We start from the raw sequence: 56,663 nt of genomic DNA on the forward strand, positions 1-56,663 counted from the left end.
TATCCTCCTTTGATTCCTCTGAGTAATGAAGTGGGGGTCTTACTGCCCGTTAGACTGCGATAAATACATAATCGAAAGGGGATTCTTCATGGGCTATATTCTGCCTGTAACTTCATATCAATATAATCAGTATGCAGAAAGAGAGATTGGCACAAAGTATGATCCTTTTCGGTTCGTGCCAGTTGCCAGGATATCAGCACAATCCAATGAAAAAGCTTTCCGCCACGAACTTCCCCTTGATTTTCAAAGAAGGTCAACTAAATCAATTACTAAGGAGCGGGAAAACACCCAAACACGCAACACAAGGAAAATAGCAGAAGAAACATATGGAGAGCTGACAGGAAAAGGGCGTTTTATTAGTGTATGCATATAAGAAAGAGCCATCAGGCAGAAAAAGGAGAGGCTTAGTACGTTTGCACGTGCAATGCCTCTCCTTTTTTCCATTCAGCATACAGAACATCTTTGACACCGCTCGCTCCCAATTTTTTTATTTCATTCTTTAGTATCTTTTCGTCCCAATTAATACTCTTCAGATTATCCCAAACCACCTCTCCGTCTAAAATTAATGTTACAGGCAGTTCTGCATTATTTATTGGGAGATTTAAATCCTGAATGGTTGGTGCCGCGAAAAGCGGCTTTTTTAATGCGCTGACCGTTCCATCTGTTTCCAGAATGGCATATTCACATTCCCTGATTGAAAAAACATCTTTTGATCGGAGGAGGTGCTGAAGCTGATTGATATCAAGATGATTTTTCTTCAGTTCTTCGTAAATAATTTTCCCTTTTTTTATAACTATTGAGGGTTCACCTTCAAGAAGCTTGCGTGCCCGTTTATATTTCTGAGTAATGATTTCCGTCGCGTAAATTAAAGTTCCCCATACTGTAACAGCAAAGAAAATCTCGGGTATTCCAGTCTCCTGGTCGTATAAAGCATTGCCAACCAGCTCGCCTAGCACGATGGCTGAGATAAAATCAAAAGGAGTAATTTGTGTAATTTGTGTTTTTCCCAGGAGTTTTGCCATAATAAACAAGAAAATATATCCTACCACTAGTACACTTAAGATATGTAAATATTCCATTCAAATCACTCCTTAGAATGCTGTATCCCAAATAGTGTTTGCAGAAAGCCCGATAATTATTGCATATAAGTTTCAAAGCAGCTTCTAACGCGTTTTGTCTGGGATGAGGCATCAAAAAAGCTCCCGCCATCATGGCAGGAGCTTGTCCGTTATATCGTTTTCTTCATTGTATGGTGCGGGATTCCGGCATCCATAAATTCTTCGGAGATCACCTTATAGCCCAGTTTTTCATAAAAAGGTATGGCCTGAGTCTGGGCATTTAATTTTAAGGCAGACAATCCCTGTTTCAAAGCATGTTCCTCAATTTTATCCATTATTGCTTTTCCGGATCCGCTCTTGCGGTGTTCCTTCAATACGCAAATTCTTTCCACTTTGCCATTGCCGTCAACGGTACGAAACCTTCCGGCACCTGCAGGCATGCCATTATTATAAAGTACAAAATGGACTGCTTCGTCCTCGAACTGATCGATTTCCTCTTCTTCAGGAACATTTTGCTCGCTGACAAAAACGTGTTTCCTTACTGAGAAAGCATCTTGCAGTTCTTGCTCAGATGATACAACTTTTACTTCCATTTCACTATTCCTTTCCTAGCCTGAATGTTTCATAAACGGTCCAAGAACCATTTTCCAGCTGATACAGAAGGTGAAAACGATCGATAACCTCTTCATGATTCACGGGCTGCATCCTTAAGCTTCCATAAACATCTGAATGCTCATCATTGGAGAGTTTTTGCCCGATGGTAATATGTGGGACAAAATTATACTCGGGTGTTTCTCCGCTAATATGATCATTTAGTTCAACATGTAACTCTTCGAGCTGTGCTGAAGGCTCAATTTTGAAATAAATCACATTGTTGACAGGCTGGAAAGAGCTGATTTTTGATGCATTTATTTGAAATGGGTCGTGTTTATTAGCTATTTCATAAAGTGTTTCTGTCAGCCGCTTTATTTCTTCTTCAGATGCTTCAAAGCGCGATCTTAAAGTTATATGCGGAGAAATTAGAGCATAATGCGGGTCATACCGCTTTCTATAAGAATTGGCCAAATCCTGCAGCTTTTTTGACGGAAAAATAACGATGCCGTAATTAGTCTCCATACAACAACCTCCATGTTTATTAATAATTTTTATAATTTGTAGGTTAACTTAAATGAAAAACACTTTGTTGAACTATTATAGCAAATTTTCTAAATTCACTATATAATTATACCTTTTTTCACAATAAAAAGCAGTGAGCTTAGGTAATCTTTTTATAGCGGAGTATAGTTCTTTTCACTCAATTTTCAGTTAAAACATAAACTTTAATGCCCTTTTTAAATCAGGCTGCCAGTATGTCCAGGTATGATCTCCATCGAATTCATCATAGAAGTAAGGAAATTTCCTTTGCTTAAACAAATTGGAAAGATCCCGGTTTGGAGTAAGAAAATCTTTCTCTTCCCCTCCTGTGGTTTTTACAGATGTCTCGCCTTTCCCGATAACATGATAAATATTAAGAAGGTGAGGATGCGTAAATTCCTCTACTGCTTCTGAAACGGAGTTATCAACATAAGGTGATTGAAGAATTAACCTCCCGAAAGTATTAGGGTATTGAAGGGCCGCCATTAAGGAAACAGTTGCAGCAAGGGAATCTCCCATAAGTGCTCGTCCCATTCCCATTTGATAGGTAGGGAATTCACGGTCAAGATATGGAACAAGTTCATGTGCAAGAAAACGGATATATGCATTATGCTGTCTACCATCCGGATGATATTTCTCCCATCTGTCCTTGACGTTTTTATAAGGGACACCAACAATAATGATGTTTTCGATTTCTTTTCCATCTAATAGTTCATCTGCGATGCGTCCGACTCTTCCCAGCTGGAAGTAATCCTTCCCGTCCTGAGCTATAACAACAGTATATTTATATAAAGGTGAGAAGGAAGCGGGCAAATAAATGAGCAGTTCAACTTCTTCACCCAGTTCTTTGCTTTGAATCCTGATATCCTGTATTGATCCTCTAGGGTAATCCATAATGTCTGTTCCTCCGTTTAGTCTTTATGTAAGAGTTTACATGATGATTTTATCATATATATATAGGAATTGCTTTTTACTTGCATTCTCATTCATAGACCGGGATACAATTTTATTGGAGTAAGTAAGTTTCCATATCATAATGCAGCTAGGAATCATTTGACAATTCTAATAAGGTTTATGTTAGTATATAATTGATAAAATCTAATCTTTATAAGGGGGAAATAGGATGAAAAAGAGAAGTATATTCCTGGCTACAGCTCTACTGTTAGCGCTTACTATGGTTCTTGCAGCCTGCGGCGGCGGAAAAGATGAAGGCGGCGGAGATGGAGAAGGCGGAGCAGACAAGCCTAAGTTTATGAGCATCGTGACTGGTGGAACAGGCGGTACATACTATCCGCTGGGCGGATCATTCGCTGAGATTATTTCTGATGCAACAGGCATTGATACAAATGCTGAAGTTTCAGGTGCATCTGCAGAAAACATGAACACACTGAAAGATGGAAATGCAGAGATTGCATTCTCTCAAACTGACATTGCTTCATATGCCCAAGAAGGTAAATTAATGTTTGAAGGTGCAGCAGTGGACAATGTAAGTGCGATCGGCACACTTTATCCGGAAACGATCCAGATCGTTACTACTGCAAAATCTGGCATTAAATCTGTTGAAGACTTAAAAGGCAAAAAAGTTTCAATCGGAGCACCTGGTTCAGGAACTGCTGCAAACGCAGAACAGATTCTTGAAGTGCATGGAATCAAATTGGATGACATTCAAAAACAGGATCTTTCTTTTGATGAGTCAACTGCCGGAATTCAGGATGGCACTATTGATGCAGCATTCGTTACAGCAGGAACTCCTACAGGTGCTGTAGAAGGACTTTCTGCAACTGAAGACGTTGTGATTGTTCCGATTGAGCAGGATAAAATCGATGCATTAATTGAGAAATACCCTTACTATGTGAAGGATGAAGTGCCATCTGGAACATATAAGCTTGCAGAAGCTGTGCCGACAGTAGCAGTACAGGCAATGCTTGTTGTTTCAAATGACCTTTCAGAGGATGTAGTTTACGATGTTACGAAAGCAATCTTTGAGAACCTTGATAAAGTTACACATGCCAAAGGAAAAATGATTAAGGCTGAAAATGCTGTTAAAGGTACTGGTATTGAACTGCACCCTGGTGCTAAAAAGTACTTTGACGAAAAAGGCTTTAAAGCTGAATAATCTTTCACTAACATAATCAAATGATGAAATCTGGCCGGCTGTAAAACCTGATAAGGTTATTGCGCCGGTCAATTAATTTTTTTAAATGAAGTGGCAATCAATTGTAAAAGCTGACAAATTTTTTTAGGCGGAGGTTTCATGAACTTTAATAAGCCAGGGTATAAAAAGGCGGTCCTGGCACTCCTCGTAATCATAACCATCGCAATCATGTTCTTCATACCCATTAAGCAGACAGTTGTTTTTGAGTATCAAAACAAAGGAAAGGTGATTGCTTATTTCCCGATTAAAGAGAACAGAACATTTAAGATAAAGTATACACATTCCATCCACCTTACGGATGTTGTAGAAAGCTATACTATAACCGGAAATGGAAGTATTAAATTGTTCGAACTCATGTATGAGGATTTTGCCATTGGCATGCCTGAAAATGCTTCAGATGGAGAAACATTTGAACAAAAGAACGGCAAATATTATATTAAGAATATGAATAGGGTTTTTCCTTCATTTGACTTAAGGCTGGGTAAGGTCAGAGCGAATCACAGATTGATTTTGCAAGGCCAGGAATATGTCCTTACAGATTATATCGAACCCGGTACATGGGTAAGAATAAAGGCAAAAAAAATAAACTTATTCGAGGTATTGAAAGGAGTGAATATCCTTGGAAAATAAAGGGGAAACATTATCTCTTGAGGAACAGCAGAAATTGCTGGAGAAATATGATCCAGAGGCTGGTACAAGGAAATTAGGAGGAGTATTAGGCTGGATCGTCTTTTTTGGGCTTTTAGCATTTTCGCTTTTCCACTTATATACAGGGGTTTTCGGGATGCTTACAGCCCAGCTGCAGCGTTCCATTCATTTAGGTTTTGCATTAGCCTTAATCTTTCTGTTATTCCCTGCAAGGAAGAAAGACAGGGGACGAAAGCATAAGGTTGCCTGGTATGATATCATTTTAGCTATACTGGGTATTGCTGTAGGAGCTTATTGGCCACTTTTTATTGATGAAATTGTCATGAGGGCCGGGCGTCTGACCGAGATTGATTTTTATGTTGGTCTAATTGCAGTTCTTCTGGTTCTGGAAGCAACCAGGCGTGCGGTTGGTCTTCCCATCACCATTATTGCTGTCATTTTTCTTGCCTATGCGATGTTCGGGCCATATATGCCGGCATTTTTGGCGCACCGGGGTCTTGATTTAGAAAGATTGGTGCAGACCATGTTCTTTACGACCGAGGGAATCCTGGGTACCCCTTTAGGCGTATCTGCTACATTTATTTTCCTATTCTTGTTATTTGGTTCGTTCCTTGTAAAAACGGGGGTTGGCCAGTATTTTAATGATTTGGCCGTATCCATCGCTGGAAAGAGAACAGGCGGACCTGCGAAGGTTGCCATTTTCTCAAGTGCACTACAGGGAACGATTAGCGGAAGTTCTGTAGCTAACGTAGTAACTTCAGGCTCTTTTACCATCCCTATGATGAAAAAGCTTGGCTACAAAAAAGAATTCGCTGGCGCAGTTGAAGCGACTGCATCAACTGGCGGCCAGATAATGCCTCCAATTATGGGTGCTGCTGCATTCCTCATGGTTGAGTTTATTGGCGGCGGAATTACATATTGGGATATTGCAAAGGCAGCTGCAATTCCTGCTCTTCTATATTTTGCAGGAGTCTGGATCATGACTCACTTTGAAGCGAAACGTGTAGGTCTTAGGGGCCTTAAAGACGAAGAGATGCCTAACCGCAAAGAAGTAATGAAGAAAATTTATCTGCTGCTGCCGATTTTAGCAGTTATCATCCTGCTGATGAGCGGAATGAGCGTAATTCGTGCTGCTCTTTGGTCAATTGTCATTACGGTTGCGGTAAGTATGATTAGCAAGGAAACACGTATTGGATTCAGAGATGCAATCGATGCTTTAGTTGATGGTGCACGCACAGCTTTGGGCGTTGCTGCAGCAACAGCTGCGGCAGGTATTATTGTTGGGGTAGTTGTAAAGACAGGTCTTGGATTAAAGATGGCGAATGGCCTTCTTGATCTCTCCGGCGGGCTGTTGATTCCTACTTTGATGCTGACAATGGTTGCAGCAATTATCCTTGGAATGGGATCACCTACAACGGCAAACTATGTTATTACATCAACAATAGCCGCCCCGGCAATCATTCTCCTGGGCGTACCTGATTTATCTGCTCACTTATTTGTATTCTACTTCGGTATTGTGGCAGATGTCACACCTCCAGTTGCTCTTGCAGCATTTGCTGCAGCTGGAGTATCCGGCGGAGATCCGATAAAGACAGGAGTAACAGCATCCAAGCTTGCCATCGGAGCTTTTATTATCCCATACATGTTTGTCCTGTCACCGGAGTTATTGATGATCGACACCACTTGGTATTACTTAATCTGGGTAGTATTCACCGCTTTGGCAGGTATGATGGCTATTGGCGCGGGTGTAATTGGCTACTGGCTGCGTAAATTGAATATTTTTGAAAGACTGCTTGGAATTGCAGGAGGCCTGCTGCTTATTTACCCTGAAGGGGTTACTGATATTGTAGGATTATGTATCTTTATCCTGTTAATTGCATTGCAGGTTTTCATAAAAAAAGACGATCAGGCCAAGCCGCAAACAGCTTAATTTGTTAAAAAAAGATCACGCGCTTGATCAGGAATTTCCCGAAGTACAAAGATAATTTACAGAAAAAAAGGAAGGATGCTCATATGAGATCCTTCCTTTTTGCTTCTGTTTGCTGGGGATGTCAAGCTCCTTGGTCGCTATGGCCGATAGAAAGTGTGGCACTGACATAATCTTCTTCGCTGCTTGTTAATAGAACTGTGAATGTACCGGGTTCATCGCCTTCATATACTTCTTCACTGAGGGTTTCTTTTAATAGTTTGCTTTTATACTCAATGATTTCACGCTGGTTATTATCATCTTTGACTCTGTTAACTTCCTCAGCATCTTTCGGAATCCTTTTTTCGATAAATGCAAGAGCCTCTTCATTACTCATCTCTTTTTCCATATCTTCAAATTGCAGCTCAACATTAACTGCGCGATGGGTTTTAAACTCTACCAGCATACTGTCTCCATTAAAGCGGGCTATCTCCTCGTTGTTTTTATTTTCACCATAAGCCTCTGTGAAAAGGTCTCGAGTGTCTCCCAAGCCAACTTCTTCAGTTATTCTTTTGTTTTCTTCTGGTGTTTCCTCCGTTTCTGCCCGCTGTTCTTCCGTAGAAGGGTTGTTTTTGTCTTCCTCCTCTACAATTTGCTCTTCAGTCTGATTACAGCCTGCCAGTAAAAGGCTGCCTGCAAACAATGCAGTAATTAATGAGATAGATTTCATAACATCCTTCCTTTCCTAATCATGGGAAATTTTAGGGTCCATTCCCAGTTAGAGAATATATACCCCAAAGGGAGCAGGATAATCGGGAAGGAAGCATAATAAAAAGCCGTACTTCTTCTGTGAAATACAGCCTTAATGAATGAAGTGAACTGGTCTTTTTAGCTGATCTGGCGAGCCTTCTTTTCCGGTAAAATGGACATGATATGATTCAAATTAAAGATACGCATTTGTTTTCTATATAAACAATAGGCTAAAATCGTGCTGCCTCGAAGTTCTTTGATTAATATTTTTCTTTGTGAAAATGAATTGCGTTTGGAGAGATAAATGATTTCCACAGGCTTTCTCTCTTCCATAGCTCGATAAAGAATTCCTTTCATAGAGAAATCCCTCCTTACTTTTATTTACATTATAAACGAACGTTCGTTCCTAATCAAGTGAAATACGAAAATTTGTTCGCATAAAAAAAGACCTCTTAAATGAAGTCTTTTAAATAATCTTTAATCCCTTATCTTTTAAGTGATTTAGAAGGACAGTCCCATTTTGTATGGCATAGCCTAAAAAGATGGCTACTAACAAAGTACCCATTCCGACCGGCCCGCCTAAGAGAAGGCCAATGGCCAATGCTAAAAATTCATTAATAATACGTGCAGTCTTCATACTGATATTGAGCCTTTTGGCAGTTGCGATCATTAATCCATCAATAGGGCCGCTGAATAATTGCGGTCGGATATAGATAGATACTCCGAAGCCCAAAAGTATAATACCAGTAAAGAAGGCAAGTATCTGATATGGATAGTGTGTAACGGTGAAGCCGCTAAAAACAAGCTCCATCCAAAAATCGATCCCCAGACTCGCTAAAATGGTTCCAATAAATGATTTAAACTGCGGCTTTTCCCAGGAAAGTATGGCATTGAAAAATATAAGGGAAGCCGTAACCAGGAATGACCAGGTTCCAATGGTAAGACCGAATTTATTGAAAAGCCCGACATAAACAGTGTCCCAGGCACCTGCACCAAGATTGGATAAGATGATTAGTGAAACACCAAGAGTGAGAATTAAATAACCTGCAATTATTTGAATGAATGTAGTGTGTTTAATCATGTAGAATCCTCCCCAATACATATTACAGCATTTAAATAATTACTCAAGGGGAAGAAGATATCCAATAGATTCCATGATGAATAAACATAGAAAAACAGCTCCCGTAAATGGGAGCTGCTCAATGATAATTATACTTTAATATCAATTTTTGCATTTTTCTTCAAATCTTCTACATGCTTAACGAGCATTTCCTGCTGTTTTTGCTGTTCGAGCTGCTGTTTGATCTGCGGTTTTACTTCTTCCAATTTAGGGGGCTCCTGTCCTTCAGCACCACCCTGGCTTGCATATTCTTCATAGAATTTTTGAATGTCAGCATCTGTAACATTCTCAGGTTTAATCTCGCCTTCGATGTATTTCGTATATTTAATATTGTTGGCAATTTCCTTCTCTAATGAATCGGGATTAAGGCCAGCCTGTTTCATTGCTGTTTCAAATTCCTTATCATTTTTGAATTGTCCTTTTGTTTCTTCGAGCTGCTTTTTGACTTCTTCATCAGAAGCTTTATAGCCTTTTTTATCAGCCTCCTGGAGAAGAAGTGTCTGGCCCACTAGACTATCAAGTGTCTGCTTCTTAATTTTCTCTGCAGCATCTTTTGTAGTAGGGTCTTGTCCCATTTGCTGATACATCATTTGTGAAGAAGTAAGTACACTGTTATACTCACGTCCAAGAACTTCCTGGTCATTCACAATGGCAACTGTCTTTTCTTCATCAAGCTTTTGCTTATCCATTTTCTTTTGCATTTCTTCCATTTGCTTTTGCTGGTCCTGCTGATCGGTTTCAGCTGTTTTCGGTTCTTCTTTTTTATCTGCACTCTTGCTTTTATCGTCAGCTCCGCAAGCAGCTAAAACAGCAGATATTAATACTAGTAAAAAGGGATACATTAGTTTCTTCATTGATATTTCTCCTTCCGTAACCCTGTATAGTTTGATTCAACTAACAAATGAATCATATAGAGGGCATTATAAAGCAAAAATTCTCAAAAAGATACCTTTAAGGCATAAATGCAGAAATTGTAATGGGAATGTAATCTAGCTTCCCGGCTGCTAACTTTATAGTCTATGAATGAAATATAGGTATTGACTTTTATGTTAGAAAGAAGTATATTTTATATTGTCCCCGATACAGGGAAATATTCATAACGATTCCGTAGCTCAGCTGGGAGAGCGCTACCTTGACAGGGTAGAGGTCGCTGGTTCGAACCCAGTCGGAATCATACTTAAAGTGCCTGGCTGCCGATAGCCGGGCATTTTTTTGTTTATAGGGAATTTGTTTTTGAACTGAGAACTCCTCCCATGTTTTAACGAAACAGTGATAGGGAATCGTTAAAATATAATAATTCACAAAATAATTTTTATTTAAAATCTATGCTATAATTTTATTGTGAAATTACAAGAGTTAGGGGATATTTCTATGTTGAAAGATCTGTTTATAGGCCTTTCCCAGAACGAATTTCTGAATAGCGCTGCAAAGAAATATGGATTGAAGTTAGGTGCGCAGAATGTAGTTGCGGGGACAAATTTAGAAGAAGCTATTCAGAGCATAAAAGAGCTTAATGCTCATGGCATCTCTTGTACTGTCGATAACCTCGGGGAATTTGTATATAAAAAAGAAGAGGCGGCAGAAGCGAAAAAACAAATAATAGAAGTGATAGAGGCCATTCATGAAAATCAGGTGGATGCACATATCTCTTTAAAGCCTTCTCAATTAGGCCTTGATATTGACTACTCATTCTGCCTGGAAAATGTTAGGGAGATAGTAGAGAGAGCAAGCCAGTATGGTATATTTGTGAATATGGATATGGAAGACTCCAAGCGCCTGCAGCCTTCCTTTGACATTTTGGATGAGTTATCCAAAGAATACAATAACTTCGGTACAGTTATTCAGGCATATTTCCTGGATGCTGAAGAAGACCTGAAGAAATATCAGAATTTCCGGCTGCGGATTGTCAAAGGTGCTTACAAGGAGCCTGAAGAAATTGCTTATCAGGACAAAAATGACATTGACGCTAACTTTATTAAATTAATAGAATGGCATCTGTTGAATGGCAAATTCACGTCAATTGCAACACATGACCATAATGTAATTAATCATGTAAAAGATTTTGTAAGGGCTAACAATGTCCCTAAAGACAAATTCGAATTCCAAATGCTATATGGCTTCCGCAAAGATATGCAGCTGAAGCTTGCAGCTGAAGGCTATAATTTCTGCACATATGTTCCTTTCGGACATGACTGGTATGGCTACTTCATGAGACGCCTGGCAGAACGGCCGCAGAACTTAAACCTTGTGGCCAAGCAGGTATTTACCAAGAAAACAAATACTGTCATTGGTGTTGCAGCAGGAGCTTTCTTATTAGGCAGATTGACAAAGAAACGGAAAAAGTAATAATGCAGGAGCCTCCCTATAAATTTTAGCGGGAGGCTTTTTATCTTTTTATAAAGGAATCCTTGGCTATGGCTGCGAATTTATTTTTAGGAATGATTTGCAATGAGAGGAAAGATGACATGGATTTACGACTTAAACCTGTTACAGAGAAAAATTTTTTTGAGATTATAAATTTGAAATCTGAAGAAGAGCAGGAAAAGAAGTTTCAAATTTTCGAAAGCTTTGTCGGTTCCAATGCTTTTTTCATTGCTCTGGCTTCAGTCAATGGCTGGACATGTAAAGGTATATACGATAGCGAATCATTAATTGGCTTTGCGACTCATGGTCTGGATAAAAAGCATGGCCGCTATGAACTTGTCAGTCTGATGCTTGGACATCAATTTCAGGGGAAAGGCTATGGCGTACCGGCTATTAAACTTGTAATTGAGGAAATGAAAGAGAAATATGGGTGCCATGAAATCTATCTATCTGTCATCAAGGAGAACGAGCCGGCTATTCGTGTATATGAGAAAGTTGGTTTTGAACCGACAGGGGAGATTTTTCAGGCCTTTCATCCCGAACCGGTTTACAGGCTGACGGTATAAAGAAAATCCCTGACTCTATTGTCAGGGATTTTCTTTATGGCTAAATTTCAATTTCCACTCCATAATGATCGGAAATGATGGGTTTGTTTGTGCCATTAAAAATAACTCGGGAATATTTTGGATGGATCGGATACGATGATAAAATCAAGTCGATGCGCATCTCATGTTTATTTTCGTCCCAGCCGGCAATTTTGCCTTTAACCGTCACTCCTGAATCCTGCTTGTCTGCTAATTCAAAGGTGTCATAAAGCCCTTTGCCGATGAGAAAGTCATAACCTTCATTGCGGACATACGCCGAGCTGTTGAAATCACCCATAAAAATGGCGGGTTCATCTTTAGATGCATGTGCAAGAAGAGATTCAGCCTGAAACTTAAAGGATTCTTCTTCATCATCCCACCAGCCAAGGTGACAAGAATAAAAGGTAATTGGTCTGTTTTTGTAAACTAATTTAACACCAATAATTTTTCGTGTCTTCCAGTGTGACTGGTCTTTATTTTGGGTAATAAAGAAGGAAAAATCCTCTTTTATTTCATGTTTTGTCAATATGGCAAGACCCTCTTCGTAAATATCATACCCAATATGTGAGAAATCCCATTTAAAAACGTAATCTTCCACACCTAATTTTCTCAATTCTTCGATTAACAGCAATGCATAGTTATCTTTTCTAATATGGCCATCTATTAAAGGGGCTTTGATATGCTGGCTGACTTCCTGCAGAGCGATGACATCATAGCGGTTCCCCTTAATAGCCTCAGCAAGAATTTTGATTTTTTCCAGCTGCTGTTCCTCCTGCCATGAGTGACAGTTTAGAGTTAATAATTTCATTGTTAAGCTCCCAGAAGATCTTGGATATCAGATTTAAGGACATCTGCTTTTGGTCCATAAATTGCCTGAACGCCTTTGTCCTTAACGATAAGACCTAAAGCTCCATTCTTCTTCCAGTCCTGTTCACCAGCAACTGATGCAGTGTCCTTTACTGTGACACGCAAGCGGGTCATACAGGCATCAACGTCTTCAATATTTTCTTTTCCGCCTAATAATTCGATTAACACAGGAGCCAGTGAATTTTTCTTGACTGAAGTTTCTGAAGATGAAACACTATTTTCTTCTTCAATATAGTTTCCATTGCGTCCTGGTGTAGGGAAGTTAAATTTTCTGATCATAAAATTGGCAACCCAAAAGTTTAGTCCGAAGAATACGAGGCAGGCAATTACAAAGTTTACAAGATCCAGCCATAAGCCAGCTTTTATAATCATTGGTGTTCTTGTAATCAATTCAATGATGCCAAAAGAATGAACACGGATATTAATAATGTCAACGACTGCAAATGCCAGACCTGTCATAACTGCATACACGATATAAAGAAGTGGAGCAGCAAACATGAACATAAATTCAATCGGTTCTGTTACTCCAGTTAAGAATACTGCCAAACCAGCGGAGAAGAACATCGATTTGTATTTCTTCTTTTTCTCAGGATCTACATTGCGGTACATTGCAAGCGCAATTCCCATTAAGGCAGCAGCGGACAGAATCATTTGGCCAACTTTAAAGCGGGCAGGGGTAACGTCATTCAGCAATTGCTTATAGCTTTCTGTATCTCCTGCAGCCAAAAAGTTATTCAGGTCGGCAATCCATGCGAGCCATAGCGGATCTTGTCCAGCGACCGTTGAACCTGCATTAGAGCCTGTAAGGATTTTATAAGTTCCGCCGAGCTCTGTATAATTAATTGGGACTGTCAGCATATGATGCAATCCAAATGGAAGAAGCAATCTTTCCAGTGCGCCAAAAACAAATGGAGCGATAACAGGTGCTGTATTCCGTGATGTAGCAATCCATTGTCCAAAATCATTTAATAATCCTTGAATAAATGGCCAAACAATTGATAAGACCAAGGCTGCAGCAGCAGAGCCGCCGATTACAGTGAAGGGTACAAATCGCTTTCCATTGAAAAAGGAAAGTGAATTTGGCAATTTATCATAGTTATAATACTTGTTAAATAAATTTGCGCCAAGAAAACCTGAAATAATCCCGACGAATACTCCCATATTTAATGCTGGTGCACCTAAAACAGAAGTGAAATAGTCCGGGACAATAAGATCTTGTCCAAAAAGGGATTTTACCGTGGCCTCGGTATTACCTAACATGTCGGACTTTACTCCGAATATGGCGCCTGTAATTCTATTAATCAGAATGAAAGCAATAAGAGCTGCAAACGCTCCGCCTGCACGCTCCTTAGCCCAGGAACCGCCAATTGCAACTGCAAATAAGATATGAAGATTTGTAATAATGGCCCAGCCGATATCCTCCAAAACTCGTGCAATCGCTTGCACAAATGCTATGTCAGTACCTGTCATGCCAACAAGCTTGCCAAGTGAAATCATAATACCTGCAGCTGGCATTACAGCCACTACTACAAGTAATGCCTTTCCAAACTTTTGCCAGAAATCAAAAGAAAATAATTTTTTCATTGTTCTTCTCTCCCTTATTGTATGGGCTTTCATTATGTGGACTAAAAAAGCATTCCCATAATTTCACAAAAAAATTTCGATGAATGCATGAATTTATTCTATGAAAATACTATTTAGTTTAATTATTACCTTAAAATAACACGGGCGGGAAAATGATGCAACCGTTTGCCTAAAAATTATTTTAGACGTTTAAGTATATCAAAGGTTAGCATTGAAAAATATTTTATAAGTCATTCATCATAAGGAAATATGATTTAATGAATAAAAATAAATTTTTATTTTTAAAAATACATTTTTCTCTTGCTAAAGAAGTATTTCATCCTTTAGAATTTACTAAAAGAAGGATTACCTTCACATAATAGAGTGGATTTCTAAACGAAATTTAAATAAAAATAATTTTGAATAGTAGAAAATCTTCTTGTTTGAGAAGCATTTCATGCTTTATAATTTGCATAAGAAGTTTTTCCTTCACTATTCATGAGGAGCCGGCATGGATAAGAAAACAATGAACCAGATGATTAAGGAAAACTATTCATCCCTCTCGCCAGGACAGAGGAAAGCAGCTGAATTTATTATGGAGCATGCTAATGAGGCGGTGTTGTTAACCGCATTTCAAGTTGGCAGAAATGCAGGAGTCAGTGAGACAACGGTCATTCGGCTTGCGTATGCACTTGGGTTCAGCGGTTATTCCCAAATGCAGGAACAAATCAGAAAAGACTGGCTTGCAGGGAAACAGCAGGCTGCAGATGAAAATGACTCTTACATAATAAATGCAGCAAAAGAGAACCTGTTTAAGAGAGTCATTGATCAAGAGAGGAAAATACTTCGGCAATTGCTTGATCAGGTTGATGAAAGAGAGCTTTGGAAAGCAGTTGATGCCTTAATTCAGGCAGACAGGGTTTATATTGGGGGTTTTGGCAGCTCTTTTGCGGCCGCATACTGGTTCTATTACACTCTTAAACAAATGAGGGTAAATGTTTATATTTCAGGCCCTCACGGTTTTCTTCCTGAGGATGTGTGTGATTTGACAGAACAGTCAGCAGTTGTCATTTTTTCTTTCCCTCGCTATCGAAAGGAAACCATAAAGCTTGCCTCATTCGCTGAGAGGAAGGGATCCAGGATGATTGCCATTACAGACAGGCAGCTTTCGCCGATCGGGCAGATGGCTGCAGTCACACTTACTACTGATGAACTAATGGATACCGGACATCATTCAATTGCATCGGTTATTAGTTTACTGGAAGTGCTGATCGCGGGTATCGATGAACAGGATCGTGAAAGGATTGCCAAGAGACAGCAGGAACTGGAAATCTTATACGCTGATCAGGAGTTATTTGTTGAATAAAGCTGAACAGCAGGGTGTTAAAATCAGAAAAATAAAAGGGGGCATACGTATGAGCAGTCTTTCAAAGAAATTAATTCAGCAGGAGGAAAGGCAAGCCTACACAACCGGGGACTATTTAAAATTTTTAATTCCTTCTCTGATCGGGGTTTTACTATTTATGGTGCCGATTCAAGGAGAAGAAGGGATTACAATCCCGGTTGCATATTTAGCAAATCAAATTAACGGGCTGCTGGGTGCTTCCATACCTGCGATTACTGTTACTATAATGGCTCTATCAGTTATTGGTTCACTGATAGCAGTAGCTTTTAAACCGGGCTTTATCTTAAACAGCCCTTATTTGAACAAATTGCTAAATGTAAGTAAATTTTGGGTAGCAGCCCGTTTGCTTGGAACAGTCTTTGCTATTATTACTTTATTTGAGATTGGTCTGGAACCAGTATATTCAGAGAACACTGGCGCACTCTTAATCTATGATCTAATTCCGATCCTGTTTACTACCTTTCTTCTGGCAGGTTTATTGCTGCCGCTTTTATTAAATTTTGGCCTGCTCGAATTTTTTGGTGCATTATTGATTAAAGTGATGAGACCTGTTTTTAAGCTGCCGGGACGTTCTTCGCTTGATTGTCTGGCATCATGGGTAGGTGATGGAACAATTGGAGTCCTGCTAACGACAAAACAATATGAAGAAGGATATTATACAAAGCGGGAGGCGGCAGTTGTTGCAACTACCTTCTCGGTTGTTTCCATAACGTTTACGATTGTCATTATTCAATATTTAAATTTAGAGCAATACTTCATACATTACTATTTAACAATTATCTTTGCTGGTCTGGTGGCAGCTGTAGTAATGCCGCGGATTCCGCCATTGTCCAGAAAAGCTGATACTGCTTATGAAGGAACAGTGATGAAAGAGGAAACTTCTATTCCTTCACATACTACACCTGTTAAATGGGGATTAAATAATGCTATTAAGAAAGCGCGTACAAATAATAGTGCAGGCGCTGTTGTAAAAGAAGGTTTGGAGAATGTTTTAGACATGTGGATGGGAGTTCTGCCGATTGTTATGGCAATTGGAACGGTTGCCCTCGTGATTGCTGAATTCACCCCAGCTTTTACGATTCTTGGCAAGCCGTTTGAGCCAATCCTGGCTCTAATGCAAATTCCGGAAGCGGCAGAAGCGGCCCAGACAATGGTGGTTGGATTTGCAGACATGTTCCTTCCGGCAGTCATCGGCAGCGGCATTGAAAGTGAAATGACGAGATTTGTCATTGCCTGTGTCTCTGTAACACAGCTCGTTTACATGTCTGAAATGGGCGGCCTGCTTTTAGGGTCAAATCTCCCTGTCAGCATAAAGGATTTAATTCTTATATTCCTTCTCCGTACTATTATTACGCTGCCGATTGTAGCTGCTGTAGCTCATATTATATTTTAGGGATTTAATCGCAATTTTAGGGAAAGGGGAAGGTTATGAAGCAAGAAGCATTAACATCACTGGCCATTAAAAACCTTCACACAGTTAAGGATCTCGAAGCAGTATACGAACTTGAAGCAAGAATATGGAGTGTGGAAGAAGCTGTGCCGGTTAATCATACAGTTGCAACGGTTAAAAATGGAGGGTTTGTGTTAGGTGCGTTCCTGGGAGAGGAACTGATCGGTTTTCAATACAGCTTTCCCGGCTTTGACGGCACAAAGGTATATCTTTGCTCCCACAGCCTGGGGATTCACCCGGAGTACCGGGCGTTGGGGATTGGTGAAAAGCTGAAATACGCTCAAAAACAGACTGCGCTTGAAAAAGGCTATGATCTCATTTCCTGGACATACGACCCTCTTGAAACCGTAAATGCGAATCTCAATCTCCATAAGCTCGGGGCTGTATGCACTCATTATATAGAAAATGCTTATGGTGAAATGTCAGACCATATGAATGCAGGCATACCATCTGATCGATTTTTAGTGGAGTGGCGAATTCAAGATGAGGGTCCTGTGCGCCAATTGTCTGCTGAAGTTCTGCCAAGGGCAATAGAAACAGGGGCCGCTTATGGTTTGGCAGTCCCTGAAAAAGTAAATTTAGACTATGAAAATGAAACAATTCTTATACCGGTCCCAGGGAATTTTCAGGACATAAAAAAGCGGGATTTTGAATTGGCTCTGAAATGGAGAAAGAGCACGAAAGAAGCGTTTGCTCATTATCTCAGCAAAGGCTGGATTGTAACAGATCTTATAAAGCACGAGGCTGCGGAAAACCAATACTTATATCTCTTGGAAAAGAGATAATGCCGGGAGAATGGGAATATGGAAATTAAAAGCGTCATTTTAAGGCACGTGAAAATGGAGCTGCTGAATCCGTTTACTACAAGTGTCGGAACAGAAGTGGATAAGGACTTTATTCTGGTTGAAGTAAAATCAAAAAGCGGGCAGTCCGGCTGGGCGGAGTCGGTTTCCATTATGGAGCCAATCTACAATGAAGAAACAGTTAAAACAAATTGGCATATTATGAGTGATCATTTAATACCGATCCTATTTGCATCAGAGATTCGTCACCCTGATGATGTTTCAGAGGCTTTCAGGCCAATCAGGGGAAATTTTAATGCCAAAGCAGCGCTGGAGGGTGCTGTCTGGGACCTTTATGCAAGGGAGAGAGGGGTCTCGCTCTCAAAAGCTCTGGGCGGAGAAAAGGAAAAAATAGATGTGGGCGTTAGTGTCGGCATTCAGGAGTCAGAAATAAAGATGCTTAAACAAATTGAAGGATATGTAAAAGAGGGCTACCAGCGGATCAAAGTGAAAATTAAGCCTGGCTGGGATGTGCATATCTTAAAAGCCATCCGAGCCCAGTTTCCTGATATTAAGCTTATGGCTGATGCTAATTGCGCCTATACACTTAATGATATTGGTCACCTTCAAAGGATGGAAGAGTTTAATCTAATGATGATTGAGCAGCCTTTGGATCATGATGATATTATTGACCATGCCAAGCTTCAAAGCCATTTGAAAACACCAATTTGCCTGGATGAAAGTATACATACCTTTGAGGATGCCAGAAAGGCGATCGAGCTTGGAAGCTGCAGAATTATGAACTTAAAAATTGGCCGGGTTGGCGGGCTTACAGAGTCAAGAAAAATTCACGACCTTTGCAGAGTTCATAACATTCCGATGTGGTGCGGAGGAATGCTTGAAGCTGGAATAGGACGTGCACATAATATAGCCATAACTTCTCTATCCAATTTTACACTTCCTGGTGATACAGCCCCGTCTTCCCATTATTGGAAAAAAGATATCATCGATCCTGAAGTCACTATGGAAGATGGGTTTATATTCGTGCCTCAGGGCCCAGGAATAGGCTATGAGCCTAATCGCTCTAAAATAGAGGATGTAACTCTTTATAGCCGGACTTTTACAAAATAATAAAGTGAAACTTCAACCAGTGTGGGTGTTACTGCCCTTTAGACTGCGATAAAATACCATTCAGCGCCAGAGGGAACTCTGGCGTTTTACTGTGTGAATTGCAACTCGCTCTCTATATTTTTGTATTGTGATACATATCACCGAAAGTTTGTCGGTGTTCTGATAAACTGATTGCAAAATTTAGAATTTTGCAATATAAGGAGTGTGCAGTTTGAAGGTAAAACGTCAGGCGTTATTAACCATTATCCTTACATATATTTTAATTGTATTTGGCGGGTATGTCGCATCTTCGGAATCTGGCATGGGATGCGGGCCGGAGTGGCCGTTATGCAATGGGCTGGTGATCCCGGTATTGAAAGGAGATACCTTAATTGAATTTGCTCACAGAGTTATTGGTGCAGTACTTGGAATAATGACAGCTGTATTGTACTTTAGAATTCAAAAATCAAATCCGGTGCGGGAACTTGATAAAGCTTCTAAGGTGATGATTCTGCTTTTATTAGTTCAAATTTTACTGGGGGCGGCTGTGGTTTGGCTGGACTTGCCTGCTATAATTGTGTCAGTTCACCTTATGGTGGCGATGGTTTTTCTTGCTGTGCTAATCTGGATCTGGCGACGTGCTGATGAACAGCCATCGCGGACTAAAACAAGAAAAGACCAGAGTATTCAAAACAAGTTTAAAGTAGTGTTGCTCTTGCTGCTTATTACTTTATTTCTTGGTGCTTATATTAAACACCAATCATTCGGATTGGCCTGCAGCTGGCTTGAATGCACAAATGGCTTTATGCCAGTATCTTTTCCGGAAATAATCCAGACTGGACACAGGCTTGCGGCCGGGTTTTTGGCTTTTTACATATTTATTCTTACATATCTTTCATTAAAGAATAGATGGGAGGCTGGATTGCAAAATCGGCTTATGGCTGCCTCCCTGCTGGTACTAGGGCAAATCATTATCGGTATCCTGATAATTATAAGTTACATTGAAATATCCTGGGCTGTTCTCCATCTTGCTTTTGGAACAGCATTATTTGCAATTATTTGTGAGGCGGGAGTATTTGCCTCCTCATCAAGCAGGATCAGCAGGCTTAAGGAAAAGAGCAGTAATCCTTATTTTGTATGATAGCCATATCAAAAAAAAGGCAGTCAGGTGACATGCCTTTTTTGTTTTTTGTTATTTTTGCAGATCTTTTTTAGTAATTTCGCTTCGGATATCTGCTTCTCTTGAGAACTCTGCATCCTGCTTTTTATTATTTGGATATTTGTTTTTTCTTTCGCGGTTGTCATTTTTGTTGGTCATAGGTATGCCTCCATTGTAATGTGCTGTTTAGGTGAGTGAAAGACCGGCCCTAGGGCAGGGCCGGTATCCCAGCAAGCAATCTTACTGATTTTGCTGGTTTTTAAGCTGCTGCTCTGCCATCGCGACAAGGCGCTTTGTCATTTCCCCGCCGACAGAACCGTTTGCTCGTGCGGTTGTATCAGCACCAAGCTGAACTCCAAACTCATTGGCAATTTCCTGTTTCATTTGATCCAATACAGTTCCTGCACCGGGTACCAAAAGTTTGTTTCTTGCCATGATACATCACTCCCGACGATGATTTGAGCAAATAAATGCTCGTTTTTAACTTAACCGATTAAAGAACAGCAGATGCAACTATAAAATTGCCAATCCAAATAATTTAATTATGTAAGGTTTTATAACATAAAAGTTATTAATTTTCAAAAAACTTATTGACATCAGTGTAAAAAAGAGTAAAATAAAGATTAAATTTATATGATGTAAGGAAATATAACATGAATTTAAATATTAACCTTACATTAATCAAGAAAGGGAGGAATTACAATTGGATGCCACATTTTTAATGAATAGTCTTTGGGTAATGCTGGGAGCCATTTTAGTCATTTTTATGCTTGGCGGTTTCGTTATGCTCGAAGCAGGTTCGACCAGGATGAAAAATGCGGGGCATATTGCCGGTAAAACGATTTTTACCTTTGGTTTATCATCATTGGTATTTTGGGCCATTGGCTTTGGTTTCATCTTCGGCGATCAAGCAAATATATTGGTTGGGTTATCAAATTTCTTTTACTCAGGTGCTGAGCTTGAGGGAATGAACTTATCTTCTTCTGTATTCTTCGTATTTCAGATGGCATTTGCCGGTATTTCCATTACGATTGCATTAGGCGGATTTGCTGAACGTGCAAAACTTTCCGTTTACCTCATCTTTACCGTACTGTTTTCTGCTATTGTTTATCCTGTCGTCGCACATTGGATTTGGGGAGGAGGCTGGCTTGCTGAACACGGCAAGCAGGACTTCGCTGGTTCAACAGTTGTCCACTTAACGGGTGCTATGGCAGCGTTGGCAGCTACCATTTTACTTAAGCCCCGAATTGGAAAATTTAATAAAGATGGTTCCGCTAACAATATCTATGGCCATAACCAGGTATATACAGCCTTGGGTGTGCTGATTCTGTGGGTTGGCTGGTTTGGGTTTAACGCCGGCAGTACCTTGACAGTGGAAGATGGTTTTTTTGGATTTGTAGCTCTTAACACAAATCTTGCTGCCGGAGCTGGAGCAGTTGCTGCACTGATTATTTCATGGATGGTTATGGGTAAATCCGATGTTCCGACAATGCTTAACGGTGCCCTGGCAGGTCTGGTCGCAATTACAGCTTCTTGTGCTTTTGTTGATACATGGGCGGCTGTCGTTATAGGGTTTGTATCAGGAATCCTTGTATTCTACAGTGTGCGTTTCTTTGAAAAGCGAAAAATCGATGATCCAATCTTTGCTCTATCTGTTCATGGTGCTGCCGGGGTATGGGGAACATTATCAACTGGATTCTTTGCTACACCTGAATTGGCATCAGTCGGTAAACCTGGGCTGTTTTATGGGGGAGGTTTTGAACAGCTGGGAGTACAGTTTATGGGTGTCGCTGTTTCCGGCCTTTATGCTTTTGCTGTATCCTTCATAATTTTGGCAGCTGCCAAGAAGGTATTGAATGGACTTCGGGTAACAGAGGAAGAAGAAATTATGGGATTGGATTTAAGTGAACATGGAAGCTATGGATATCCCGAAGTCTTTATGGCTGATGAAAACAAAAAGTTAAGCTCGTAAGCAAGACTGGAGCTTCTTTTAAAGGGAGTGCCTGGATGGAATCAACATTTAACTCTTATCAATCCCTAAAAAAGTGGAAAGAGGAACAGATCTTAAAATACCGCTCAGATATCAGCGCTCTGAATGATTTTCACGACATTATCATGAAAGCTGTTATTCGTATGGCGTTGGAAAGAACCAAAAAAATTGAAAGGGCATCCTCATGGAAATTTGCCTGGTTCACAATGGGAAGCTCGGGGAGAAGGGAGCAGGGCTTTCTGAGTGACCAGGATCACGGATTGGTGTTTGAATCAGGGGCTGCTGAAGCGGAAAAGTATTTTTTAGAGCTGGGGGAGGAAGTTTCAAAAGGTTTACAGGCTGTTGGCTATCCATTTTGCGAAGGAAATGTGATGAGCTCTAATCCGCTATGGTGTAAATCACTTTCTGAATGGAAAGAACAAATCCATGCATGGATGCAGGAGGAGAGTCTGCAGACGATCAGGAATCTCCATATTTTCTATGACAGCAGAGTGCTGGCAGGAGAGGAAGCGTATATAGCAGAATTGAAATCCTTTATTCACGTGAATCTCCAAAAAAGCCCGCATCTGCTGACCAGAATGGTGGAGACCAGCATGCATATGAAAAAATCAGTAGGTCCATTTGGCCAGCTTTTGGCAGAGGAAAAGGGAAGCCATCAAGGGGAGCTGGATCTAAAATACGCTGCATTTATACCTTATGTAAATGCGGTAAGAATTCTTGCTGTGAAGGAAGGAATCCTGGACACATCTACTATTGCCCGAATGAATAAGATTATGAACATAAATGGCTATGGGGGATTAGGTAAATATCGAAATAATTTTGCTGTCTTGTTAAAATGGAGGCTTCAGTCATACAGGCAAACAGATGCCTATGATGATACTCACTACATTCAGCTTAAAACCTTATCAATATCAGAGCGAAATGAACTGAAAGATATTTTAAAGGATGCCAGAAAGCTTCATCAATTTGTGGTCAGGACCATTCAAAAGGGTGCAGGTTAATGAGGTTCCATCCTTTTGTCCAATTTGTCAGAGGTATTCAGGGCAAACTTCAGACTAACATGTTAGGTGGAATGAATGGTCAAAATCCGCATCATATAGCATTTATTAGACAAATGCAGAGGGAGCTGCAGAATGCTGATTTAATGCCTATCCCCTTAGGGAATTTGAATGTGGCTGTCTTTGATATTGAGACAACTGGATTTTATCCGGATAAAGGGGATCAAATTATTTCGATTGGTGCGGTTAAAATTATTAGCGGGAAAGTCAGTGAAGACAGTTTTTATTCACTTGTTCATTTTGATAAGCCTCTTTCAAGTGAAATAAAGGAGCTGACAGGTCTATCTGAGGCTGATTTAGAAAAAGCTCCTCCCCTCTCGGAGGTATTGATTAGCTTTCTTGAATTTGTAAAGGAAATGCCGCTGGTTGCCCATCATGCGAACCACGAGAAAAGCTTTATGCAGTATAGCAGCTGGAAGCTTTTTCGCACGCCATTTAAGCTTAGGATATTAGATACTTCCTTCCTTTATAGAATAGCCGATCCTAATAAACCATTAAGAAAATTAGAAGACCTCTGTGAATTTTATGGCATCCCTGTTAAGGGCCGCCATCATGCTCTGGGAGATGCAAAACTGACAGCTTTCCTGTGGTGCTGCTTAATCGAGGAAGTTCATAAATCAGGGTGCTCAAACTTAAAAGAGGTTTACGAGCGCCTGGCCAGGTTAAGGTAACACAAGGAAGGTTGGACGGGAGAAGATGAAGCCAACTGAGGTAACTTCGGACACAAATCAAGGTTAAAGGAAGTTTGAGTCTGAAGCAGGAGGAACTTCGGACACAAATCAAAGGTTAAAGGAGGTTTGAGTCTGAAGCAGGGGCAACTTCGGACAGAAACCTGATTGTTAAGGAGTTTGAGTCCGAACCCCGGTCCTGGCAGTCATAAAAACCCTTCCATTTAATCAAAATCAATGCCCCAATCACGATAAGATTGGGGCAAATTTGGTATCCTAAATCCCAGGACAAAAAGTACAAAATTTCCCCTTAGAATTCCCCGTCAAATGGAGTAAAAGGAATGTTAAGTCTATTCTCAACTGCTCTTAGTCTTTGGTTTAGCCGGTTCAGCCTTCGAGTATGGCGGTCAACGGTCTGATTTAGCATTCTGACCTGGTCAGTCAAATTGACCAGCTGTCTGTTAAGGCGGGTAATCTCTCTGGATTGCTCCTGATTTTGCCTTTCCAAAGCAGTAACTCTTCTCTCTAGCTGCGGGGGCTGTCTGTCAGTATCATATTGTTCGAACTGCTGAATTTCATATTCTGGGGTGAAGTGGGCTGCTGGCTGAGGAAGATAACCTTGATAATAGCCATATGGATACATTGGGCACTCTCCTTTTATGCAAAAATCCTAAAACTCTTTATAATCTATGCATAAATGGGCGGAGAGACACGGCAAATGCCTATATTAATGGCGGGCTGCTACTTTGTGGTCGATTTAGCTTAGAAGGTAAGGTCTTAAAACGGCTGCCTCTGTTTACATAAAAGGGGGAACTTTGCTGATTTCTGAAACAAGAGAAGCAAGTGACTGCATCTGCTGGTCATCGAGGTCAAAAGCTATTTTAATCTTGTTTTCCAGATCAGCTGTTACTCTTCTCTTGCCCACCTCAACCAGAGCTATTAAAGAGAAGCTGCAGCTGACAACTCTTGCGAAATCGCGCTGTGTCATGTTGTAGCTCTTTCTGATTAACTTAATAATTTCTTTGTTCATTCTTATTCATCCTTTAACAATTCACCCATTTTCTCAGGGCTATGTTTTTGTCTTATAGCTATTAAATTAGCATTGTGCTATAGGTTTGTCAAAGTAATTTAATGACAATGGAAAAGCAGTTTAATAGATTGGATGGAAGTATAATAACTAATATAAGGGGATAAAAAGAAAATAGAAAGGAGCTTTGCCTGTTGAATATACTTTGGGATTTTGATGACACTTTATTTGATACATATCCAGCTTATACGGCGATCGTCAGAGGGGTTATGAATGATAAAAAGGTTTCGGATGAAGAGATTTTTTGTCAGCTAAAGGTTTCTTTCAGCGATGCTTTTCAACATTTCAAGTTAAATGAAGAACAAATAAAAACAATAAGGATGAGGGCGAGACAGCTGCGTCCAAATGATTTAAAGCCTTTTCCTGATGTGGAGCAGGTATTAAAGCAGGCTGATAAGAATGTGATCATGACTCACAAGGAAAGAGATGATGTTCTTTCTATATTAACCTTTCATAAATTAGATGGATACTTTAACGATATGGTAGCAGGAGACGATGGCTATCCGCGCAAGCCTCACACAGCTTCTTATGAATTTCTGCACGAAAAGCATAAGGTGGATTTAGCAATAGGGGACAGGAAAATAGACATTCTGCCGGCAAAGAAACTTGGCATCAGGACCTGCCTTTTTCAGAATGAAGCCCCTGGAGCAGATTATTATCTGAACCACTATAGGGATTTTAATAAGACAATAAATCCATATTAGAAAAGAAACCTGGCACTTTTGGGTGCCAGGAGTTTAATTCGCATATTTCTTTTAACGCTTATTTTGTCCTTAATAATATCATGCATTTTTTATGTTCTTGTTCCATCGTCATATTTATCGCCAAACAGCTTTTTCTTTTTTATTGTTTCAAAGTCTGCTTTGTACTTTTCCTCTGTTGAAGAACTGCTCTTTATTTTTGATCCATTTTTTTCTTCTTCCTTCTCCTGTTTTAAGTCTTCCATTGGTAAAGGATCAACATTTTTTTCGCTCTCATACTTATCAAATAAACTTTCCTTCTCGGTTTTATATTGTTCGGGATTATCCATCTTTCCATCCTGAATGTTTTTGTCAGCCACTAATATTCCTCCTCCTTATTTCCTGTTTTCTTCCTGAGGTTTCTCAGGTTCTCTTTGGGGTTCGATATCCCTATCGTTTTCTTTCTTTTTATTTTGTTCTATCGAATTATTTTTTTCTGAAATCTTATTATCCGCCATAGTTAAACCCTCCTTTAACTGTTAGTATTCATTACCCTCTGGCAGTGGAGCAAAACCTAAATGACGGATTGCAAGAGTTTAACGGTTTAAACTGAAATAGGAGAAATTGCTCTGTAAGGCCACAAAAAAATGCACCTTCACTATTATGTGAGGTGCATTTTTTAACGCTTTAAGCAGCTTTTAGGTTGGGTTTATTCTTGCGCAGCTGCTTTTGTTTAACGATTTGATAAACATACCAGCCTGTAATTAAGAGTGTAATGAATGATCCGATCATCATTGATGGCTGATAATCCATTTGAAAGCCTTCAGGGGCATAGAAGATATAGGTGGATACTACACCGGTCATAAACAATGCAGGAACACCGCTGATCAAATGGAATTTGTTATTTTTCAAAAGATACATAGTGGCTGTCCAAAGCATGACCGCCGCTGTAACCTGATTTGTCCATCCGACATATCGCCAAAGGAATGAGTAATCGATTGTTGCCAGATATAAAGTAGGAAGAGCCACAGGTAAAGTGGTGATGACAACCTTCCATTTCCCATCCATTTTTATTATAGATGAAAGTGATTCTGCCAGCATCATTCTTGAAGAACGAAGGGCAGTATCTCCAGTAGTAATTGGCAAGATGATTACACCTAGTATAGCAAGGATTCCTCCCAGCGTACCAAGGAGGCTGCCGGAAATTTCATTAACCACTCCCGCTGGTCCACCAGCCGCTAATGCATCTTGAAGCCCTCCTGTTCCACCGAAAAAGGTCATGCCCGCTGCTGCCCAGATTAAGGCAATAATCCCTTCGGCAATCATGGCGCCATAGAAAACCTTTCTTCCATCACTTTCCTTTTTTAATGTCCGTGAGACAATCGGACTTTGTGTTGAATGGAAACCTGAGATCGCTCCGCATGAAATGGTGACCATCAGTAGTGGCCAGATTGGAAGTTCACCGGGATGAAGATTAGACAGTGTCACATTCGGTATGGATTTTTCGCTGAAAAGCAGTGCGACTGCAATGGAAACTGCCATAAAGATTAATATTGCTCCAAATAGAGGATAAATCTTACCGATTATACGGTTTACAGGCAAAACTGCTGCCAAGATAAAGTAAGCAAAAATAATGAGCAAGGATGCCATAAAACTTAATGGAGTTATGCTTGAAATCAGCTGTGCCGGACCGGCAGTAAATGCAGCGGCAACTAAAACCATTAAGAGTATTGAAAATAAATTAATGAACGTTTTGGCTGGTTTTCCTAAATATCTTCCGACAATGCTTGGAAATTGCTCTCCTTTATGCCTTAGAGAAAGCATTCCTGAAAAATAATCATGAACCGCCCCGGCAAAAATGGAACCGGCAACAATCCAGATAAAAGCTGCAGGCCCGTATAATGCGCCCATAATTGCACCGAAAATGGGACCTAAACCTGCAATATTCAAAAGCTGAATCAAGCTGCCTTTCCACCAGCTCATCGGTATAAAGTCCATTCCGTCTTTTTCCGTATAAGCAGGTGTAGGGCTGCTGTCATTTATACCAAATATACGCTCGACTACCTTGGAATAAATGGCATAACCTGCAATCAGCAAAACAATTGAACCTAGAAAAGTCGCCATGAAAAAATCCCCCTGTTGTAAAATAAATATAAGTATAGTCTGAAACTTAAGAATATGTTGAATATTGTACAGGCAAACTGGAATTAAAAGCAAGCTTATTTCAGAAAAAAAGATATTTTCCGATAATAAATAACTCGGATTGGATACCGTGAAGGGTCAAATAATGAAGGAACCCTCCTGCAAATGAAACCATAAGCTACTATAAGTTCATTTGAAGGGGGGAAGACAATGATTATCCTTTCGAATAATCAGAATAAACCGGGGGCTTCCAGCTTTTTTGGAGTTCAGCGTGAAATATATCTGGCGCTGGAGAGCAGTCCTGAAACTCATCAATACGATTCAATGCATGAACTGCTATTTGATATCCTTTTGAGAGAGAATATTATTAAAGCAGCCAGGCAGCTTCATGGGAGCCGTGTGGAGTTTGCACCCTTTAACACATCACGCTTCAATCCGCGCATATGGAGAAGGACAAAATATGGATACCTGCTTGATCCATCTGTTTTACCGTCAGATGCAATCATGGATGTGTTCACGAACAGCTGGGAATATGCTTTTGAATGTACAACAGCCATTGTGCTGATTTTTTATAAAGCTGTATTGGACTCCATTTCTGTCAGCCGCTTCAATACATTATTTCAGGGACTTCTTGTTTGGGACTGGAATTATGATCATGACCTGTCGATTGTTACAAAAAGAGGCCGGAATTTCATACCTGGAGACGTCGTTTATTTTTACAATCCTGATTATGATCATCCAGTTTGGACAGGTGAGAATTCCGTTTATTTGGGCGGGGGCATGTTCTTTGGGCATGGGGTAGGAATGGAAAGCGAAGCAGGGATGATAAGAGCTCTTAACACGCTTAGAAAGCCAGGTGCTACAAGAGATGCTTATCTTATTTCACAGCATAGCCGATTGAATGTGAAGTATCTATCCCAGTTTGCCAAGCGGCCATTGTCTATAGTGTAAAACGCAATTAATCTGACATATCAATAGGGTGAATCGCTTATTTTTCAGAAGCCATTCACCCAAATTTATCCTCAATTCTAGTATATTAAGACGATTTTCTGCATACCCCGATATTTGTATCCTTAAGAAGGCATATTTCCTGTGAATGTGGGAAAACAAAAGATAATGATTATAGATATATACACCAAATTACTTGATGTTTAAACATTAAAGGAGACAGAAATATGAAATTATCCCAGGTTATTAATTGCCTAAAGGATAGCGGGGAGATGGGTGTACTTACAGACGATCCTGATATTACAGGGATCGAAATGGATTCACGCAAAGTGGGGAAAGGAAGCCTTTTTGTTGCAATTAAAGGTTTTCAGGCAGACGGACATGATTTCATTGGACAAGCTGTTGAAAATGGTGCGGCTGCCGTAGTGGGTGAGGATGCAATTGAGTTAAATGTGCCTTACATAAAAGTAACGGATAGCAGAACCGGTCTGGGGAAACTGGCGAACTGCTTCTATGATCGCCCATCAAGAAAGCATAAAATAATAGGTATTACAGGAACTAATGGGAAAACGACCACTGCCTATATTTTAAAGCATATACTGGAGACTGCAGGCAGGACCTGCTCCCTCTTGGGTACTGTATCAAACATTATTAATAACAAGGAATATAAGACCTGCAACACGACACCGGATGCCCTGCAGATTCAAAAAATGCTGAGTAAAAGCCATGATGAGTTTGTAGTTATGGAGATTTCTTCTCATGCGCTGGAACAGTCAAGAACTGAAGGTCTGGAATTAGACTACGGGCTATTTACTAATCTGGCTCATGACCATCTGGATTATCATGACAGTATGGATCAGTATTTTTATGATAAAAAGAAGATCTTTACCTTGTTAAAAGAAGACGGTAAAGGAGTCGTCAATCTTTATAATTCATGGGGAGAAAAAATGGCAGAGCATCTGCAAAATGAAAAGATACCTTTGATTATGCTGGGTGATGAGAAGTGCTGTTCAATAAAAGACACTGCTATAAATGGGAAGACTGTTTTTATTCTCGAGGTGAGAGGGAAATCGTTTGAAATTGAATTTCCTCTTCCGGGCCACCATAATGTTTATAATGCAGCAATGGCTTTTTTGACAGGTATTGATTTGGGGATAGCCCCGGAAGATATGACAAAGGCTTTGGCTTCATTTCCGGGTATACCTGGCCGTTTTGAAATGATTATTCATCCATCAGGAGCTAAATTTGTCGTGGATTATGCTCATACAGTGGATGCGTTTGAATATTGTCTGGACACAGCGAAGCAGCAGGGGGCTGAAAGAATCTTTCAAATTTATGGATTCCGGGGCGGAAGAGATCAATCAAAACGTGTGGATATGATTAAAGTTTCGGCTAAATACTGCCATAAATTTTATTTGACCGCTGATGACCTCAACGATGAGTGTGAAAATGAAATGTTAAGCCAATTAATCTCTCTGAATAAAGAATATGGAGACGGTAAGGGTGAAGTGATCCCCGACCGGACATTGGCTATCCGGAAAGCTTGGGCTGAAGCAAAAGAGAATGACTGGATCTTTATTACAGGGAAGGGGCCAGAAGCTTATCAACAGTCATTTGCTTTACCGGCAGATAATGATTTGGAAACCTTAAAGCTGCTGAAAACCGGAAGAAAACAGGCAGTCTTATAAAAAAAGGGTGCAGACCATGACTCGGACTGCACCCTTTTTGTTATTCAATAAGGTCTAAATAATCAGCTACAATTCCATCCAGTGGATAATGCTTTAATTTATCTGCTTCTTTCTTTGAACGCACAGTCCAGGCAATTGCTTTCATACCATTCGCATGTATTAGATCGATCACCCGCTTATTAACCACTGTCCACTTAGGATTCAGGTAGCTTGCATATTTGGCAATATTTTTTATCTCCATTTTGTCAGGAGGATAGTTGATTAAGATGGCGACAGGGATTTCCGGCATCAGTTCATGAAATAATCTCATTGAAGCTGTTTCAAATGACTGCACAATAATTTGGTCTTTACCTTTTGAATCAAGTTTTCTTTTTTTTAGTTCCTCGGCGATCATCTTTTCAATGCCCGGATATAGGGACGGTTTTTTTAACTCAATTAAAAGCCCGACGCGGTCCGCATATTTGTCCAAGACCTCTTCAAATGAAGGGATACAGGCACCGCTGAATTTTGTAGAAAACCAGCTGCCGGCATCCATTTTTCTGAGCTCATCAAAGGTAAAGTCAGAGACTTTTCCTTTATGGTCGGTTGTGCGGTCTACAAGGGAATCGTGAATCACGACCAGCCTTCCATCCTTGCTTAATTGAACATCAATTTCCAGATAATCTGCTCCCATTTCGATTGCACGGTCATATGAGGGAAAAGTATTTTCCGGGCAGTAGCCGGCAACTCCCCGATGGCCAATTCTTTTTATCTTATGTGAATTATTTGCTATTTTCTTAATGCCGAAAAATGAAATAACTGTAGCTAAAGCTGTAAAAATCACATTTTTCATTACCTTCAAAGTCATTTCTCCTCGCCATTTTTGCTCATCTTAAAGGAAGTGAAAACATTTTGTCAACTGCAGAGGATTACCGAGTTTTGATCCCTGTTCATTCCCAATCCTCATAAACAATTGTACCGCCAGTCAAATCCAGGGTATTTCTTTCTCCTTTATAAAAAAGTTTTCCTTCTTCTTCAACTATAAGGTTTTCATATGTAAATACACTCTTTCCGGAAGGAAGCTGGATGATGATTTTCTCACCCAGTTCTTTTTTGGGGGCTTCTATAGTAATGAGGCTTTGAGAATAAAAATATAATGCTGTAAAGATAGCAGCTAAACATCCCAATAGGACAATTGACACCAGCATAAATTTGCTTTTAGGCTTCTCCATATGCAATTCAGATCTTGTCATGATTCCTATCCCTCCGCTAACCAGATATATTGGTCTATTCCACCATTTTTCACCATTTAATCCTAAATGGATTTTAAATCCTCAAATATGGTATGCAGGAATAGTTATGAAAATGACTATAATAGGGTGAAAGTTAGACAAGCTGAAGAAGCAGCAGTATTAATTTAGAGAAAGTTAAGAAAAATGAAACAATTACTGTTCTTTGTCCGTATATAATTTAAGCTTTAATAGTAAAAAGGAAGGAGGCACGGGATAGATAGCCTGACTATAAAAATGGATAGGGTGCATTTTATGGAATTATTTGGTTTTCCTATTCAGACAATTTATCTAAGCACACTTATTTTTTCTGGTATCTTAATTATTTTGTATGTGTTTTTTGGAGATATGGCAGACGGAATTGGGGAGGGCAGCTTTCTAAATCCAGTACTGATTCTGGCATTTATTACTTTTCTCGCCGCTGCAGGCTATATCTTTGAAATGACAACCTCTCTTAATAGCGCAGTCATTCTTTTGATAGCGGCTGTTATTGCGGTTTTGCTGGATATATTGCTGAATATCTTCGTTCTTATACCATTAGCTTCTGCTGAAGAATCTCTCGTTTACACAGATGAATCCTTAAGGGGGAGAGTAGGTACGGTATTAATTCCTATACCGGAGAATGGTTTCGGTGAGGTTTTAATTGAAAATATAAGCGGGAGAATATCCAAGCCTGCTTCAAGCTATGAAAATACGGTCATAGCAGAAGGAAGCAAAGTGCTGATTGTTGAAGTCGCAAATGGAGTTATTAAAGTGATTGATTATAAAGAATTATAGACAGGGGGACACAATATGTTAATGGTTTGGGTTGTAATTGGAATCGCAGCATTTTTGCTGATTGCTCTGCTAGGTGTGTTCATTACAAAATATCGGACTGCAGGGCCGGATGAAGCGTTAATTGTAACAGGCAGTTACTTGGGAAGTAAAAATGTCCATGTGGACGAATCAGGAAATAAGATAAAAATAATCAGAGGCGGAGGAACATTTGTACTTCCTGTCTTTCAACAGGCAGAGCCATTAAGCCTCCTGTCAAGCAAACTGGAGGTTACCACTCCGGAAGTATATACCGAACAGGGAGTTCCTGTCATGGCAGATGGAACTGCAATTATTAAAATCGGCGGGAGTATTGGGGAAATTGCTACTGCTGCAGAACAGTTCCTTGGTAAATCTAAGGAAGATCGGGAAAATGAAGCGAAAGAAGTTCTTGAAGGACATTTGCGGTCAATTCTGGGATCTATGACGGTCGAAGAAATATATAAAAACAGGGATAAATTTTCCCAGGAGGTTCAAAGGGTAGCGTCACAGGATCTGGCCAAAATGGGTTTGATCATTGTTTCTTTTACAATCAAAGATGTCCGTGACAAAAATGGATATCTTGATTCACTGGGAAGGCCAAGAATAGCGCAGGTTAAGAGGGATGCGGATATTGCCACGGCTGAAGCTGAAAAGGAAACCCGGATTAAACGGGCAGAAGCAGCAAAGGATGCCCAAAAAGCAGAACTTGAAAGGGCAACTGAAATAGCTGAAGCCGAGAAAGAAAATCAAATGAAAATGGCTGACTACAGAAGGGAACAGGATATTGCCAAAGCACGGGCTGACCAGGCATATGACCTTGAGACAGCCAGAGCAAAGCAGGAAGTTACCGAGCATGAAATGCAAATCAGGATTATAGAACGCCAAAAGCAAATTGAGCTTGAAGAAAAAGAAATCTTAAGAAGAGAACGCCAATATGATTCCGAAGTGAAGAAAAAAGCAGATGCAGACAGATATGCTGTTGAGCAGGCGGCAGAGGCAGAAAAGAAAAAGCAAATTGCCGAAGCGGATGCAAACCAATATAGGATTGAATCACAGGCCCGTGCAGAAGCTGAAAGGGTTAGGGCAGATGGGATGGCCAAGGCTGATTCACAGCGCGCCCAAGGTGAATCTGAAGCCGAAATCATTCGCCTAAAAGGTCTGGCAGAAGCAGAGGCAAAGAGAAAAATCGCCGAGGCATTTGAACAGTATGGCCAGGCAGCTATGATGGATATGGTCATTAACATGCTTCCGGAATATGCGAAACAGCTTGCAAGCCCGTTATCGAATATTGATAAGATTACAGTGGTTGATACAGGGAGTGACAGCACTAATGGCGGCGCCAATAAAGTAACCGGCTATGCCACCAACCTGATGTCCACGATGCAGGAAAGCCTGAAAGCTTCATCCGGCATTGATGTGAAGGAGCTTCTCCAAAACTTTTCAGGCAAAGGAAACGTCCGCCAAAGCCTGGAGCAGCTTACTGAGGAAATAAAAGAAAAAGAATCCGTGCAGCCTTCTATAGGTATCCAGGCCACTCTTGCTGATAAGAAATAATGAAATTGCCTATTTTTATCTGGGGAGATAACCTGGAAATGCCGTTATATCAACAAAAATCCGAAGCCTTCAAACCGAAGGCTTCTTTTTTGCGCAGAAAACTGTGTATTTGTCTATCGCACAATCTGGGTGAATTGAATAGGATATATTGAATCAAACAAAGGAGGTAATTGACTATGTCAGACGGTTTCGGACACGGCGGCGGTTTCGCCCTTTTAGTTGTATTGTTTATTTTACTGATTATTATCGGTGCTTCTTGGGGTTACGGTGGATTCTACTAATAAAACAAGCAGACACATTTAATTGGCAAGGGAGGGGATTCTATAATGTATGGCTACGGATATGGCGGCTGTGGATACGGTGGAGCTGGATACGGCGGTTGTGGATACGGCGGCGGTTTTGCGCTAATCGTTGTTCTGTTCATCCTGTTAATCATCGTAGGTGCTTCTTGCTTTAAGTGGTAATAGATTAAAAGAAAAGCAGGGGGCACCTGCTTTTCTTTTGTATGCCTACATACATTTGGATGTGAGTGCCAAAAGCCCTGGTCCATTCCGCGCAGAACAGAAGAACATCCGAGCGAAAGAGTCTGTTTCCGTGCAAAAATACAAAAAAAGCGCGTGCAAAAGGATATACACCGCGCAAACTCGTGTTTCCTAATAAGCCAAATGGGGAAAAGAAGCAGCATAAACGAAACTGGGAGGATTGCAAAATGGATGAACTTAAAACACAGGATCGGGAAAATACGATGAGGGAAATTTACTCCATATTGGAGGGCGGACTTCAGCGGGAAATGCATAAAGGCGAGTACAAGCTTGTTTCAGAATGGGTAAGCGGGTTTAATCTGGAGGAAAGAGCTACGATATTAAATATGCTCAAGGAGCTTACCAATAAGCATATCCGAATTGATTAAGGATATCCGGGGCAGATGCATGTATTCAATTGCTGAACATGAGCCTATTGACAATAATAGCCAGAAGCTTATATACTACAATCAAACAGGTTGAAAGGATGATTTAGGGGCATGAAGTTATAATCTTATTTTTTCTGGTATCTTTTTATATTTAAAAAGTTTAACCCGGAGAACATAGGATTAGTGTGCCCTTTTTTAGTCATTCCTTATCGGAAGTGATGTCTGCTTATTTGTCTTTAAGCGGTTTAGATTTTATTTAGGCGCGCGTTTTTTATGTGTTTGCACCATTTCCAATGATGGGTGCACAGTCCTCTCCGGGTATGGGGAGGTTTTTTTATGTGTGCAAATAAAATCAGCAATCACCGCAATAACAGTATACCGGTTATCATGGCCAGAGATCTTCAAAAGTCATTCGGAGATAAAAGGGTTTTTTCTAATTTGGAATTCGATATTTATCAGCAGGATCGAATTGGTCTTGTTGGCTTAAATGGCACGGGGAAAACTACATTGGCCAATATTTTATTCGGCAGTATACAGGCGGATAAAGGGACAATCGAGCGGATGAAGGAGCCATATAGAATCGCCTATCTGCACCAGTCAGCAGATTATTCTGTGAGTGATATTCATGCTCCTGACCAAAGCCCGGAAGAAGAAATTTTCCATCAGGCAAGCAGATTAGGACTCTCAAAACTCCATGAATGGAAACCGGAAAGGCTTGATTCTTTAAGCGGGGGAGAAAGATTGAAGCTCTCCTTAGCCAAGGTTTGGTCATCAAAACCGGACATGCTGATTTTGGATGAACCCACCAATCATTTGGATTTACAGGGAATCGAGTGGCTTATTAGGGAGATTGGCCAATTCAGCGGTCCTGTCATGATCATTTCCCATGACCGTCACTTTCTTGATCAGGCTGTCCGCAGGATTTTTGAGCTGCAGGAGGGCACTTTAACCATGTATGACGGGAATTACACAGCCTACCGGGAGCAAAAACAGAAAAATTATGACGATCAGCTTCATCAATTTAATGTTCAGCAAAGAGAAATTGATAGGATCGAAAATCAGATGGCCAATTTAAAAAAATGGTCTGAAAAAGCTCACAGGGAATCAACTAAAGGTGGAAGTCCTTCTGAGAATAGGCAGATGGGCTTTAAAGAATACCACAGAGTAAAAGCCAAAAAGATGGATCAGCAGGTGAAGTCAAAAATGAAAAGGCTTCAGCAGGAACTGGATAAGAATAAAATTGAGAAGCCGGCAGAAGAGGCAAAAGTGCACTTTCAATTCGATTCATCAGGCAAACGGGGAAAAAGGATCATTGAAGCTAAAAACCTCTCAAAATGCTTTGGAGACCGGACTCTTTTCAAGGATAGCCAGTTTTATATAAAGCATGGCGAAAAAATTGGTATTCTTGGACCCAACGGGACTGGCAAGACCACTTTTATCCGTATGCTGCTGGAAGAGATTTCCCCTTCAGATGGGGAACTTTGGATTAGCAGCACTTTAAAGATTGCCTATTTAAACCAGGATATTAATGATCTACCGTTAACAAAAAACGCCCTTGAAGCACTTGATCTCAGCGAACGGGAGCAGATTTACAGGGCGAGGACCCTATTAGCAAACCTGGGTATGAAGGAAGCGAAGTTAAAGCGGCCGATTGGACAGCTGAGCATGGGAGAGCGAATCAGGGTTAAGCTTACAGACATGCTTTTAAAGGAATACGACGTCTTAATATTAGATGAACCGACTAATCACTTGGATTTGCCGAGCAGGGAGAAGTTTGAAAAAACGCTCAGGGAATTTTCAGGAACACTCATCATTATTTCGCATGACTTATACTTTTTGGAGAAGTTAAGCACAAGATTGCTTGTATTTGAAAAAAATAAAATCACCAGATTTGATATGAATCTTAAGGAATATCGTATGAAATCCAGAAGGTCCCAGCAGGAAAAAGCTCATGATTCCACAAAAGACCAGATCATGGTGATTGATAACCGCATCAATGCGATACTTGGAGAACTCAGTCTGCTTGTTCCGGGTGACAGCAAATATGCCCAATTGGATAAGGAGTTTAATGGATTAGTAAATGAAAAAAGAACATTGCTAAATCAATAAGTGCAAAAAGGCAGGCCCCTATAATAATGGGCCTGCCTTTACATCTGATTTTACTACTTTTTAGTGCTGTTATTATTCTTCTTTTTTGCATTAATCCACAGTTTTCCATCTGCTGTCTTGCGGGCTTCATTGCCGTAGTCATCCATCACTTTCACTTCAATTTCGGCACCAGGTGCTTTTACATTTGAAGTGGCAGTATAGTAGCCGACATAATGGCCCGGGGAAGTTTCCATCATTGGAAGCTCAGTTGCGTTATTCAGCTGGCCGCCAGCATTTGTTAAAGGCATTCTGATGGCAAAGGTCGCTTTTAACCCTGGTTCACTATCAAATTGGATTTTTACCGATTCGCCTTTTTTAAGCTCCTTATCTTCTGCAGGAAGAAGATTTTCGATGGAAGGAGCGGTATATTTAGCATCGACTGTGATTGTTTTCTCTTCGCTGTTTTTCGCTTTATCCTGTGCTGTTACCGTAATGGTGTTTTCACCTTCATCCAGCAGGATGCGAAGAGCGTATTCACCGTCTGTAACCTTTGCTGTCTGGCCGTTTACTTTTACCCAATCAAGGTTATCGTCAGAAACGGTTCCTTTAACAGTGACTGTTTCTTTATTTGTTTTGGATTTATCTGCAGGGCTTGTAATGGACAGTTCCGGTTTTGTTTTATCATATATTACTTTTACAGGTTCAGAAGCATCAGTGGACCCTGACTCTGTTGATGCTTTGGCAGTAAGTGTGTTTTCCCCTTCAGTAAGTGGAATCTCTGCTGAGAAAGTGCCTTCGTCTGTACTATCAGCCGATGCGACCTCTTCTCCATTATTAAATACTTTTACAGTTGTGGTAGGGGCGGAAGTACCTTCAATTGTAACTTTACCCTGGTTCGTAAATGTTCCATCCGCAGGAGAAGTAATGACAGGTGCTGTAACTTCATAGTTGACTGTCGCGCGGATCATATAGTTTCCTTCATCTTCAGGCGACGGTGACCATGCTCCGCCTACAAACTGCCAGCTGCGTCCTGCATTCTCTCCATCCTCATCTGTGCCAAGACCAGGAGCATTAGGATTTGGTGATGATTGGATATAGACCATATAGAAGTCTCCATTTGTAACGATTCCTTCGTCACTTAGATCTACATGTGTCCATTCACCGTTTCTTAATGCTGTCGCTTCAAATGGGCCTGCAAGTTTCTTGCCTGGGGCTCCATCCGGTCCGCTTGCATCGTATACTTCCACTTTGAAGTCTGTACCGCCCGGAGTCGGCCAGCTTGTATCCCAGAAGCGGAATAATCCGCCGGTAACCATTGCGCTGTCATGGCCGGATGCAAGGGACATCTTAACTGCCCAGCCATTGCCGGCATCGTAAAATGCACGTGCATTTTCAGCTGTACCATCGTCATATCCGATTTCACCCGGATAACCGATAAATGGCTTAAGCTCAATGTTTTGATCAAGAGTTGAGCCGCCTTCGATCGTGATGCTCTGCTCTTTGCTGTAGTAGGAAGGTGCCATTGCTTTTAAAGTGTATGTGCCTTCGTAGGCTGTGAGTGTATATTCACCGTTTTCATTTGTTGTTACTGGCTGTACTGCCGCATCCTCAATTAAAAGAAGCGTAGTATTTGCAACAGGCTCTCCAGTTGCTTCATTTGTCACAACACCTGTGACAGTGCCTTTTGGTATTTCCTCAAGGACAAAATTTGCAGTCGCTTCTCCATCCTGCGGTATATTTACATTTTGTGTTTGAGAACGATAGCCGTAAGCTTCTGCTTTTACAGTGAAATCACCTGATGCATGTGTCATCTCAAAAGATCCGTTTTGCGGATTAGTAAATACGGACCTGCCTGATTCCAGCACACTTACTTCGGCAGTAAGCGGAAGAAGCACTGGGACCGGCTGCTGCTGTTTCTCATCATCTTTTGCAAGAGTATCCTTTTTAGGAACAATTTTATCAGGATTTACCTTTTCCTTCTTTAATTCTGCAAAAGGTTTATCTTTGCTGAGGCCAAGCTGTGCTTTGCCTGCAGGTTCTGCTGGAGTATCAGATAACCTCACATCATCAATATACCAGCCTTGCTTCTGAACAGAGCCATCGGTAGTCACATTGAAGGCGACATAAATTCTCTGTCCAGCATACGCACTTAAATCTACTTCTCCATTAACCCAGCCTGTTGTATTGCCGTTTACGCGAAGAGCCTGTTCCCAGTTTTCCATATCTGTTGATACAAAAACGTGACCATAATCATAACGGTTTTCAAGCTCGTGCCATTGCTTGAATTGAAGGTAGGCATCTCCTTCCGGCAGGTCGATAGGAGGCATCTGGAGATTCATGTTTGCTCTATTTGCATAGTTGCCGTCAAGTTTAGTTGCAAATACTTTTTCCCCGGATGCTGCATTACCAGGACCTGAAGATGGAATTCCCCACTCCCAGCTATTTTCCGGTCCATACGAAGTCCAGCCGGCCGGCTGTGATTCGAAGTCCTGAGAATAGCCAATGCTGATTCCTGGTCTTACTGCCACTTCATAGGAGTCTGTTTCAGTTAAATTCCCGCCAAAATCATTGACCTTCCATTTATAAGTTACAGAAGGTTCAGCTATGTCTTCTCCAGGAATAACTGCCTGATACGTACCATCTTTATAGTTGCCTGCTGTTCTTTCGGCCTCAATAGCGGCCCAGCTGCCGTCAGCTTTTAAGTATTCAAGATCCACTCTTGTGACGCTTACATTATCTGATGCAGTCAATTCAAGTGCTAGATCCATTCCTGCATATGTTTCCTGAGGTGCTTCATGATTGGCTTCAGGAGCTTCGGAATCATCTCCTTCTTTTGCAACCTGGCCTTTGATTTTTCCAAGACCGGTCAGTACGGAAGAAACCGCATCGAAGGCATTTACGAGTCCGTAGCCAAAACCATTATTTGGTGTCTCAGGATAAGTACCATTTGTCAAAGGAGTAGAGGTGGTCAGCAGAATTTCCTCCATCTCTTCAACAGTCAGACTTGAGTCAACCTGGCGGAGCAGCGCGGCAACCGCAGAAACATGCGGCCCAGCCATGGAGGTTCCGTTCCAGCCGCCTTCATATCCGCTTCCGGGAACTGAGGAACGTATGTTAACGCCTGGTGCAGATACATCAGGCTTAACTTCCTGATATGGAGATGGCCCTTGCAGTGAAAAGCTTGCTAAGCCATTATTAATATCGGTCGCACCAGTAGCAAATGATTCCGGGTAGTTTGCTGGGGTTGCAACTGAACCAGGTCCGCCTGGATTAAACAAAGTAGTGTTTCCTGCAGAGAATTCCGGGAAAATTTCAGCTGCACGCCATGCCTGCACCATTGGACGATACCATTCATCCAGTCCAGGTCCGCCGCCCCAAGAATTATTGACAACATCAGGCGCTTTCTCAGGATGGGGATTTCCTTCAGCATCCTTTGGAGCCAGGATCCATTCACCGGCTTCAAGAAGGTCTACATCAGTTCCGCCGTTTGCAGTAAAGGCTTTTACTGCGATCCATTTCGCACCAGGTGCAACACCGATCTGATTGCCTCCATTCGGCTCGGCACCAACCATAGTTCCAGTTACGTGGGTTCCGTGACCCTGATCATCGTAAGGAACTGTCTGGCCTGCAGTGGCATCAAACCAGCTGAATTCATGTACTGGAGAATCAGGCTGTGCAGGGTTATAGCCCCGGTACTTTTCTTTTAATGCCGGGTGATTCCACTGAACACCTGTATCAATGGATGCAACGACTGTACCGGATCCGTCAATTCCCATTTCCCATACAGCAGGAGCTCCGACGCGGTCAATGTTCCATTCGATCGAGCGGGTTTCTGCTTGTGTTTTAAGAGATTTTTCAGCCTCTTTAACAGGTTTATGAAGCTGTCTTGTTTCATTTGGAAGAATCTTTTCTACTTCAGGGAATACTGCGATTTGCTCCATAACGTCTTTTGTAGCTGTTACTGCAATTGCATTGACGATGTAGAAGGATTGAACATCTTTTGCCTTGCCGTCTTTTTCCTGTTTTTGAAGGAAGTCGGCGACATGGCCTTGAGTTTCAATAGCTGTAGATCTTAGTGAGGATAGGACTGCAGAGCGTTTCATGTATTTTGATTTAGAGGGTGTCAGTTTTTGTGATGCAGCCGCTTTTTCAGCCTTCTTGACTGCTGCTGAAGTATCGGCCTGTTCTTTGAATTTAATCAGGAATGTTACTTTATCTTCTTTATCAAATTGTTTAAGCAGTGAGCTGTTAATTTTGCTTTTTGCTGTCTGAGGAGCAGCTTTCTTAACTGAAGTATGCGGAGAGCTCTTGCTTTCTGCCGATCCCATGCCTGGGAACATCAGCGGCAAAATTAGAAAAGCTGTCAGCATCACATAAAGAATGCGATTCAAAGATTTTCTTTTTCTTTTCAAAAAATTCCCTCCTTGTTTTGTTAATTCATTTAAACTGCTAGTTTGCAATGAAGAACTCAACCACCTCCTATGGGTACTTTCCAAAAATGGAAAACCCTGCCGTTACCCTGTACTTTAGCTAAATTAAAGGCTGGAGATTGTCGAAAAATAAAGTTTTTTGCAGTGCTTTTATGAAAATGGCTATAAGGCTTCATAGGTCACTAAGGGTTACAGGCTTAAAGAATGAACTTTTTATGGTTATTAATAGAGTAAAAGTATTATTTTTCCATATAGTCAAATGAATCTTGGAAAAAATAAGGAAAAGGAGGGAGGCAGTATTTTCACAGAATGATAAAATAAATTAAAAGGGTGGAGAACTTAAAGGAAACCTTTACTCAAAATTGGAAAAAATGAATCGAAGATGGGTAGTCTGGGGTGTAACTTTATTCATCTTTTTACAGGTTAAATGAGATTGAAAAAAGTTACGGTTAAAAAGGCGCTTTCTCGGATTTTTCTCAAATTTGATGCTAAGGAATCAGATTGTTTTAAAATATAGGATAAATGAACAGGTTCCGGATTATTGGTTTTACCAAATGTTTTACATAAACAATAGAAAAGTGTTTCTTTTCTGGTTTTTATTCGTCTAATAATATGCGAGGGGGCGCCACAATGGAGAGAATAACGGCAGAAGCGTTTGAAGATATATACAGCGAGTACAGCGATCGAATTTATGGATACATATTTCTTCTCGTAAATGATAAGGAAGTGGCGGAAGATCTGACACAAGACACCTTTATCAAAGCCTACAAATATATGAATCAATTTAATGGGGAGTCCCAGATCTTTACGTGGCTTGTCCGGATATCCAGAAATGTAGCCATTGATTATTTGCGCAAAAAAAGCAGATTCAAATTTTTCTCTATAGAAAAATTCCAACTCCAATCAGATGAAGATACTCCTACAGAGATAATGATTAAGGGTGAAAAAGTTACACTCTTATATGAAGCAATTCGCCATTTGAAATTAAGCTATCAAGAAGTGCTGATTTTGAGAAAAATAAAGGAGTTTTCCATTAAGGAAACGGCTGAAATCTTGAATTGGTCTGAAAATAAAGTGAAAATCACCACTTCCAGGGCACTCGCAGCGCTAAAAAAAGAATTGCAGAAAAGGGGGGAAGTCCATGAAGAGCTCATTCGGATCCGATAATTCCTTTCGAGAATTGGGACGAATTCCGCGGTCTCAAAAGCAAAAGCAGGAGAGTCTGCAAAAAATATTGAGGAGCATAGAGGAAAAACCTGAAAGAAAGAAAGCTATTTTCCCGAGATTTTTATCTGCTGCCGCTGTAATGGCTGCTTGTGTCATGTTCGCTTTCATTATTTTTTCTGAGGATACTATTACCAATGGCAGCAGCAGTTCAGAGATGCTTGGGAATAGCTTTATAAGCCAAACAACTATTGCTATGTCAGAAACCGAGAAAAGCTTCTCTGCCGATGGAAAGTATTCGGCAGAAATCGCGACTGTAAAAGATCCAAAGTGGGAAAACACGGCAAGAAATGCCATAAATTCGGCAATCCCTTCAGAGGCAGTCATTGATGCCAAACCAACCTATGATATCCAATTTAATTTAAAGGGAAAAGAACCGGTAAAGATGAAAGTCTGGAACGAGCAAGGCGAAGTTTACTTTAAGCTAATTGACAGTGAAGAAATTTATTCAGTTCCTCCTGCGGAGGGCTCTATATTTATTGAATATATAAAGGCAATCGCACAAAGCATTCAAAATACTCCTTAATTTGACTCCAGTAAGGGGTCATTTTTTTTAGGCTGAAAGGGCTGGATTTTGACAAATATCGAGAATTTTTTCAAATAAATGTTTTATCCCAGATTAAAAGGGTAGTACTTACTTAGTTAATAAAAATTTTTATTCGCTTGATTCCTGCAGGCAGGGAATAGGCAGAAGATTAAAGCTGAAAATTATAAATATTAGGGGGAGCATCATGAAAAAAGGACTTCTTTTTATTATTTCCGCATTCCTGCTTATTGGAACATTAGCAGGCTGTTCCGGGGAAAGTGCTCAGGCAGAAAAGACGAAGGATGGAAAGGTCGTTGTTGATTTTTGGAGTTTTTGGGGTTCAGAAACAAGAAGGCCAATTATTGAAAAAATCATAGATGATTTTAACAAATCACAGGATGAGGTTTTTGTTAAGCATACATATTTGCCTTGGGGAGATATTTGGACAAAGAACTTGGCATCCGTTGCTGCCGGTAATCCTGCTGATGTTATCATTAACGATATTAATTCGGTCGGCCAGCGGGCAGAAAATGGACAATCTGAAGATTTGAGCAAGTATATCGATGATTCATTTAAAGACCAGTTTTACCCGCATTTATGGGAAACGGTAATGTACGAGGACAAGGCTTATGCAGTTCCATTTAATACAGATACCAGATTGCTATTTTACAATAAAGATGCTTTCAAAGAAGCAGGCCTTGACCCGGAAAAACCGCCTGCTACATGGGTTGAACTGGAGGAGTATGCTCAGAAGCTGGATGTTAAAAATGGAGATCGCTATGACCGGGTTGGCTTTTACCCGCTTTGGGGCAGTATCGGTGCAGCAAGCTGGATGACAAGCGCTGATGGCGGAAAAGGATTCATTCAAGATGGCAAACTTTATATCAATACTCCTAAAAAGCAGGAAGCGCTTCAATGGCTGCTGGGATGGAAGGAGCGTCTCGGCGAGAAAACAGTTCAGTCATTTGAAGCTGAATTTGGAAGTGAACAGTCAAATCCGTTCATTGCCGGCAAAGTGGCAATGTGGGTGGATATCGGTACATTTTACACACAAATTCGTGATTATGGCAATGATATGAATTTTGGGGTTGCCCCGATTCCTGCATATAAAGAAGGTTCCGGGAACTGGAGTGATGGAGGTGGGTTCGTAGCTGAAATTCCTAAAGGAGCCAAACACCCTGAGGAAGCTATGAAGTTTATCGAGTATCTTACAGGTCCAGAAGCTCAAAAATATTGGGCTATGAAAAATTATGATAATGTCGCAAATAAAGAAGCTGCAGAGGCCGTGGTAAAGGAACTTAAAGGTGATGATCAATATGTATATGAAGCGACTGTGAAAAACCTGGATCAGACACAATTATTCCCAGTCCCGACAGAGTATCCCGATTACCAGAATCGCATTAATCCTCATATAGACAATGTTCTGCTAGGTAAAACCAAGCCTGAAAAAGCGCTGGAAAAAGCAGAAGAAGATGTTGAAAAACTAAAGAAAAATTAGAACAAAGAGAGAAGGGCAATCCTTCTCTCTTTATAAATACTATAAAAAGAAGGTGTAAGGGTTGAAATCATATGAGACAACGATTGAGCGCCGGGGAGCAGATTTGCAGGAAAAAAAGGGAAGGCATCATCACACAGACGGCTGTCACGCCAAACAAGAGAAAATATCTTTGGCTATCTATTTATCAGCCCGTGGATAATCGGATTTCTGGGACTGACACTTGGCCCGTTATTATTTTCCTTATTTGCCAGTTTTACAGACTATAATATCACTTCAAAAATGAATTTTATCGGTCTTGATAATTTCAAACGCATGTTTACGATTGATGACCTATTTAAAACGTCACTATGGAACACTTTATATTACGTTTTATTCTCTGTCCCGCTGACCACAGCAGGGGCGATTTTTCTGTCGGTTCTTCTAAATCAAAAAGTAAAAGGCATGAAATTTTTCCGCACACTTTATTATCTGCCTGCTATCCTCTCAGGTGTTGCAGTTTACTTTTTATGGATGCAGCTGCTGAGTCCGTCAACAGGTCTGGTTAATACGTTCCTGGCATGGTTTGGAATTGAGGGGCCAGCATGGCTGTTTGACCCTGAATGGACAAAGCCAGCTTTGCTTTTGATGAAAATGTGGAGTGTCGGCGGAGGAATGCTTCTATATCTGGCAAGTCTGCAGGGGGTATCAAATTCCCTTTATGAAGCAGCGGATCTGGATGGGGCCGGTGTAGTGCAGAAATTTTTTTACATCACATTGCCTATGATTTCGCCGATCATTTTCTTTGATGTGCTGACAAGTACGATCGGTTCATTTCAAATTTTCCAGGAGGCTTATGTCATGACGGAGAATGGAAGCGGCGGACCTGGAAATTCGCTTCTGTTCTATAATCTTCATATGTGGAATAATGCGTTTGAGGTGTTTGACATGGGCTATGCCTCTGCAATGGCCTGGCTGCTGTTTATTGTCGTTATGATACTGACAATCATTAATATGAAAATCGGTAAAAAATGGGTTCATTATGAGGGAGGAGATGATAAATGAGAACTGCTGCAGCACCGAAGTTTTATGAGACGAAAAAATTCAAAGATAAAGTAAAGCAGGCGATTGTTTTCATCGTTTTATTAGCAGGAAGTGTACTGGTAATATCTCCGCTTTGGTGGATGATTTCGACTTCTTTGAAATCCCCTGCAGAGATAGCTCAATATCCGCCGACCTTTATGCCAAAAGAATTCCATTTTTCCAATTATGTTGACGCCTGGAAATCAGCACCGTTTACCCGCTGGGCTATGAATACATTCTTTATTGCCTTTTGCGGAATGGCGGGAAGCGTTATTGCCAATTCGCTGGTTGCTTATGCATTCGCAAAGATCCGTTTTAAAGGAAGGAATGCTTTGTTTATAGTTGTGTTATCAACCATGCTGATCCCAGGGTTTGTCACCATGGTGCCTCAGTACATTTTATTCTCCAAGCTTGGCTGGGTAAATACGTATCTGCCTCTGATTGTTCCGGCCTTTTTAGGGAGTGCCTTTTTCATCTTCCTGCTTCGCCAGTTTATGATGACCATTCCGAATGAACTTATTGAAGCAGCTGTTCTGGACGGTGCTAATCATATTCAGATATGGTGGCATATCATGCTGCCATTGACGAAGCCGGCGCTTATTACTGTAGCCATTTTCTCATTTAATGGCGCATGGAATGACCTTCTTGGTCCGTTATTATATTTAAATGATGAAAGTCTCTACACCCTTCAAATCGGTCTTCAAACCTTCAAGGGAACTGTACAGACACAATGGCATTACCTGATGGCCATGTCAGTTATGGTATTATTGCCTGTAGTGCTGTTATTTTTCTTCTTCCAGAAGCACTTTATAGAAGGTTCGAATATCGCATCAGGCACGAAAGGATAACAAAAACGGCTAAGCCATTCGCTTAGCCGTTCTTTTCATTGTATAGGGCAATAGGTTCTCCATTCCCCGTCAACACACACCTTATGGCGGGGAACATAGCATTCAATGACCACAGAATCCGGATTCAGCCCGTTTTCTTCAAGCTGGAATGATACTGAAGCTTCGGACTCAGTGTTAGCGGATGAGCAGGGATACCCGCCGCGCCATTCATACTTCGTACAGTAGTAGCATAGCTGGGCGGATACTGTGGCTTTATCGGAAGAGACTGTATTGCTTTTAGCCGCTTCTTTAATCAGCTGTGTTTTTTTCAATTCTACTTCTGTTAAATAATCAGTAAAGGTGCTGTCTTTTGAGATATCTATTTTGGTCTCTTCCTCAGATTTCAGGTCTTTTACATAAAAAGCCTGATCCTCAATAAGCCTGCTGAAATCAACCAGCCGCACTTTTAATTCCTTCCCAGACTCAAATGAGAAAGATAGTAGGGACGAGAAATTTACGAGAGCTTTTTCATCTAAGGAAATTTTTTTTTCGTTGTATTCAATTTCATATTGCACTGTCCAGCCATATTGTTTTCCTTTTTCATCAATAAGAGCTTTTGGCTGGGTGGAGGCATCTTTTAAAATAGAAGATTTGAATTCTTTAAACTCATCAGATTTTAACACGGCTTTCATGAAATCTTTCTCAGTCAAACCAGCCGAATTACTTTTGGGCTGTGCAGAAACATTGCCTGAGAAAACTAGTAAAATAGTCAATAATAAGAAAATATACTTTTTCATCACATACCTCCTAAAAAGTATTGTCCAATATAAGATTAACCTATATTTCCATAATTAGGAATGGTGCGATGTGATTATATTTATCTAGTATATTTTATCTAATCTAAATAAAAAAACTGCCTATTTGGTAAAAGCCTTTTTTAGGCAGATTAATCAATATTATAGAAGCTTTTTGTATTATCATAAAGCTTCTTAAGGGCGCTGCTGAAAGATATTTCTTTTAGTTCAGCAAGGGAACTGATGGAATGGGCCATCATGGAAGGGTGGGTAGGTTTGTTTTTAAAAGGGCCCTCGAATTCCCATGGGCCGTCTGTTTCTGCCATCAACTTATCCAGCGGGTAATCCCGTACGAGGCCCTGTATTTCTTTTTCATACACGATATCTGGAGTAAAGGATATGTAATAGCCATTGGAAATCAGCCTGCTTGCTGCTGCAGTGTCACCTTTAAACCAGTGGAAATGAGCCTTTTTAATCGAATGCTTTTCCAATAAATTGCACACAATCTGTGCATCATCATAAATTGCATGGAGGACAATGGGCTTATCCTGTTTTTTTGCAAGCTTTATGAATTCTTCGAGAAGTTCAATATATCCGCCTGGGATCTTGCTCCCATTAGGTCTCAAATAGTATGGAAGGCCAACCTCGCCAATAGCAGCCATCTGCTCTGTGTGAATCTTTATCCAGCTGAAAAGATCTGAAATATCATGATCATTGGGCAGTACCTGTTCAGGGTGAAAACCAAATGCAGGTTTAACAAAGTGATAGATTTCTGCAAGAGCAAGGTTTCTTTTGCAGGAGTTTAAATCGCTTGAAACTGTAACCAGTGAAAGCTTAAACGGCAATTTATGAAACATTTTTTCTAAATCAATATCGCTGTACTTATCAAGATGAATATGGGCATCAATATAATTATCCATGCTGCTGCCTCCTAATGATTTTTCAGCGCATGATGAATGCTTCTTTTGCATTCAAGGAAATTTTCATCCAGAAAAATTTCCTCCATTCGCGGCCGCCCAAAAGGCACTTTATATTCTTGAACCACTCTAGCAGGCTTGCTGCCGAGTATTAATATTCGATCAGAGAGGTAAATGGCTTCTTCGATATTGTGAGTGACAAACAGAATCGTGGGCTTATGTTCATTCCAAATATCGAGAAGCCATTTTTGCATATCAAGACGGGTAAGCTCATCCAAAGCTGAAAAAGGTTCATCCAGCAATATGATTGGCTGCGGGCTTAATAGTGCCCGGATAAAGGCGGTCCTTTGCTTCATGCCTCCTGATAATTCATGAGGAAACGCATTTTCATAGTCACCGAGTCCGGCTTTTTGAAGCATTTTTCTGGCTGTTTCGGGATCGGGTCTCCCTATAATTTCCTGGCCAAGCAGAACATTCTGAAGGATAGTTCTCCAAGGCATCAGGGAAGGTGTCTGGGGCATATAGCTGATTGAACCGCGTTTGCCGCTGATTTCGGAATCCCCTAGCATTATGGACCCTTCATCAGGCAGTAGCATCCCGCCAATCAGGTTAAAGATAGTGCTCTTTCCGCTGCCTGATGGACCTAAAATCGAAACAAACTCCCCTTCATTTACTTGAAAACTCAAATTGCTTAAAACCTGATTTGAATCAAAATTTTTCGTTAGAGAATTAACCGATAATTGTATCATTTCCTCCCACTCTCCCTGGACTTCCATTTAATAAGCAAACGTTCTGAAAGTAATATACCTCCAAAAAGCAGCAAACTTAACAGCATAATCGCAAGTATGGCTACAAAAACACGGTCTGTCCGAAAGGAAGAAGACGCTAGAGTCATATAAACCCCTATTCCGGCTTTGGCTCCGAGCCATTCAGATATTACAGCACCCATCACACTATAGGTCGCAGAGATCTTTAGCCCTGAAAATAAAGATGGAAGGGAATGGGGAAGCTCCAGCTTCCAAAACAGCTGTCCTCTGCCGGCTCCAGCCATCAGCATATAATGCCTGAGATCTGCTGGAGTTTGCCGAAAACCATCCAATGCTGCAACAGTAATGGGGAAGAAGCATACCAGCGTAATGACAATAAGTTTTGGAAGTATGCCAAATCCAAACCATACAACCAGTAAAGGAGCCAGAACAATTATTGGCACATTCTGTGAAAGGATGAGAAGCGGGTAAACAGACTCTCTTATAAAAGGCAATAAGTGCAATATAACAGCTGTAAGCAATCCAATGGCAGTGCCAATGGCAAATCCACATAGTGATAGCAGGACTGTCGATTGAAGATGCGGGCGGAAGCCCTCCCAACCCAAAACTGCCTCCTGAATGATATCTGTCGGGGGAGGCAGGAGCCAAGCAGGGACTTCTGCCAGATTTACCCCCACCTCCCAGAGAATGAATAAAAGGAGGAGAACCGCAGCCGGTCTCCACCCTTTTCTGAATACCTTGATCATGGACGGTACTTCTCCGTTAAATCACTCATTTCAATTCCAGCGGGCTGATAGAGAATCTTAACCTGTGAGATTACGTTGCTGCTGCCTTTTTCAATCATTTTTCTGTTCATGTCAGCAATGATTTTCAATAAGTGTTCTAAATCGCCTTCCATCGTTGTTTCAAGGGGATGCACTTCGTACTTAACACCGGATTGCTGAATGATACTGATTGCTTCATCAACGTATGGTATAACATTTTCCCCATCTTTTGTTTTTGGTATGATTTGAATGCTTACAAGTGCGTTTGCCATTTAATAACTCTCCTTATTCCGGCAGGAAGTCATTTGTAAATGCTTTGCCGGCATCTAATTCTTTATCTAAAAGACCATTTTCATGCATCCAGTCTGCATAGTTTTCCCAGACCTCAAGCTTTTGTTCTCCCCATCTGGCAGCATCATCCTGATAGCGCGGGGATAGCCACTCCTGGCTCTTTTTGACCAATTCGCTGTCCAGGTCAGGAGCATTCTTTAACAAGATATCAGCTGCTTCCTCGGGCTGGTCGATTGCAAATTCATAGCCTTTGGCTGCAGCATTTACAAATGCTTTAACAGTTTCCGGATCATCTTCAATCATTTTTTCACTCGTAGCCAGAACAGGCGTGTAGTAATCCAGTTTTTCTGAGTAGTCTGTGAGGTAGACCATATTAATCTTTTCCCCCCGAAGCTCAGCTTCTACACCTGTCCATCCGTAATAAATCCATGCGAAGTCTATATCTCTTTTAACAGCGGTAAAAAAATCTGCATCACCCATGTTAACGATTGAGACCTTTTCAACATTGGCGTTTTCCTTCTTCATTAGGGAGTCTATTACCGATTTTTCTACAGGAGCTCCCCAGCCGCCATACGTTTTTCCTTCAAAGTCTTTCGGCGATTTAATATTTTTTTCAGCAGGGGATGCAAAACCGGAAGTATTATGCTGAATTACAGCTGCTATCGATACAAGGGGAACGCCCTGTACACGGGCTTCCGTGATGCTTTCCTGATAGCTGACACCGAAATCAGCCTTGCCTGATGCAGTCAATTGATCTGCACCTGCTTCACCTGGCATGATAATTTCGACATCGAGTCCTTCTTCTTTAAAATATCCTTTGTCCTTTGCGGCATATAAGCCGGTATGATTGGTATTGGGTGTCCAATCCAATACAACAGTAACTTTTTTCAAACCTTCTTTGCTGTCTGCTTCTTTGCCTCCAGTCTTATTATCCGTTCCATTACCGGCACAGCCTGAAAGAAGCAGCAGTGTACAGATAACTGCAATCCACTTTTTCATAAGTAATCCTCCTAAAAACCTTTATGTAATAAGGAAAGTTGATATTAGTCTGCCCTGAAAAATAAAAAACGCCCCGGCATAATACCGGGACGCATATAAAAAAACATTTTATTATGTTTAAGAATATGTTCCCTACGCCGGTATTAGCCAGATCAGGTTCAAAGGGTCAGCATCTTAAGGATGAAGTCTCAACCGGCACACCGGTTCCCCTACATTTCTTGCTATTTAATTTTAACAGGCATGAATACTTTCCATTATTTATTATAGCAGACAATATCAAAATGGACATCATTTTGAACGTTATTTCATTTCAATAGTCCGGCTCTCTTTCCAGGTTTTGAATTTCTCAATTTCACCTGTAATCTGGCTGACGGCAAAACCAAGTACTGCTGCATCATCAAGGATACCCATTCCGATTAAAAAGTCTGGAACCAGGTCGATAGGAGAGACAAAGTATAGGATGGATGCAATAATAAAGATAATTGATTTTTTGGAGATATGCCGGTAATCACCTTTTGACCATGCCTTAACTAAATCGATCAGCAGCTGAAACTTTTCCCATATATCACTTAACGAAGATTTGTTTTTCTCAGCTTTAAGTGTAGCTTTTTTTAGCAGGCCTTTTGTTTTTTCGGGATCATCCGCATAGCGTTGTGCCCTGGAAGAAAATTTTTTATAGCCGTCCTTATAATCTTTCGTTTCTATTTCAGGCATAGCCATCACTCCTATATTGATAATTCGTAAAAACAGTTATAATCTATTATTTACCGCATACCTGACATGACATAAACATTTAACCAGGAGAAAAAAATGGAAATAGCCTTCAAACCTTCAAACCTGTGAAAATATTTTAGTGGGAGCTGGTATTTATGCTTGAGAAATGGCTGAAGGAATCAAATTATACAGTAATACTATCTGGAGCAGGTATGTCAACTGAAAGCGGTCTGCCTGATTTCAGGTCAGCCAATGATGGCTTATGGAACGGGAAAGACCCTGGGAAAATTGCCAGTACTGAAGCATTGAATGAAAATGTGAAGGAGTTTATAGAATTTTATCGGCACCGGGTAATCGGGCTCAAGGAGTGCAGCCCTCATAAAGGCCACTATATTCTTGCTGATTGGGAAAAGAGAGGCATTTTAAAGAGTATTATCACCCAGAATGTGGATGGATTTCATCGGCTGGCAGGGAGTGAAAATGTATCAGAGCTTCATGGGAATCTACAGACACTCCATTGCCAGGAATGCAAAAAAGAGTTCCCGAGCGAGGGATATTTGCATGGACACGTTCAATGTAATTGCGGGGGGCTGCTTCGTCCTTCAGTAGTTCTGTTTGGGGAGATGCTGCCTGAGCAGGCTTTAGATTTTGCAGCGGAAGAATCAGAAAAGGCAAAACTATTTATTGTTCTCGGATCATCCCTGACTGTGACACCAGCCAATCAGTTTCCGCTGATAGCAAAACAAAACGGAGCAAAACTGGTGATTATTAATATGGAACCCACTGATTTTGACTTTTATGCTGATGAAGTGATCCATGAGCGCAAAATTGGTGAAGTTCTCGAAGAACTTGATCGTGCCTTAATGCAGCGGGAGAATGAGAAATTATAAAAACTATGATTTTTTGAGCCAATCCCCTATAATGGACAATGAACATGATTACTGCTGTTTCAAGCGATATGATATATAAGGAGTGTTCAGCATGTTATCAAACATCGGTATTCCAGGCTTAATTCTCATCCTGGTTCTTGCTCTTATTATTTTTGGTCCTAAAAAGCTTCCTGAAATAGGGAGAGCATTCGGGGAGACCTTAAAAGAATTTAAGAAATCTACCCGTGATCTCACTAAAGATGATGATGATGATAAAAGAAAATAGCCTACTGGTTTAGAAACCGGCTTTGCAGACGATTAGTCTTCGAAGCCGGTTTTTCTATTTTTTGGCTTCGAACCGAGTGAATGGGTATAGAAAAAAAGGAAAAGAAAAAATAGTTGACTAACATGTATATACAAGATAGAATGAAAGCGTAAACAGTTCATGTATATACAAGTTAGTTTGTGTGTAATGGATAGATTTATAAAAATCGAGAACGATAATAAGAACCTTATAACTGTTTTTTTCTTTAATATGAAAACGGTAACAGGAGGAGAGTGTAGAATGGCCACAAATAAAGAGTCAGCAGAGCAAATCGTAGAAGCTATCGGGGGAAGGGATAATATCGCTGCGGCCACTCATTGCGTAACAAGGCTGCGTTTTGCATTAAAAGATGAAGGAAAAGTCAATAAAGAAAAGCTCGAAGATATTGATATTGTAAAAGGTTCATTTTCCACCAATGGACAATTCCAGGTTGTAATTGGACAAGGCCTCGTTGATAAAGTATATAAAGAAATGACAGATGCAACCGGTATTGGCGAATCGTCAAAAGAAGAAACCAAAAGTGCAGCTGCCGAAAACTTAAATCCCCTGCAGCGTGGAATTAAAACACTGGCTGATATTTTTATTCCAATCCTTCCGGCTATCGTAACAGCTGGTTTGCTGATGGGAATTAACAACATTATGACAGCGCCGGATATTTTCTTCGATGATAAGTCGTTTGTTGAAGTTTATACAAACTGGGCTGATCTGGCGAGCATCATTAACCTGATTGCCAATACTGCTTTCGTATTTCTTCCAGGCCTGATTGGATGGAGTGCTGTAAACCGGTTTGGCGGCAGTCCGCTACTTGGTATGGTACTTGGTTTGATGCTGGTGCACCCGGATCTTTTAAATGCATGGGGCTATGGTGCAGCAGAGGAAGTTCCGAAGTGGAATTTATTTGGTCTTGAAATTGAAAAAGTAGGTTACCAGGGCCAGGTGTTGCCTGTATTATTTGCTTCATATGTATTGGCCAAGATAGAAGTATTTCTGCGAAAAAGAATTCCTGATGCGTTTCAGCTTCTGACTGTCGCGCCAATCGCTTTGCTTATTACTGGATTTCTTTCTTTTATTGCCATCGGACCAATTACATTCACGATCGGCAGCTGGATTACAAATGGAGTTGTCGGAATCTTTGATGCTGTTCCGGCCCTTGGAGGTTTGATTTACGGAGGATTATATGCACCTCTTGTTATCACTGGCATGCATCATACATTCCTGGCAGTCGATCTTCAGCTAATCGGCAGCATTGGCGGCACATTTTTGTGGCCGATGGTGGCACTATCCAATATTGCACAGGGTTCAGCCGCTTTTGCCATGATGCTGTTAAGCAAAGGGAACGAAAAGCTGAAAGGGCTTGCGCTCACTTCTTCCATTTCAGCGTGGCTGGGTGTAACGGAGCCGGCGATGTTTGGGGTTAACCTTCGATTTAAGTATCCGTTCTTTGCAGCGATTATTGGATCAGCTGCAGCAGGCATATTCATCACTATTAATGGAGTTAAGGCACCGTCAATTGGAGTAGGCGGCTTGCCGGCATTCTTCTCTATCTTTGCGGAAAACTGGGGTGCTTTCTTTATTGGAATGGGAATTGCACTTGTAGTGCCGTTTGTATTAACTTTAGCTTTCTCGAAATTTAAAAAAGCTTAAATAAAATGATTGATGCCATGGAGTTCTATGATTCCATGGTATCGCCATTTTTAGGCTTGCTCAATATTTTATTATACCGGAGGTTGCATTATGAAGAAGCAATGGTGGAAAGAGAGTGTAGTTTACCAAATCTACCCTCGAAGCTTCATGGACAGCAATGGAGATGGAATAGGAGATCTGCAGGGAATTATCTCAAGGCTTGATTACTTGAAAGAGCTTGGAATTGATGTGGTCTGGCTTTCTCCAGTTTATAAATCACCAAATGATGATAACGGCTATGATATCAGTGATTATCAGGAAATTATGCGTGAGTTTGGAACTATGAAGGATTGGGAACAGCTTCTTGGAGAGCTGCATAAAAGAGACATCAAACTCATTATGGATCTGGTGGTGAACCATAGTTCAGACGAGCATTTCTGGTTTTCAGAAGCAAGGAAATCGAAAGATAATCCATACAGGGACTACTATATATGGTGTGAAGGAAAGAATGGAAAGGAACCGAATAACTGGGGCAGTAATTTCGGGGGATCTGCCTGGGAGTTTGACGAAAGTACAGGAGAATATAATTTGCATCTGTTTTCAAAAAAACAGCCTGATCTAAACTGGGAGAATCCGAAACTGAGAAAAGAAATATACGACATGATGACCTGGTGGCTTGAAAAAGGGATTGACGGGTTCAGAATGGATGTAGTCAACTTTATCTCCAAAGTGGAGGGACTTCCTGATGATGAACCAAAGCCCGGTAAGAAATATGCTTCTGGAAGCAAGTATTATCGAAATGGACCGAAAATTCATGAATACCTGCAGGAGATGAATGAAAAGGCGTTATCGAAGTATGATGTGATGACTGTCGGCGAAATGCCTGGTGTAAATCCGGAGTGGGCTCGGCAGTATACGGGGGAATCACGCAATGAGCTGAATATGGTCTTCCAATTTGAACATGTTAGCCTCGATAACGGGCCAAATGGCAAATGGGACCTCAAACCCCTCGATCTATTTGACTTAAAAACAAATCTGACCAAATGGCAAAATGAACTGGATGAGGTTGGCTGGAACAGCCTGTACTTTAATAATCATGATCAGCCGCGCTCTGTTTCCAGATTCGGGAATGATGGAGAGTATTGGGATAAGTCAGCAAAGATGCTGGCAACATTGCTGCATATGATGAAGGGAACTCCATATATTTATCAGGGCGAAGAAATAGGAATGACGAATGTCCGTTACTCAAGCATTGATGAATATAGAGATATAGAAACACTTAACTTTTACAAAGAAGCTCTTAACGATGGCTGGACAGAGGAAAAGGCACTGATGGCCATCTATGCAAAAGGGCGTGACAATGCAAGAACGCCAATGCAATGGAATTCTTCCAGGCACGGAGGATTTACGAAAGGAACCCCATGGATAAAAGTGAATCCTAACTATAAAGACATTAATATCGAAAAGGCCATGGAAAACCCTGACTCTGTCTTTCATTATTATAAAAAGCTTATTGAACTTAGGAAGAAAAATGAAATTATTATTTACGGAAAATATAACCTTATACTTGATCATCATTCTAAAGTCTACGCCTATACAAGAACACTGGGCAATCAGACTCTTCTTGTCATGTGCAACTTCTATGGCGGAAACACTGAAGCAGAACTCCCTGCAAAGCTCCAGGGGAAAAAATTCGAACTGCTGATTGGGAATTATAAAGATATACAAATCAGCAGAACAATTAAACTTCGTCCATACGAAACTCAGGTGCTTCTCTTTAACGGTTAAAATGTGAGTTTTGTAAGACGCTACCCATATTTAAATACTTTACTGAGTTGATAGGAGCGGAAGACGCGAGATCCTCGAAAATGCTGTCGCATTTTCTTCGTGCGGTGCACATCCTAAGGAGCTTATCCAGTGTCCTGCGGGAGTAGCGGGACAGGTGAGATCCCGCAGACGCAAAGCGTCGAGGAGGCTCACCGCCCGCCCCGCGGGTTTGCTGAGTGCCTGAAGCGGAAATCAACGGTCAGAATTGCAAGCATGTGTGCTTAATTTATATGCCAACAGCTTCAAAAAAACATCTAAAAATACTTAAACAGGGTGAT

Annotated in this window: 60 protein-coding genes, 1 tRNA gene and 1 riboswitch; of the genes, 34 read left to right on the plus strand and 27 right to left on the minus strand. The window is 40.8% G+C overall.

Annotated features, from left to right (window positions below; all coding sequences use genetic code 11):
- Positions 1–88 precede the first annotated feature (88 nt).
- Complete coding sequence (locus CE058_RS11420) at positions 89–373, plus strand: hypothetical protein (RefSeq protein ID WP_163142647.1); 285 nt, start codon at positions 89–91, stop codon at positions 371–373.
- A 31-nt stretch (positions 374–404) separates the two neighbouring features.
- Here the strand turns inward: CE058_RS11420 and CE058_RS11425 are convergent, their stop codons facing one another.
- The 4 genes from CE058_RS11425 to CE058_RS11440 form a co-directional block, all read right to left on the minus strand.
- Entirely contained in the window at positions 405–1,079 is a 675-nt protein-coding gene (locus CE058_RS11425; RefSeq protein ID WP_048009076.1) for a DUF421 domain-containing protein, read from the minus strand.
- Between the two features lie 149 nt (positions 1,080–1,228).
- The gene (locus tag CE058_RS11430; protein ID WP_048009077.1) at positions 1,229–1,651 is read right to left on the minus strand and encodes a GNAT family N-acetyltransferase; all 423 of its coding nucleotides are present in this window, start codon (positions 1,649–1,651) and stop codon (positions 1,229–1,231) included.
- Between the two features lie 4 nt (positions 1,652–1,655).
- On the minus strand, positions 1,656–2,174 hold the full coding sequence (locus CE058_RS11435; protein ID WP_163142650.1) for a YjcG family protein: 519 nt from the start codon (positions 2,172–2,174) through the stop codon (positions 1,656–1,658).
- Positions 2,175–2,363: 189 nt separating this feature from the next.
- Positions 2,364–3,086, minus strand: coding sequence for an alpha/beta hydrolase (locus tag CE058_RS11440; protein WP_204260533.1), 723 nt, complete (start codon positions 3,084–3,086; stop codon positions 2,364–2,366).
- A 229-nt stretch (positions 3,087–3,315) separates the two neighbouring features.
- Here CE058_RS11440 and CE058_RS11445 point away from each other — a divergent pair, with 229 nt between their 5' ends.
- The 3 genes from CE058_RS11445 to CE058_RS11455 all read left to right on the plus strand — a co-directional run bounded on the left by CE058_RS11445 (position 3,316) and on the right by CE058_RS11455 (position 6,925).
- Entirely contained in the window at positions 3,316–4,308 is a 993-nt protein-coding gene (locus tag CE058_RS11445) for a TAXI family TRAP transporter solute-binding subunit (protein ID WP_048009080.1), read from the plus strand.
- 138 nt (positions 4,309–4,446) lie between these two features.
- Positions 4,447–4,977 carry a DUF1850 domain-containing protein gene (locus tag CE058_RS11450; protein WP_163142652.1) on the plus strand — a complete coding sequence of 177 codons (531 nt, stop codon included), beginning with the start codon at positions 4,447–4,449 and terminating at the stop codon, positions 4,975–4,977.
- Positions 4,967–6,925, plus strand: coding sequence for a TRAP transporter permease (locus tag CE058_RS11455; protein ID WP_048009082.1), 1,959 nt, complete (start codon positions 4,967–4,969; stop codon positions 6,923–6,925). The genes CE058_RS11450 and CE058_RS11455 overlap by 11 nt, the downstream gene beginning before the upstream one ends.
- 121 nt (positions 6,926–7,046) lie before the next feature.
- Here CE058_RS11455 and CE058_RS11460 read toward each other — a convergent pair whose 3' ends face one another.
- The 4 genes from CE058_RS11460 to CE058_RS11475 all read right to left on the minus strand — a co-directional run bounded on the left by CE058_RS11460 (position 7,047) and on the right by CE058_RS11475 (position 9,625).
- A complete protein-coding gene (locus tag CE058_RS11460; protein WP_048009083.1) occupies positions 7,047–7,631 on the minus strand; it encodes a hypothetical protein in 585 nt (194 codons plus the stop codon).
- A 158-nt stretch (positions 7,632–7,789) separates the two neighbouring features.
- Positions 7,790–8,008 carry a hypothetical protein gene (locus tag CE058_RS11465; RefSeq protein ID WP_048009084.1) on the minus strand — a complete coding sequence of 73 codons (219 nt, stop codon included), beginning with the start codon at positions 8,006–8,008 and terminating at the stop codon, positions 7,790–7,792.
- A gap of 109 nt (positions 8,009–8,117) precedes the next feature.
- Positions 8,118–8,732, minus strand: a complete 615-nt coding sequence (locus tag CE058_RS11470) for a YczE/YyaS/YitT family protein (RefSeq protein WP_048009085.1) — start codon at positions 8,730–8,732, stop codon at positions 8,118–8,120.
- Positions 8,733–8,860: 128 nt separating this feature from the next.
- Entirely contained in the window at positions 8,861–9,625 is a 765-nt protein-coding gene (locus tag CE058_RS11475) for a SurA N-terminal domain-containing protein (protein WP_163142655.1), read from the minus strand.
- 247 nt (positions 9,626–9,872) lie between these two features.
- Between CE058_RS11475 and CE058_RS11480 the strand changes: the two genes are divergently transcribed.
- The 3 genes from CE058_RS11480 (at position 9,873) to CE058_RS11490 (ending at position 11,701) form a co-directional block, all read left to right on the plus strand.
- Positions 9,873–9,945 (plus strand) — tRNA-Val (locus CE058_RS11480).
- 197 nt (positions 9,946–10,142) lie between these two features.
- Positions 10,143–11,117: a proline dehydrogenase family protein gene (locus CE058_RS11485; RefSeq protein ID WP_163142658.1), complete on the plus strand. Its 975-nt coding sequence runs from the start codon at positions 10,143–10,145 to the stop codon at positions 11,115–11,117.
- A gap of 119 nt (positions 11,118–11,236) precedes the next feature.
- On the plus strand, positions 11,237–11,701 hold the full coding sequence (locus CE058_RS11490; RefSeq protein WP_163142661.1) for a GNAT family N-acetyltransferase: 465 nt from the start codon (positions 11,237–11,239) through the stop codon (positions 11,699–11,701).
- A gap of 40 nt (positions 11,702–11,741) precedes the next feature.
- Here the strand turns inward: CE058_RS11490 and CE058_RS11495 are convergent, their stop codons facing one another.
- Both CE058_RS11495 and CE058_RS11500 read right to left on the minus strand, forming a co-directional pair.
- The gene (locus tag CE058_RS11495; protein WP_048009090.1) at positions 11,742–12,527 is read right to left on the minus strand and encodes an endonuclease/exonuclease/phosphatase family protein; all 786 of its coding nucleotides are present in this window, start codon (positions 12,525–12,527) and stop codon (positions 11,742–11,744) included.
- 2 nt (positions 12,528–12,529) lie between these two features.
- Positions 12,530–14,170: a PTS transporter subunit IIBC gene (locus tag CE058_RS11500; RefSeq protein WP_163142664.1), complete on the minus strand. Its 1,641-nt coding sequence runs from the start codon at positions 14,168–14,170 to the stop codon at positions 12,530–12,532.
- Between the two features lie 490 nt (positions 14,171–14,660).
- On the opposite strand from CE058_RS11500, the gene CE058_RS11505 reads away from it, so the two are divergent.
- The 5 genes from CE058_RS11505 to CE058_RS11525 all read left to right on the plus strand — a co-directional run bounded on the left by CE058_RS11505 (position 14,661) and on the right by CE058_RS11525 (position 20,037).
- Positions 14,661–15,515 (plus strand): MurR/RpiR family transcriptional regulator, encoded by an 855-nt coding sequence (locus CE058_RS11505; protein ID WP_163142667.1) that lies wholly within the window; start codon positions 14,661–14,663, stop codon positions 15,513–15,515.
- 49 nt (positions 15,516–15,564) lie between these two features.
- Positions 15,565–16,947 (plus strand): YjiH family protein, encoded by a 1,383-nt coding sequence (locus CE058_RS11510; RefSeq protein WP_163142670.1) that lies wholly within the window; start codon positions 15,565–15,567, stop codon positions 16,945–16,947.
- Positions 16,948–16,982: 35 nt separating this feature from the next.
- Positions 16,983–17,789, plus strand: a complete 807-nt coding sequence (locus CE058_RS11515; protein ID WP_163142673.1) for a GNAT family N-acetyltransferase — start codon at positions 16,983–16,985, stop codon at positions 17,787–17,789.
- An 18-nt stretch (positions 17,790–17,807) separates the two neighbouring features.
- Entirely contained in the window at positions 17,808–18,917 is a 1,110-nt protein-coding gene (gene menC, locus CE058_RS11520) for an o-succinylbenzoate synthase (protein ID WP_163142676.1), read from the plus strand.
- A gap of 211 nt (positions 18,918–19,128) precedes the next feature.
- On the plus strand, positions 19,129–20,037 hold the full coding sequence (locus CE058_RS11525) for a COX15/CtaA family protein (protein ID WP_163142679.1): 909 nt from the start codon (positions 19,129–19,131) through the stop codon (positions 20,035–20,037).
- Positions 20,038–20,088: 51 nt separating this feature from the next.
- On the opposite strand, the gene CE058_RS25090 is transcribed toward CE058_RS11525, so the two are convergent.
- Positions 20,089–20,214, minus strand: a complete 126-nt coding sequence (locus tag CE058_RS25090; RefSeq protein ID WP_258750025.1) for a hypothetical protein — start codon at positions 20,212–20,214, stop codon at positions 20,089–20,091.
- An 81-nt stretch (positions 20,215–20,295) separates the two neighbouring features.
- The gene (locus tag CE058_RS11530; RefSeq protein WP_076256841.1) at positions 20,296–20,490 is read right to left on the minus strand and encodes an alpha/beta-type small acid-soluble spore protein; all 195 of its coding nucleotides are present in this window, start codon (positions 20,488–20,490) and stop codon (positions 20,296–20,298) included.
- 268 nt (positions 20,491–20,758) lie between these two features.
- Here CE058_RS11530 and CE058_RS11535 point away from each other — a divergent pair, with 268 nt between their 5' ends.
- From CE058_RS11535 to CE058_RS11545, 3 genes are read left to right on the plus strand one after another with little or no spacing between them, the layout of a single operon-like run.
- Positions 20,759–22,027: an ammonium transporter gene (locus CE058_RS11535; RefSeq protein ID WP_163142681.1), complete on the plus strand. Its 1,269-nt coding sequence runs from the start codon at positions 20,759–20,761 to the stop codon at positions 22,025–22,027.
- Between the two features lie 35 nt (positions 22,028–22,062).
- A complete protein-coding gene (locus CE058_RS11540; RefSeq protein ID WP_163142684.1) occupies positions 22,063–23,046 on the plus strand; it encodes a DUF294 nucleotidyltransferase-like domain-containing protein in 984 nt (327 codons plus the stop codon).
- On the plus strand, positions 23,046–23,774 hold the full coding sequence (locus tag CE058_RS11545; RefSeq protein ID WP_163142686.1) for an exonuclease domain-containing protein: 729 nt from the start codon (positions 23,046–23,048) through the stop codon (positions 23,772–23,774). The genes CE058_RS11540 and CE058_RS11545 overlap by 1 nt, the downstream gene beginning before the upstream one ends.
- A 307-nt stretch (positions 23,775–24,081) precedes the next feature.
- Here CE058_RS11545 and CE058_RS11550 read toward each other — a convergent pair whose 3' ends face one another.
- The gene (locus CE058_RS11550) at positions 24,082–24,414 is read right to left on the minus strand and encodes a hypothetical protein (RefSeq protein ID WP_048009100.1); all 333 of its coding nucleotides are present in this window, start codon (positions 24,412–24,414) and stop codon (positions 24,082–24,084) included.
- Between the two features lie 153 nt (positions 24,415–24,567).
- Positions 24,568–24,801 carry a helix-turn-helix domain-containing protein gene (locus tag CE058_RS11555; protein WP_076256850.1) on the minus strand — a complete coding sequence of 78 codons (234 nt, stop codon included), beginning with the start codon at positions 24,799–24,801 and terminating at the stop codon, positions 24,568–24,570.
- Positions 24,802–24,992: 191 nt separating this feature from the next.
- Between CE058_RS11555 and CE058_RS11560 the strand changes: the two genes are divergently transcribed.
- The gene (locus CE058_RS11560) at positions 24,993–25,562 is read left to right on the plus strand and encodes an HAD hydrolase-like protein (protein ID WP_163142688.1); all 570 of its coding nucleotides are present in this window, start codon (positions 24,993–24,995) and stop codon (positions 25,560–25,562) included.
- Between the two features lie 89 nt (positions 25,563–25,651).
- On the opposite strand, the gene CE058_RS11565 is transcribed toward CE058_RS11560, so the two are convergent.
- From CE058_RS11565 to CE058_RS11575, 3 genes are all read right to left on the minus strand, one after another.
- On the minus strand, positions 25,652–25,918 hold the full coding sequence (locus CE058_RS11565) for a hypothetical protein (RefSeq protein WP_163142691.1): 267 nt from the start codon (positions 25,916–25,918) through the stop codon (positions 25,652–25,654).
- A 15-nt stretch (positions 25,919–25,933) separates the two neighbouring features.
- Positions 25,934–26,056, minus strand: coding sequence for a 3-methyladenine DNA glycosylase (locus CE058_RS11570; protein WP_163142694.1), 123 nt, complete (start codon positions 26,054–26,056; stop codon positions 25,934–25,936).
- A 169-nt stretch (positions 26,057–26,225) separates the two neighbouring features.
- Complete coding sequence (locus CE058_RS11575; protein WP_163142697.1) at positions 26,226–27,662, minus strand: carbon starvation CstA family protein; 1,437 nt, start codon at positions 27,660–27,662, stop codon at positions 26,226–26,228.
- A 228-nt stretch (positions 27,663–27,890) separates the two neighbouring features.
- Here CE058_RS11575 and CE058_RS11580 point away from each other — a divergent pair, with 228 nt between their 5' ends.
- The gene (locus CE058_RS11580) at positions 27,891–28,631 is read left to right on the plus strand and encodes a protein-glutamine gamma-glutamyltransferase (RefSeq protein WP_163142700.1); all 741 of its coding nucleotides are present in this window, start codon (positions 27,891–27,893) and stop codon (positions 28,629–28,631) included.
- 224 nt (positions 28,632–28,855) lie between these two features.
- Positions 28,856–30,316 carry a UDP-N-acetylmuramoyl-L-alanyl-D-glutamate--2,6-diaminopimelate ligase gene (locus CE058_RS11585; RefSeq protein WP_163142703.1) on the plus strand — a complete coding sequence of 487 codons (1,461 nt, stop codon included), beginning with the start codon at positions 28,856–28,858 and terminating at the stop codon, positions 30,314–30,316.
- Between the two features lie 40 nt (positions 30,317–30,356).
- On the opposite strand, the gene CE058_RS11590 is transcribed toward CE058_RS11585, so the two are convergent.
- Positions 30,357–31,163 (minus strand): glycerophosphodiester phosphodiesterase, encoded by an 807-nt coding sequence (locus CE058_RS11590; protein ID WP_163142706.1) that lies wholly within the window; start codon positions 31,161–31,163, stop codon positions 30,357–30,359.
- Positions 31,164–31,245: 82 nt separating this feature from the next.
- The gene (locus CE058_RS11595; RefSeq protein ID WP_048009108.1) at positions 31,246–31,548 is read right to left on the minus strand and encodes a hypothetical protein; all 303 of its coding nucleotides are present in this window, start codon (positions 31,546–31,548) and stop codon (positions 31,246–31,248) included.
- A 291-nt stretch (positions 31,549–31,839) separates the two neighbouring features.
- On the opposite strand from CE058_RS11595, the gene CE058_RS11600 reads away from it, so the two are divergent.
- From CE058_RS11600 to abc-f, 6 genes are all read left to right on the plus strand, one after another.
- Positions 31,840–32,361, plus strand: a complete 522-nt coding sequence (locus CE058_RS11600) for an NfeD family protein (RefSeq protein ID WP_163142708.1) — start codon at positions 31,840–31,842, stop codon at positions 32,359–32,361.
- A 15-nt stretch (positions 32,362–32,376) separates the two neighbouring features.
- On the plus strand, positions 32,377–33,933 hold the full coding sequence (locus CE058_RS11605) for a flotillin lipid rafts scaffold protein FloT (protein WP_048009109.1): 1,557 nt from the start codon (positions 32,377–32,379) through the stop codon (positions 33,931–33,933).
- A gap of 176 nt (positions 33,934–34,109) precedes the next feature.
- Positions 34,110–34,214 carry a YjcZ family sporulation protein gene (locus tag CE058_RS11610; RefSeq protein ID WP_163142711.1) on the plus strand — a complete coding sequence of 35 codons (105 nt, stop codon included), beginning with the start codon at positions 34,110–34,112 and terminating at the stop codon, positions 34,212–34,214.
- 45 nt (positions 34,215–34,259) lie between these two features.
- The gene (locus tag CE058_RS11615; RefSeq protein ID WP_082138950.1) at positions 34,260–34,397 is read left to right on the plus strand and encodes a YjcZ family sporulation protein; all 138 of its coding nucleotides are present in this window, start codon (positions 34,260–34,262) and stop codon (positions 34,395–34,397) included.
- A gap of 245 nt (positions 34,398–34,642) precedes the next feature.
- Entirely contained in the window at positions 34,643–34,843 is a 201-nt protein-coding gene (locus tag CE058_RS11620) for a hypothetical protein (protein WP_048009110.1), read from the plus strand.
- A gap of 336 nt (positions 34,844–35,179) precedes the next feature.
- Complete coding sequence (gene abc-f / locus CE058_RS11625; protein WP_163142714.1) at positions 35,180–36,952, plus strand: ribosomal protection-like ABC-F family protein; 1,773 nt, start codon at positions 35,180–35,182, stop codon at positions 36,950–36,952.
- A gap of 53 nt (positions 36,953–37,005) precedes the next feature.
- Here the strand turns inward: abc-f and CE058_RS11630 are convergent, their stop codons facing one another.
- Positions 37,006–41,301 (minus strand): S8 family peptidase, encoded by a 4,296-nt coding sequence (locus CE058_RS11630; protein WP_204260535.1) that lies wholly within the window; start codon positions 41,299–41,301, stop codon positions 37,006–37,008.
- Positions 41,302–41,991: 690 nt separating this feature from the next.
- Between CE058_RS11630 and CE058_RS11635 the strand changes: the two genes are divergently transcribed.
- From CE058_RS11635 to CE058_RS11660, 6 genes are all read left to right on the plus strand, one after another.
- Positions 41,992–42,528 (plus strand): RNA polymerase sigma factor, encoded by a 537-nt coding sequence (locus CE058_RS11635; RefSeq protein WP_048009113.1) that lies wholly within the window; start codon positions 41,992–41,994, stop codon positions 42,526–42,528.
- Positions 42,503–43,111 carry a hypothetical protein gene (locus tag CE058_RS11640; RefSeq protein ID WP_163142720.1) on the plus strand — a complete coding sequence of 203 codons (609 nt, stop codon included), beginning with the start codon at positions 42,503–42,505 and terminating at the stop codon, positions 43,109–43,111. The genes CE058_RS11635 and CE058_RS11640 overlap by 26 nt, the downstream gene beginning before the upstream one ends.
- A 205-nt stretch (positions 43,112–43,316) precedes the next feature.
- The gene (locus CE058_RS11645; protein ID WP_163142723.1) at positions 43,317–44,609 is read left to right on the plus strand and encodes an ABC transporter substrate-binding protein; all 1,293 of its coding nucleotides are present in this window, start codon (positions 43,317–43,319) and stop codon (positions 44,607–44,609) included.
- Positions 44,610–44,670: 61 nt separating this feature from the next.
- The gene (locus CE058_RS11650; RefSeq protein WP_163142726.1) at positions 44,671–44,808 is read left to right on the plus strand and encodes a hypothetical protein; all 138 of its coding nucleotides are present in this window, start codon (positions 44,671–44,673) and stop codon (positions 44,806–44,808) included.
- Between the two features lie 80 nt (positions 44,809–44,888).
- Positions 44,889–45,650, plus strand: coding sequence for a carbohydrate ABC transporter permease (locus CE058_RS11655; RefSeq protein WP_286167968.1), 762 nt, complete (start codon positions 44,889–44,891; stop codon positions 45,648–45,650).
- Entirely contained in the window at positions 45,647–46,516 is an 870-nt protein-coding gene (locus tag CE058_RS11660) for a carbohydrate ABC transporter permease (RefSeq protein WP_163142729.1), read from the plus strand. The genes CE058_RS11655 and CE058_RS11660 overlap by 4 nt, the downstream gene beginning before the upstream one ends.
- A gap of 35 nt (positions 46,517–46,551) precedes the next feature.
- Here the strand turns inward: CE058_RS11660 and CE058_RS11665 are convergent, their stop codons facing one another.
- The 7 genes from CE058_RS11665 to CE058_RS11695 all read right to left on the minus strand — a co-directional run bounded on the left by CE058_RS11665 (position 46,552) and on the right by CE058_RS11695 (position 51,741).
- Complete coding sequence (locus CE058_RS11665; RefSeq protein ID WP_163142732.1) at positions 46,552–47,292, minus strand: hypothetical protein; 741 nt, start codon at positions 47,290–47,292, stop codon at positions 46,552–46,554.
- Positions 47,293–47,441: 149 nt separating this feature from the next.
- On the minus strand, positions 47,442–48,209 hold the full coding sequence (locus tag CE058_RS11670) for a TatD family hydrolase (protein ID WP_163142735.1): 768 nt from the start codon (positions 48,207–48,209) through the stop codon (positions 47,442–47,444).
- Between the two features lie 11 nt (positions 48,210–48,220).
- Complete coding sequence (locus CE058_RS11675; protein WP_163142738.1) at positions 48,221–48,955, minus strand: ABC transporter ATP-binding protein; 735 nt, start codon at positions 48,953–48,955, stop codon at positions 48,221–48,223.
- A complete protein-coding gene (locus CE058_RS11680) occupies positions 48,952–49,719 on the minus strand; it encodes an ABC transporter permease (protein WP_163142741.1) in 768 nt (255 codons plus the stop codon). Before CE058_RS11680 ends, CE058_RS11675 begins: the two co-directional genes overlap by 4 nt.
- On the minus strand, positions 49,716–50,009 hold the full coding sequence (locus tag CE058_RS11685) for a thiamine-binding protein (RefSeq protein ID WP_048009122.1): 294 nt from the start codon (positions 50,007–50,009) through the stop codon (positions 49,716–49,718). The genes CE058_RS11680 and CE058_RS11685 overlap by 4 nt, the downstream gene beginning before the upstream one ends.
- A gap of 13 nt (positions 50,010–50,022) precedes the next feature.
- Positions 50,023–51,027, minus strand: coding sequence for an ABC transporter substrate-binding protein (locus CE058_RS11690; protein WP_163142744.1), 1,005 nt, complete (start codon positions 51,025–51,027; stop codon positions 50,023–50,025).
- A 112-nt stretch (positions 51,028–51,139) separates the two neighbouring features.
- Positions 51,140–51,248: riboswitch (TPP riboswitch) on the minus strand.
- Between the two features lie 79 nt (positions 51,249–51,327).
- Positions 51,328–51,741 carry a YkvA family protein gene (locus CE058_RS11695; RefSeq protein ID WP_163142747.1) on the minus strand — a complete coding sequence of 138 codons (414 nt, stop codon included), beginning with the start codon at positions 51,739–51,741 and terminating at the stop codon, positions 51,328–51,330.
- Positions 51,742–51,896: 155 nt separating this feature from the next.
- Here CE058_RS11695 and CE058_RS11700 point away from each other — a divergent pair, with 155 nt between their 5' ends.
- The 4 genes from CE058_RS11700 (at position 51,897) to CE058_RS11715 (ending at position 56,346) form a co-directional block, all read left to right on the plus strand.
- Positions 51,897–52,631, plus strand: a complete 735-nt coding sequence (locus tag CE058_RS11700; RefSeq protein WP_163142749.1) for an NAD-dependent deacylase — start codon at positions 51,897–51,899, stop codon at positions 52,629–52,631.
- A gap of 91 nt (positions 52,632–52,722) precedes the next feature.
- The gene (gene tatA, locus CE058_RS11705; protein ID WP_035327434.1) at positions 52,723–52,896 is read left to right on the plus strand and encodes a twin-arginine translocase TatA/TatE family subunit; all 174 of its coding nucleotides are present in this window, start codon (positions 52,723–52,725) and stop codon (positions 52,894–52,896) included.
- Between the two features lie 279 nt (positions 52,897–53,175).
- Entirely contained in the window at positions 53,176–54,579 is a 1,404-nt protein-coding gene (gene treP, locus CE058_RS11710; RefSeq protein WP_163142752.1) for a PTS system trehalose-specific EIIBC component, read from the plus strand.
- 90 nt (positions 54,580–54,669) lie between these two features.
- Positions 54,670–56,346, plus strand: a complete 1,677-nt coding sequence (locus CE058_RS11715) for a glycoside hydrolase family 13 protein (protein WP_163142755.1) — start codon at positions 54,670–54,672, stop codon at positions 56,344–56,346.
- Positions 56,347–56,663: the final 317 nt, after the last annotated feature.

This window comes from Bacillus sp. 22-7 (assembly GCF_010628845.1).
GTDB lineage: Bacteria > Bacillota > Bacilli > Bacillales > Cytobacillaceae > Cytobacillus > Cytobacillus firmus_B.

What these genes read in the sequence shown, in the direction of transcription:
- CE058_RS11420 (WP_163142647.1), top strand. Translation starts at nt 89, where the DNA reads ATGGGCTATATTCTGCCTGTAACTTCATATCAATATAATCAGTATGCA.
- CE058_RS11425 (WP_048009076.1), bottom strand. Translation starts at nt 1,079, where the DNA reads ATGGAATATTTACATATCTTAAGTGTACTAGTGGTAGGATATATTTTC.
- CE058_RS11430 (WP_048009077.1), bottom strand. Translation starts at nt 1,651, where the DNA reads ATGGAAGTAAAAGTTGTATCATCTGAGCAAGAACTGCAAGATGCTTTC.
- CE058_RS11435 (WP_163142650.1), bottom strand. Translation starts at nt 2,174, where the DNA reads ATGGAGACTAATTACGGCATCGTTATTTTTCCGTCAAAAAAGCTGCAG.
- CE058_RS11440 (WP_204260533.1), bottom strand. Translation starts at nt 3,086, where the DNA reads ATGGATTACCCTAGAGGATCAATACAGGATATCAGGATTCAAAGCAAA.
- CE058_RS11445 (WP_048009080.1), top strand. Translation starts at nt 3,316, where the DNA reads ATGAAAAAGAGAAGTATATTCCTGGCTACAGCTCTACTGTTAGCGCTT.
- CE058_RS11450 (WP_163142652.1), top strand. Translation starts at nt 4,447, where the DNA reads ATGAACTTTAATAAGCCAGGGTATAAAAAGGCGGTCCTGGCACTCCTC.
- CE058_RS11460 (WP_048009083.1), bottom strand. Translation starts at nt 7,631, where the DNA reads ATGAAATCTATCTCATTAATTACTGCATTGTTTGCAGGCAGCCTTTTA.
- CE058_RS11465 (WP_048009084.1), bottom strand. Translation starts at nt 8,008, where the DNA reads ATGAAAGGAATTCTTTATCGAGCTATGGAAGAGAGAAAGCCTGTGGAA.
- CE058_RS11470 (WP_048009085.1), bottom strand. Translation starts at nt 8,732, where the DNA reads ATGATTAAACACACTACATTCATTCAAATAATTGCAGGTTATTTAATT.
- CE058_RS11475 (WP_163142655.1), bottom strand. Translation starts at nt 9,625, where the DNA reads ATGAAGAAACTAATGTATCCCTTTTTACTAGTATTAATATCTGCTGTT.
- CE058_RS11485 (WP_163142658.1), top strand. Translation starts at nt 10,143, where the DNA reads ATGTTGAAAGATCTGTTTATAGGCCTTTCCCAGAACGAATTTCTGAAT.
- CE058_RS11490 (WP_163142661.1), top strand. Translation starts at nt 11,237, where the DNA reads ATGGATTTACGACTTAAACCTGTTACAGAGAAAAATTTTTTTGAGATT.
- CE058_RS11495 (WP_048009090.1), bottom strand. Translation starts at nt 12,527, where the DNA reads ATGAAATTATTAACTCTAAACTGTCACTCATGGCAGGAGGAACAGCAG.
- CE058_RS11500 (WP_163142664.1), bottom strand. Translation starts at nt 14,170, where the DNA reads ATGAAAAAATTATTTTCTTTTGATTTCTGGCAAAAGTTTGGAAAGGCA.
- CE058_RS11505 (WP_163142667.1), top strand. Translation starts at nt 14,661, where the DNA reads ATGGATAAGAAAACAATGAACCAGATGATTAAGGAAAACTATTCATCC.
- CE058_RS11510 (WP_163142670.1), top strand. Translation starts at nt 15,565, where the DNA reads ATGAGCAGTCTTTCAAAGAAATTAATTCAGCAGGAGGAAAGGCAAGCC.
- CE058_RS11515 (WP_163142673.1), top strand. Translation starts at nt 16,983, where the DNA reads ATGAAGCAAGAAGCATTAACATCACTGGCCATTAAAAACCTTCACACA.
- menC (WP_163142676.1), top strand. Translation starts at nt 17,808, where the DNA reads ATGGAAATTAAAAGCGTCATTTTAAGGCACGTGAAAATGGAGCTGCTG.
- CE058_RS25090 (WP_258750025.1), bottom strand. Translation starts at nt 20,214, where the DNA reads ATGACCAACAAAAATGACAACCGCGAAAGAAAAAACAAATATCCAAAT.
- CE058_RS11530 (WP_076256841.1), bottom strand. Translation starts at nt 20,490, where the DNA reads ATGGCAAGAAACAAACTTTTGGTACCCGGTGCAGGAACTGTATTGGAT.
- CE058_RS11540 (WP_163142684.1), top strand. Translation starts at nt 22,063, where the DNA reads ATGGAATCAACATTTAACTCTTATCAATCCCTAAAAAAGTGGAAAGAG.
- CE058_RS11545 (WP_163142686.1), top strand. Translation starts at nt 23,046, where the DNA reads ATGAGGTTCCATCCTTTTGTCCAATTTGTCAGAGGTATTCAGGGCAAA.
- CE058_RS11550 (WP_048009100.1), bottom strand. Translation starts at nt 24,414, where the DNA reads ATGTATCCATATGGCTATTATCAAGGTTATCTTCCTCAGCCAGCAGCC.
- CE058_RS11555 (WP_076256850.1), bottom strand. Translation starts at nt 24,801, where the DNA reads ATGAACAAAGAAATTATTAAGTTAATCAGAAAGAGCTACAACATGACA.
- CE058_RS11570 (WP_163142694.1), bottom strand. Translation starts at nt 26,056, where the DNA reads ATGGCGGATAATAAGATTTCAGAAAAAAATAATTCGATAGAACAAAAT.
- CE058_RS11575 (WP_163142697.1), bottom strand. Translation starts at nt 27,662, where the DNA reads ATGGCGACTTTTCTAGGTTCAATTGTTTTGCTGATTGCAGGTTATGCC.
- CE058_RS11580 (WP_163142700.1), top strand. Translation starts at nt 27,891, where the DNA reads ATGATTATCCTTTCGAATAATCAGAATAAACCGGGGGCTTCCAGCTTT.
- CE058_RS11585 (WP_163142703.1), top strand. Translation starts at nt 28,856, where the DNA reads ATGAAATTATCCCAGGTTATTAATTGCCTAAAGGATAGCGGGGAGATG.
- CE058_RS11590 (WP_163142706.1), bottom strand. Translation starts at nt 31,163, where the DNA reads ATGACTTTGAAGGTAATGAAAAATGTGATTTTTACAGCTTTAGCTACA.
- CE058_RS11595 (WP_048009108.1), bottom strand. Translation starts at nt 31,548, where the DNA reads ATGACAAGATCTGAATTGCATATGGAGAAGCCTAAAAGCAAATTTATG.
- CE058_RS11600 (WP_163142708.1), top strand. Translation starts at nt 31,840, where the DNA reads ATGGAATTATTTGGTTTTCCTATTCAGACAATTTATCTAAGCACACTT.
- CE058_RS11605 (WP_048009109.1), top strand. Translation starts at nt 32,377, where the DNA reads ATGTTAATGGTTTGGGTTGTAATTGGAATCGCAGCATTTTTGCTGATT.
- CE058_RS11610 (WP_163142711.1), top strand. Translation starts at nt 34,110, where the DNA reads ATGTCAGACGGTTTCGGACACGGCGGCGGTTTCGCCCTTTTAGTTGTA.
- CE058_RS11615 (WP_082138950.1), top strand. Translation starts at nt 34,260, where the DNA reads ATGTATGGCTACGGATATGGCGGCTGTGGATACGGTGGAGCTGGATAC.
- CE058_RS11620 (WP_048009110.1), top strand. Translation starts at nt 34,643, where the DNA reads ATGGATGAACTTAAAACACAGGATCGGGAAAATACGATGAGGGAAATT.
- abc-f (WP_163142714.1), top strand. Translation starts at nt 35,180, where the DNA reads ATGTGTGCAAATAAAATCAGCAATCACCGCAATAACAGTATACCGGTT.
- CE058_RS11630 (WP_204260535.1), bottom strand. Translation starts at nt 41,301, where the DNA reads ATGCTGACAGCTTTTCTAATTTTGCCGCTGATGTTCCCAGGCATGGGA.
- CE058_RS11635 (WP_048009113.1), top strand. Translation starts at nt 41,992, where the DNA reads ATGGAGAGAATAACGGCAGAAGCGTTTGAAGATATATACAGCGAGTAC.
- CE058_RS11640 (WP_163142720.1), top strand. Translation starts at nt 42,503, where the DNA reads ATGAAGAGCTCATTCGGATCCGATAATTCCTTTCGAGAATTGGGACGA.
- CE058_RS11645 (WP_163142723.1), top strand. Translation starts at nt 43,317, where the DNA reads ATGAAAAAAGGACTTCTTTTTATTATTTCCGCATTCCTGCTTATTGGA.
- CE058_RS11655 (WP_286167968.1), top strand. Translation starts at nt 44,889, where the DNA reads ATGAATTTTATCGGTCTTGATAATTTCAAACGCATGTTTACGATTGAT.
- CE058_RS11660 (WP_163142729.1), top strand. Translation starts at nt 45,647, where the DNA reads ATGAGAACTGCTGCAGCACCGAAGTTTTATGAGACGAAAAAATTCAAA.
- CE058_RS11665 (WP_163142732.1), bottom strand. Translation starts at nt 47,292, where the DNA reads ATGAAAAAGTATATTTTCTTATTATTGACTATTTTACTAGTTTTCTCA.
- CE058_RS11670 (WP_163142735.1), bottom strand. Translation starts at nt 48,209, where the DNA reads ATGGATAATTATATTGATGCCCATATTCATCTTGATAAGTACAGCGAT.
- CE058_RS11675 (WP_163142738.1), bottom strand. Translation starts at nt 48,955, where the DNA reads ATGATACAATTATCGGTTAATTCTCTAACGAAAAATTTTGATTCAAAT.
- CE058_RS11680 (WP_163142741.1), bottom strand. Translation starts at nt 49,719, where the DNA reads ATGATCAAGGTATTCAGAAAAGGGTGGAGACCGGCTGCGGTTCTCCTC.
- CE058_RS11685 (WP_048009122.1), bottom strand. Translation starts at nt 50,009, where the DNA reads ATGGCAAACGCACTTGTAAGCATTCAAATCATACCAAAAACAAAAGAT.
- CE058_RS11690 (WP_163142744.1), bottom strand. Translation starts at nt 51,027, where the DNA reads ATGAAAAAGTGGATTGCAGTTATCTGTACACTGCTGCTTCTTTCAGGC.
- CE058_RS11695 (WP_163142747.1), bottom strand. Translation starts at nt 51,741, where the DNA reads ATGCCTGAAATAGAAACGAAAGATTATAAGGACGGCTATAAAAAATTT.
- CE058_RS11700 (WP_163142749.1), top strand. Translation starts at nt 51,897, where the DNA reads ATGCTTGAGAAATGGCTGAAGGAATCAAATTATACAGTAATACTATCT.
- tatA (WP_035327434.1), top strand. Translation starts at nt 52,723, where the DNA reads ATGTTATCAAACATCGGTATTCCAGGCTTAATTCTCATCCTGGTTCTT.
- treP (WP_163142752.1), top strand. Translation starts at nt 53,176, where the DNA reads ATGGCCACAAATAAAGAGTCAGCAGAGCAAATCGTAGAAGCTATCGGG.
- CE058_RS11715 (WP_163142755.1), top strand. Translation starts at nt 54,670, where the DNA reads ATGAAGAAGCAATGGTGGAAAGAGAGTGTAGTTTACCAAATCTACCCT.